This window comes from Spirillospora sp. NPDC052269 (assembly GCF_040679435.1).
In the GTDB taxonomy this organism is placed as follows: Bacteria; Actinomycetota; Actinomycetes; order Streptosporangiales; family Streptosporangiaceae; genus Spirillospora.
This window is the reverse complement of the sequence record NZ_JBFAUU010000004.1, coordinates 115,578-169,365: the sequence shown is the minus strand read 5'-3', so window position 1 is coordinate 169,365 and position 53,788 is coordinate 115,578. Positions and strand designations below refer to the sequence as shown.

The window sequence follows — 53,788 nt, the reverse complement described above, 5'->3', positions numbered from 1 at the left end:
CCCCAGGGGAGGTACACCTTCCCCGTCACGGCCGCGAAGAAGACGAGTGCGACGCCCGCGATCGCCGCGTAGGCGGACACGCGTGTGAGGACGGACGGGGCCGGGCGTTCGAGCAGTCCAGGCCGGGGCGCGGCGCGGAATCTCTCGGCCTCGGCGATGAACTCCTCGGGCGGGACGCCCAGCCAGCGGACGGCGGGCGCGATGGGGCCGCCGTACCGGTCGAGGTTTCGGCGGGCGAGGGCGCGCTGACGGAGGTCGTTGACCTGGTCCGGCTCGGCGAGCTGAACGACCAGGCGGGGTGTCGAGCCGACCGTCCGCACGCTCACCTCGGACACGTTCGACCAGGGAAGGAACATGTCGTGCGCATGCCAGGTGATCCCGGCGGCCGACAGCGTGAACCCGCGCCGCTTCCGGTACGCCATGGCCAGGCTCGCCCCGTCCCCCAGGAACATCCCCACGGCCCAGAGCGCGGGGAAGGGCCGGTGTGCGAGGGCGTCCGCGACCAGCCAGGCGACGGTGACCGCACTCCCTGCCACGACGCCCAGCCAAGGCCAGGGGGAACGGTGTGAGATGCGTCGTTCCGCCACGTTTGCGGCAGCCATCTCGTCGGCAGCGGCCGTCTCGCTCATGCGTGCTCCAGGAGGCCGCGTTCTGAAGAGGACGGCTGATCCTACGAACGTTGATGATCACGCGTCAGCCCGCATTACTGGCCGCATGCGGTCACCGGGATGGTGAAGTATCGCGGACGACGTGCCCGTGCGTCCGGACGGGTCATGTACCCGGATCGGACGGTGATGGGAGCGCGCGGCGAACGGGCTGGCCGCGGTGCTCAGCCAGCCCTGTCCGCGAGCGTGCTATGCCGTCGGGAACTCGCCGGTGGCGGCGGCGGGGTCGATGATGCCGAAGGACTCGCCCTGCGGGGCGGCGACCACGGCCATGCGGCCGACGGGTGAGTCCGTCGGCGGCATGAGGATCGTGCCGCCCAGTTCGTTCACCCGCGTGGCCCCGGTGTTGATGTCGTCGAACTGGAACCAGGTCAGCCAGTAGGTGGGCATCGGGTCGCCGGGCATCAGGGTGTCGTCGTTCATGCCGCCCACGGACTCACTGGCGCCGGGCGGGGTGAACGTCGCGTACCTCATGGTCGTGCCGTCGCCGATGTTCTCGTAGGTGTAGCCGAAGAGCGCGGCGTAGAACTTCTTGGCGGTCTCGAGCTGGCGGGTGTGCAGTTCGTTCCAGCAGTAGGCGCCGTGCTCGTTGTACACGGCGGCGCCGTTGTGTGTGCGGGCCTGCCAGAAGGCGAACACCCCGCCGGTGGAGTCCGCGACTACGGACATCCGTCCGTAGTCGAGCACGTCGAACGGGGACACCATCACCTGTCCGCCGGTCGCGTCCACCTTGCCGGTCATCGCATCGGCGTCATCGGCGGCGAAGTAGGTCGTCCACGTCGAGAGCATTCCGGCGTCCGGCTTGGGGCCGATCCCCGCGACGGCCTGGCCGTTCTTCAGCCCCATGAGGTAGCCGCCGGCCTCCTCGCCGCCGCCCTGGATCTCCCAGCCGAACAGGGCGGAGTAGAACTCGCCCGCCTTGACCGGGTCGTCCACTTGGCAGTCCACCCAGCAGGGCGTTCCCTGCGGCCAGGGATCGGTACGCACAGGCATCGGTGTCTCCGTTCATATTCGGTTGCCCTGGTCGTATGGCCCACCCGTGCCCGCGCGGTCGCAAGCTCCCGCGTCGGAGGTGACGCCGCCATACTGTGATCGAATAATTACTAAGAGTAACGCGATGGGGTGTGCCTGGCTCATCTGGGAGGTCCGCCGGGCCCTGTCCGCGGCGGCGGGGGTGATGCCGGGTCAGGCGTTTCGGACGGCTTCGGCGAGGGCGGCGGGGGAGTCGTTCCAGGGGGCGCCGTGGCCGGGGAGGACCCAGGACCCGGAGAGCTCGGCGATGCGGTCGAGGGAGGCGAGGGCCTCGGCCGGGTCGTCGGTGAACGGGGCGGGCTGCGGGCCCTTGCGGCCGGTGAGGACGTGCCGGGTGGTCAGGGCGTCGCCGACGAAGACGGCGTCGGCCACCGGGACGCGGATCGTGATGCTTCCCAGGGAGTGGCCCGGCGTGCTCACGATCTCCGGGGCCCCGGGGAGGTCCAGGACGTCGCCGTCGTTGACCGCGGTGACCTCGCCGACGTAGCGGGGGCGCAGGCCGTTCTTGCTGATGGCGTAGCTGAAGAACCCGATGGTCGGGGCGAGGCGCATGGGCCGGAAGGAGGCCTCGCTCTTCTCGCCCTTGGTGGCGCGGACGGCGTCGGCGGTGTGCACGAACACCGGGACCCCGTGCTCGGTGCGCAGCCGCTCGGCGAAGCCGATGTGGTCGGTGTCGCCGTGCGTCAGGACGACCCCGCGGATGTCGTCGACGGACTTGCCGAGGGCGTGCAGCTCTTTCTGCAGGTCCCGCCAGTGGCCGGGCAGGCCCGCGTCGATGAGCGTGATGCCGTCCGGCGTGTCGATGAGGTGGCACGCCACGATGTCGTTGCCGAGCCGGTGCAGGTGGGGTGCGAGCTTCATGGGACGCCTTCCGGGGGATCTGGGCGAGGGCCAACGATGGCTAAGATAATTAGCTATGATGGCTAATGTCAATAGCCATGCTGATGGGAGGACGGTCGATGCCGACCCCTGAGAAGACCTCGTTCGCCGAGATCGTCGCCGCGGGACGCGATCTGCTGGAGAAGGGCGGCCCCCAGGGGCTGACGATGCAGAGCGTCGCCGAACGGGTGGGGGTGCGGGCCCCGTCGCTGTACAAACGCGTCGGCAACCGCGCGGCGCTGCTGGCGGCCGTCGCCGAGGCCACCATCGACGACCTGGCCGCTCGCCTGGAGTCCACCGACCGGTCGCTCGAGGGCCTGGCGCGCGGCTACCGGCGGTTCGCCCATGAGTGGCCCGCGGGGTTCCGGCTGATGCTCTCCGTCGACTCGCCGCCGGAGATCCTCGGCCGCGCCGCCGCCCCGATCCTGGACGCCTCGAGAGCGTTCGTCGACGAGTCCGACGTCCTCAACGCCGCCCGCCTGATCGTCGCATGGGCCAACGGCTTCATCGGGATGGAACTCCTCGGCGCCTTCCACCTGGGCGGCGATGTCGACGAAGCCTTCGAGTACGGCCTGGCCGGCATCCGCCGGGCGCTGACGAAGGACTCCTAGGGACGGCCCGGCCGTGCGTCCGTCCGGTTTCGGACGGACGTCGGCCGGTGTGCCTTGAGGGTTGACGGGTGATTCGGCCCGTTCTGATACTGGGGGTGGCTCGGCTGGTCGACAGGACGGCGGAGCGCTGGGTCGTGGGCAACCGGTCATGACGGACCGGCGGCTGACATCTCATCGTTGCGTCGCGCTCGGCCTGCTGGGACACGAACATGTCCTCAAGTAAGGGAGTGAGCGATGCGTATCGCTTTCGTCGGTGACGTCCATGGCCATGCGCTGCATGCGCTGGGCGCGCTGGTGATGCTGCAGGAACGGCGCGGGATTCGGCTGGACGCCGTCATTCAGGTCGGAGACATGGGCGCCTACCCGTCCGCCGAACGCTTCGACGAACCGAGCCGCCGGTTCCATGCGGAGAATCCGGCGCAGGGCGACTTCTTCCGGATCCTGGATCCGTCACCAGAGGTGGCGGCAGGGGTTCGCACTGCCCTTGGGCAGCTGCCCCGGATTCTGTTCCTGAGCGGCAACCATGAAGACCATGAATGGCTCGCGCGCCTTCACGAGGAGGGACGCGCCGACATCGTTCCGGTGGATCCTTGCGGGGCGTTCCACCACGTCGTCTGCGGGCACGTCGACGCAATCGCCGGGGAACGGGTCGCGTTCCTCGGAATGATCGAGGCGCCGGGAAAGATGGATTTCGACGAGAGTGCCTATGCGCGCCTACTCGCCGCCGAGCCCGGCAGTGTCAACGTGCTCGTCACCCACGATGGGCCCTATGGACTGTCCCGCAACAGGCTGGGGAACGTCCAGGGGTCGCCGAAGCTGACCAGGCTCATCGAACACCTTCAGCCGCGCCTTCACGTCGGCGGTCATTACCACCACGAGAACGGCCCCCGGCGCTATGGACGCACGGTGTCGTACACGCTTGCCCAGCTCGTAGCGCCCAAGCGAGACCGATGGCAAACCAACCCTGAGCAGCGGGTCACACCCGGCAGTATCGGCGTCCTCGACACCGACACCTATTCCTTCGAATACCTCCACGACGAATGGCTCGCCGAAATCCACGGCGACGACCTCGACCTGAGCGAACTCGCCGGGACGCCCGGACCTCGATAGGCCACGCCGGACGCTATGACCGGTCGGGCCCGGTTTCTGCGGGGAGGGCTCGGACGGTCTGGGCGATGTCCTCGCGGAGTTGGTCGAGGGTGTGGTCGGGGCCGAGGATCATGCGGCGGAGCTGCGGCATGGCGAGGGTCCAGCCGACCAGGCCGAGGGTGAGGAACAGGCGGGTGCGGGGGTCGTCCTCGTCGCCTGCGGTGCGGGCGGCCCGGACCTTGTCCTGGTAGTGGCGGGTGCGGGCCTCCTCGCCGGGGACGGGCTGGTCGTCGCCCAGTTCGAGGGCCTCCCACATGAGCAGGCGCAGGGCCTCGGGGTGGGCGCGGTGGTGGTCGAACAGGCGCTCGGCGTAGGCCGGCAGGTCGTCGTCGCCGGGCGGGACGGCCTCGGCGAGGTCGGCCATCAGGCGTTCGAGGACGGCGGCGAACAGGTCGTTCTTGTCGCCGAAGTAGTCGTAGATCGCCCGCTTGTTGGCCTTGGCCTGGGCGGCGATGCGGTCCACCCGGGCCCCGGCGACGCCGTGGGTGGCGAACTCGGAGGCCGCCGCGGAGAGGATCCGCTCTTTGGTCGCTGTGGAGTCGTAGGCCATGTCCCGATGGTAACGAACCAGTTCGTTTGACGGGCCGGGCGCCGGTCTGCCACGCTCTGCTCGTCCGAACCATCTAGTTCGTTCGGTTGGAGGGATCATGTCCGGAACGGGGCGGCGACTGCCGCTGGTGATGGCGCTGGCCTGCGGGGTCAGCGTCGCGAACGTCTACTTTCCGCAGGCCCTGACGCCGCTCGTCGCGGACGGGCTCGGCATCGGGCCGGGCGCCGCGGCGAGCGTCGCGACGGTGACCCAGCTGGGCTACGCCGCCGGGATCTTCCTGCTGGTCCCGCTCGGCGACCGGCTTCCGCGCCGTCCGCTGATCACCGTCCTGCTGGCGGTGACGGGCTGCGCGCTGCTGGCCGCCGGGCTCGCGCCGTCCGCCGGGCTGCTGGCCGCCGCCGGGGCCGTGGTCGGCGTCGCGACGGTCGTCCCGCAACTGCTGCTGCCCATGGCGGCGGGCCTGGTCGCGCCGGACAAGCGCGGCTCGGTGATCGGCACCCTGCAAGGCGGCCTGATCGGCGGGATCCTGCTGGCCCGCACGTTCGGCGGCGTGCTGGGCGAGCACCTCGGCTGGCGCGCCCCCTACCTGGTCGCCGCCGCCCTCACCGCGCTGCTCGCCGTCGTCCTCGGCCTGGCCCTGCCGAACGCCGCTCCGGCCGTCCGCGACCGGTATCCGAACCTGCTCGCCGACACCGTCCGGATGCTGCGTACCGAGCCCGGCCTCCGCCGATCCGCGTTCTACCAGGCCACCCTCTTCGGCGCGTTCAGCGCGGCCTGGACCGCGCTCGCCCTCCTGCTCACCGGCCCCCGCTACCACCTGGACGCCCAGGCCGTCGGCCTCCTGGCCCTGATCGGCGCGGCCAGCATGTTCTTCGCCCCGGCCGCCGGACGCCGCGTCGACCGCCTCGGCCCGGACCGCGTGAACGCGTGGTGCGTCGGAGCCGTCCTCGCCTCCGCGGCCGTCCTCGCCGGGGGAGCCGCGGGCGGCCCGGCCGGACTGGTCGCCCTCGCCCTGGGACTCCTGCTCCTCGACGTCGCGGTGCAGTGCAGCCAGGTCGCCAACCAGGCCCGCATCTTCGCGCTGCGCCCCGAGGCCCGCAGCCGCCTCAACACCGCCTACATGACCTGCTCGTTCCTGGGTGGAAGCGCCGGATCCTGGCTCGGCGTCCGCGCCTACTCAGTCCTGAGCTGGCCCGGCGTGTGCGGACTCATCGCCCTCGCCGCGTCCCTCGCCTTCACCGCGCGCCTGGCCGACCGCCGCCACCCCGAGCCGTCCCCGCGACCGGCAACGGCCTCACCTCGATGAACGCCCACCGAAGCGCCGCACGCGCCCCACCCGCCGCCTCCCCGGAACCCGACGAAACCAAGAACCGACCTGAAGGAATCACCATGACTTTCCCGGCCATGCCCCACGCCGTTCTGCAGTTCTTCCGCGCCTCCCAGGACGGCGACGTCGACGCCTGGGCGGACGCGTTCGCCGAGGACGGCGTCTTCCACGACCCGATCGGCACCCCGCCGATCGTCGGACGCGCCGCGATCCGCGACTTCATCGCGTCCGTCCTGCCCAACTTCGAGCCCTTCCTCGGGCTGACCCCCGTCGAGGCCCACACCGTCGGCACCCACGTCGCCGTCTCCTGGCGCGGCGCCGCCGTCGCCCTGGACGGCAGGCCGGTCAACTGGTCCGGCATCAACATCTACGAACTGGACGAAACCGGCCTCATCCGCGACGCCAAGGCGTACTTCAACAGCGCCATCTTCCAGGCCCAACTCACCAGCTGAACCCGCCGGACGGGCGCTACGGCACGGTGTAGACGCCGTGGAGGGAGCCGCACTCGGGGGTGTGGACGCGCATCGCGGCCGGGACGGTCACTTCGTCCTCCATCAGGTTGCCCATCCCGATGCGGCCGAAGTCGTACGAGGTGACCAGGCGCGTGCCGCGTCCGGTGGGACGGTGTTCCCACACGACGCAGATCAGCCGCGCCTTGCCGTTGCCGCCCAGCGGGACGCGTACCCGGTCGAACGGATGCCCGAGCTCCAAGCGCCCGCCCGCCCGGTCGATCGGGAACGCCTCGGCTTGGGTCGTTTGACGGTACGGGCCCTCGGCGTACCGCGAGCCGGGCACGGCGACCTTCACCCGCCGGACGTCCCCGGCCCGCGGGCCGTCGAAGGCAAGGGCCTCCCGGAAAGCGCCGCGTCCCGCGATGACGACGAGACCCCGGTCGCTGCCGAACGCGGTCCGCACGGACACTCCGGGCAGGTCACGGCCGTCGGCGTCCTGCGCGGTGTAGGCGAGCGTGGGTGCGACGGCGAGCCGTTCGTAGTTGCGGACGGTCAGCGTCTGCCCGGCGAAGTCGGCGTCGGGGCCGTCCGCGCGGTACTCGAACACGAGCATCCCGGCGCGCTGGCGGACGACGCCCTGCTCGGTGGGGAGGTCGCCGAACATCATCGCGAGCAGCGCGAGCACCACGCCCGCGATGTTCAGCACGGACGTGGTGAACGCCCCCTTCGCCTGCGGCATGACGCGCAGCCCGCCGGGCGTGAACGCCGCCCGGCGCAGCTCCGCCTCCGCGGCGAACTCCGCCGCGGGCATTCCGAGGCGTTTGCCCTTCGGCGCGATGGGGGCGCCGTGCCGGCGGACGTTCCACGGGGTCTCGGTCAGGCCGCCGAGCCGACGCCGGTCCCGGAGCTGGTCGGGTTCCGCGACCCGGACGACGACGCGGTCGCCGACCGCCTCCACGCCCGTCACGTTCGACCACGGGACGGAGATCTGGTGCTTGTGCCAGATCAGGCCGTTCGCCGAGAGGGTGAAGCCGCGCCGCGCCCGCACCGCGGTGAGGACGGCCGAGACCACGATCACCGCGAGGCCGCCCACCCACGCCCACAGGAGGTGCAGGTGGAACTTCTGGTCCAGGACCAGCAGCGACGCGAGGACGGCCAGCTCCGCGAGCGGAAGAGCCCAGAGCAGAGGGTCCCGGTAGGAGACGTCGAGGTCGGGGGGCTGTGCCGCGGACTCGGCCATGGACGTCCTGCCTGTTCACGTGGAGGTGGCGTGATCCTAAGGCGTGTGGACGGCTGCCACAAGATCAAAAAACCTCGGCTGCTCCCGTCAGGGGAGGAGTCCTTGGCGGCGGGCTCGGGAGACCGCTTCGGTCCGGGTGTGGCTGTCCAGTTTGCGCATGGCGGAGCGGAGGTAGCTCTTCACGGTCTCGGGGAGGAGGCCGAGGCGTCCGGCGGCCTCGGCGTTGGTGCAGCCCAGGGCGACCTGGGCCAGGACGTCCAGTTCGCGGGGCGAGAGCTTCGGGCGGTGGGGCTGGTGGGGCGGGGCGGTTCCGGCGGCGGCGAGGCGGCGGGACGCGGCGCGGAGGCGGTCGCGGACCTCGTGGTCAGCGACCCGCTCGGCGAGTTCCAGCAGCTCGGCGTGGACGGCCCGGACCTCCTCCCAGCCCTGATGGGAGGGCAGGACGGCGGTGCGGTTCGGGCCGGCGTCCTGCTCGTTCATGCACGTCAGCATGCCCCGAACGGCGGCGAACGCCAACCGGGGGTCCGGGGCGTCCGCCACCAAAGCCGGTCAGGGGAGGCCGAGGATGTCCACCGCCTCCGCGCGCATCTGGACCTTGCGGACCTTGCCCGTGACGGTCATCGGGAAGTCGTCCACGACGTGGACGTACCGGGGGATCTTGTAGTGGGCGAGGCGGCCGGTGCAGTACTCGCGCAGGGTCCCGGGGGTGAGTGCGGACGCGCCGGGGCGCAGCCGCACCCAGGCCATCAGCTCCTCGCCGTACTTCTCGTCCGGGACGCCGATGACCTGCGCCTCGACGATGTCGGGGTGGGTGAACAGGAACTCCTCCACCTCGCGCGGGTAGATGTTCTCGCCGCCCCGGATGACCATGTCCTTGATCCGGCCGGTGATGGTGACGTAGCCGTGCTCGTCCATCGCGGCGAGGTCGCCGGTGTGCATCCAGCGGGCCGCGTCGATCGCCTGGGCGGTCTGCTCGGGCTGGTCCCAGTAGCCGAGCATGACCGAGTAGCCGCGGGTGCACAGCTCGCCGTGGACGCCGCGCGGCACCGGAGCGCCGGTCTCCGGGTCGACGACCTTGACCTCCAGGTGCGGGTGGACGGTCCCGACCGTCCCGACACGGCGTTCGAGGGAGTCGCTCACGCGGGTCTGCGTGGACACCGGCGAGGTCTCGGTCATGCCGTAGCAGATCGTCACCTCGGTCATCCCCATCCGGTCGATGACCTGCTTCATCACCTCGACCGGGCAGGGCGATCCCGCCATGATCCCGGTGCGCAGCGTGGACAGGTCGGACGCGGCGAAGGACGGGTCGTTCAGCTCGGCGATGAACATCGTCGGCACGCCGTACAGGGACGTGCAGCGCTCGGCGGAGACGGCCGCGAGGGTCTTGGCGGGGTCGAAACCGGGCGACGGGATGACGACGCACGCGCCGTGCGAGGTCGCCGCGAGGTTGCACATCACCATGCCGAAGCAGTGGTAGAAGGGCACCGGCACGCAGATCCGGTCCTCCTCGTCGTAGCCGCAGATCTCGCCGACGAAGAAGCCGTTGTTCAGGATGTTGTGGTGCGAGAGCGTCGCGCCCTTGGGGAAGCCGGTCGTCCCGCTCGTGTACTGGATGTTGATCGGGTCGTCCGCGGAGAGGGCGACCTCAGGGAGCTCGCCGTCGCGTCCGGCCTCGAGCAGGCCGGTCCAGGAGTCGCGGCCGATGAGCAGGACGTCCCGCAGGTCAGGGCAGTTCGGACGGGCCTGCTCGATCATCGCCGCGTAGTCGGACGACTTGAACGACGGTGCCGCGACCAGCGTGCGGATCCCGGCCTGCTTCAGCACGAACTCCAGCTCGTGTGTCCGGTAGGCGGGGTTGATGTTGACCAGGATCGCGCCGAGCTTCGCCGTCGCGTACTGGACGAACACCCATTCGGCGACGTTCGGCGCCCAGATCCCGACCCGGTCGCCGGTGCGGACGCCGAGCGAGGCCAGGCCGCGCGCGACGACGTCGACCTCGTCGTTGAGCTGCGCGTACGTCCAGCGGCGGGCGGTCTCGCACTCGACGAGCGCCTCCCGGTCGGGGAAGGACGCGACGGTCCGCTCGAGGTTCGCGCCGATCGTGTCGCCGAGCAGCGGCAGCGTGGACGTGCCGGACGCGTAGGAGAGGGCGGTCATCACTTGCCGTCCTCGCGGAACTCGCCCGCCGGACGGGCCTCGGGCTCCGCGTGCTTGCCGACCTCGGCCGTCCGCAGCTCCACGCGGCGGATCTTGCCGGAGATCGTCTTCGGCAGCTCGGTGGTGAACTCCAGCAGCCGCACCCGCTTGTACGGGGACAGCCGCGCCGCGCAGTGCTCGAAGATCGACTTCGCGGTCGCGTCCGTCGGCTCGAAGCCGGCGGCGAGCGTCACGTACGCCTTCGGGACGGCCAGGCGCACCGGGTCCGGGGACGGCACGACCGCCGCCTCGGCGACCGCGTCGTGCTCGATCAGCACGCTCTCCAGCTCGAACGGGGAGATCTTGTAGTCGGACGCCTTGAACACGTCGTCGGCGCGTCCGACGTAGGTGATGTAGCCGTCCTCGTCGCGGGAGCCGATGTCGCCGGTGTGGTAGACGCCGTCGCGCATCGCCTCGGCGGTGCGCTCCTCGTCGCCGTGGTAGCCCGTGGTCAGGCCGAGCGGACGTTCGGCCAGGTCGAGGCAGATCTCGCCCTCGTCGCCGCGCTCGCCGGTGACCGGGTCGACCAGGACGACCTCGTAGCCGGGGACGGGACGTCCCATCGAGCCGGGCTTCACGGCCTGTCCGGGCGAGTTCGCGATCTGGACGGTGGTCTCGGTCTGCCCGAAGCCGTCCCGGATCGTGATGCCCCAGGCGTCCCGGACCCGGTCGATGACCTCGGGGTTCAGCGGCTCGCCCGCGGCGACGACCTCGCGCGGCGGGTTTCGCAGCGCGCCGAGGTCGGACTGGATCAGCATCCGCCACACGGTCGGCGGCGCGCAGAACGACGTGACGCCGCACCGGTCGATCGCGTCCAGCAGCCGGCCCGCGTCGAAGCGCGTGTAGTTGAAGATGAAGACGGTCGCCTCGGCGTTCCACGGCGCGAAGACGTTGCTCCACGCGTGCTTGGCCCAGCCGGGCGAGGAGATGTTCAGGTGGACGTCGCCGGGCTGCAGGCCGATCCAGTACATCGTGGACAGGTGGCCGACCGGGTAGGACGCGTGCGTGTGCTCGACGAGCTTCGGCTTCGCGGTCGTCCCGGACGTGAAGTACAGCAGCAGCGTGTCGTCGGCGCAGGTCGCCCCGTACGGGGTGAAGTGCGGGTCGGCGTCGTAGGCGTCGGCGTAGTGCAGCCAGCCGTCGACGGGCTCGCCGACCGCGATCCGCGTGTAGTCCCCGGGGACGCCCTCGAACTTGGCCGCGCTCGCGGACGACGCGACCACGTGCTTGGCCCGCCCGCGCTCGATGCGGTCGTGCAGGTCGTCCGCGCCGAGGAGCGGCGTGCACGGGATCATGATCGCGCCGAGCTTCATCGTCGCGAGGACGGTCTCCCACAGCTCGACCTGGTTGCCGAGCATGACGACGACCCGGTCGCCGCGCCGCACGCCGTTCGCGCGCAGCCAGTTCGCGACGCGCGCGGACCGCTCGGCCATCTCCGCGAAGGAGTACTTGGCCTCCGAGCCGTCCTCCTCGACGATCCACAGCGCGGTGCGGTCGTTCTCGTCGGCGATGTGGTCGAACCAGTCCAGCGCCCAGTTGAACCCGGTCAGCACCGGCCAGCGGAACCTCTCCCGCGCCGCCTTGTAGTCCTCGCGATGGGCCAGCAAGAAATCACGCGCCGCCCGGAACTCGACCGCCTGCATCGAAGGATCCCCTCCTCGTCTCACCAGGATCGTTTCCAGTCTCTGTGACGCGCGCCACCCCCGAACGGGGGTAGTCGTGAGCCGGACGGATTCTCAGCCGCCGAGAAAGGCCGAGGTGAGGGCGGGAGCGCGGGTGGTCAGAGGCGGGTGGCGATGAGGTCGGCGAAGGCGCGGAGGGCGGGGGTGGGGTCGCCGCGGCGCCAGACCAGGCCGAGGACGGAGTCGGGGAGGCCGTCGACCGGGACGTAGGTGATGTCCGAGCGGGCGAACGAGCGGCCGGTCGGGACGCAGAACATCAGGCCGCCGCGTCCGGCGGCGATGGTGATCAGGGCCTCCTGGAAGCTTGACACCGACGGCCCGCGCGGGATGGGACGGCCGTCCGGCGTGGACGTCGGGGACGACAGCTCGCGCCAGTAGGCGGGGGCGGGGCCGGCGACGTCCAGGAGGGGGACGTCCGCGAGGTCCTCGGCGTGCAGGCGGCCGCGGCGGGCGGCCGGATGGCGGGTGGAGAGCGCGACGGCCTGCTGCTCCTTGGCGAAGGACGGCCCGACGACCAGGTCCGGCTCGGTGACCGGGAGCAGGGTGACGACCGCCTCGACCTCGCCGCGGCGGAGCGCGCCGAACGGGTCGGTGAACGGGACCTCGGCGAAGGTGACCGCGAGGTCGGGGTTGCGGGCCTCCAGGATCCCCGCGGCCTCGACGACGCCCTCGCGGGCCGTCCCGGTGAGGAAGCCGACGCGGAGTTCGCCGGTGATGCCGCGGGCGGCGGCGCGGGCGTTGTCCAGGGCGGCGTGCAGGGCCGCGTAGGCGGGACGCAGCTCGGCGATCAGCCCCTCCCCGAGCGGCGTCGGGCGGACGCTGCGGCTCGTCCGGTCGAACAGGCGCCCGCCGACCCGCCGTTCCAGCGACCGGACGAGCTGGCTGACGCGGCCCTGCGAGAGGCCGAGCCGGTCGCCCGTCCGGCCGAAGTGCAGTTCCTCGCCGAGCACGAGCAGGCACTCCAGTTCGCGAAGCTCCATCCGACCCCTTCCGATGATGAGTCGAACTAATCCAAGGATGCGGTGATCGTCGTTGTTCCGGGTCCGGCCGGGCCGGAGCCTGGAACCATGATCGCTAAAGCTCCGCTGGTGGTGGCGACGGGCACGTTCACGATCGTCACCACCGAGATGCTCCCCGTCGGCCTGCTCTCCCCGATGGCCGATGACCTGCGCGTTCCCGAGGGGACGGCCGGGCTCGCGGTGACGCTGCCCGGCATGGTCGCCGCCGTCGCCGCGCTCGCCGTCGCCCTCGGCGCCGGACGGCTCGACCGGCGCGTCCTGCTGTGTTCGCTGGCCGGGTTGGTCGCGGCGGCGAACGCGGTCACGGCCGTCGCGCCGTCGCTGGGCGTGCTGCTCGCCGCGCGGGTCCTGGTCGGGGTCGCGATCGGCGGGTTCTGGGCGGTCGCGGCGGGGATCGCGCCCCGGCTCGTCCCGGAGCGGCAGGTCGGGACGGCCACGGCGCTGATCTTCGGCGGGGTCGCGGTCGCGTCGGTCGTGGGCGTCCCGGCGGGCGCGTTCGTCACGCAGGTCGCGGGATGGCGGGCCGCGTTCGGGGTCATGGCGGTGCTGCCCGTCGTCGTCCTCGTCCTGATGGCGGTGTCGCTGCCGCCGCTACCCGCGACGACACCGTTCCGGCTGTCGGCCCTGCCGGGTGTGCTCCGGCTGCCGACGGTCCGGCTGGGGCTGACGCTGACGGTCCTGATCGTCGTCGGGCACTTCGCCGCTTACACCTATGTCCGGCCTGTGCTGGAGGAACTGGGCGGGATCCGGTCGGCGCTGATCGGGCCGATGCTGCTCGCGTACGGGCTGGCCGGGATCGCGGGCAACTTCCTCGCCGGGCGGACGGCCGTCCGGAACCCGCGTCTGACCCTGCTCGCCCAGGCGGTCGCGATCACGCTGGTCGCGGCCGTCCTGGCGGCGACGTCGCTTCCGGCGGTGCTGCCGCTGCTGGTCTGGGGCGTCGCGTACGGCGGGGTCTCGGTCTCGCTGCAGACGCTGCTGTTCTCCGAGCGGAACGCGCCGCCGGAGGCCGCGGCGTCGCTGATGTCGTCCTTCTTCAACGGCTCGATCGCGCTCGGCGCGCTGGTCGGAGGCCAGGTCACCGACGGTCCGGGCCTCACCCCGCTGCTCTGGACGGCCGCCGTCCTGACCGCGTCGGCCGCCCTCCTCGCCCTCGCCTCGACAAGGGGCGCCCGACAAGGCGAGGCCGCGACCCGCTGAGGCCGCTTCGGGGTGAGGCCGCTGCGGGTGAGGGGTGCTCGGCGGTGAGGGGCGCGCTCCGCGGTGGGGCGCTACGCGGTGAGGCGGTCGGCGCGGCGGGTGAGGTGGCGGCGTTCGGGGTCGCTGGACGTGCGGCGCGCGGCGGCGCGGTAGGTCTCGGCGGCCTCGGACGTCCGGCCCTGGAGTTCGAGCAGGTGGGCGCGGGCGGCGAGTAGCCGGTGGTGGTCCTTCAGGCGCTTGTCCCGCTCGAGGGCGGAAAGGAGGGGCAGCGCCTCGTCCGGGCCCAGGATCTTCGCGACCGCGACGGCCCGGTTCAGGGACACCATCGGGTTGTCCGGATCGGCGAGTTCGAGCAGGTCGTAGAGGGCGAGGATCTGCGGCCAGTCGGTCGCGTCCGGGGACGCGGCCTCGTCGTGGACGGCGGCGATCGCGGCTTGGAGCTGGTACGGCCCGACCTCGCCGCGCGGGAGGGTGCGGCTGACGAGGTCGACGCCCTCGGCGATGAGGGCCTGGTCCCAGAGCGTGCGGTCCTGTTCGTCCAGCGGGACGAGTTCACCGGACGGGCTCGTGCGCGCGCGACGGCGGGCGTCCGTGAGCAGCATCAGCGCGAGCAGACCGGCCGTCTCCGCGTCGTCCGGGACGAGCCCGTGCAGCATCCGGGCCAGCCGGATCGCCTCGGCCGACAGCCCGGGCGCGGTGAGCTCCGGCCCGCCGGACGACGTGTACCCCTCACTGAAGATCAGGTACAGGACGTGCCGGACCTCGGCCAGCCGCGCCGCGCGCTCGGTGTCCGGCGGCATCCCGGACGCCTTCAGCGACTGCTTCGCCCGGCTGATCCGCTGCGCCATCGTCGCCTCGGGCACCAGGAACGCGGCGGCGATCTGCGCCGTCGTCAGGCCGCCGACCGCGCGCAGCGTCAGCGCGACGCGGCTCGGCTGCGACAGCGACGGGTGGCAGCACATGAACAGCAGGAGCAGCGAGTCGTCGCGGTCCAGGTCGGGGGCCGGCCCGGCCGCCTCCGGTTCGGCGGCGGCCCGCGCGCCCTCGCGGCGGCGGCGCGCCTCGTCGCTGCGGATCTCGTCCACCAGGCGGCGGGACGCGACGGTCAGCAGCCATCCGCCGGGATTGTCCGGGACGCCCTTCTCCGGCCACTTCAGCGCGGCCGAGAGCAGCGCCTCCTGGACGGCGTCCTCACACGCGTCGAACATGCCGTGCCTGCGCACGAGCGCGCCGAGGACCCGCGGCGCGCACTCGCGCAGCAGGTCCTCGACGTCCTGTTCGCTCACCGGTTCCCGGGGGCCTCGTGGGTGACGGGCCAGAGCTCGATCTGATCCCGGTCCGCCATGGGCATCTCGGCGATGATCTCCTGGGCCCGCTCGGCGCTCTCGACGTCCAGGAGGTAGAGGCTGCCGATGTACTCCTTGGTCTCCAGGTACGGGCCGTCCGTCACGACGGGCACGCCGTTCTCCCGCCGGACGAGCCGGGCGCTCGTCTCGTCCCCGAGCCCGTACGCCCCGATCAGCTCGCCGGTCGCCTGGTACTTGGAGTTGAACGCGTCCTGCCTGGCGATCACTTCGGCGAGCGCCTCGGGTGGGATCGAGTTCCACTTCTCCTGGTTGCCGTAGATCAGCGCGAGGTACTTCACGATGGGCGCCCCTTCCGGTTCAGGACCCCATTCTCCCCGGTCGCGGATCAGACGGAGAAGCCGCCGTCCACGCTGATGGAGGTGCCCGTGACGTACGCGCCGCCCGGACCGGCCAGGTGCGTGACCACCGCGGCGACCTCGTCCGGCCGGGCGTAGCGGTTCAGCGCCGTGAGGCCCGCGAAGGTCGGGGCCATCTCGCCGTCGGCCGGGTTCAGCTCGGTGTCGGTCGGGCCGGGGTGGACGACGTTGACGGTGATCCCGCGCGGGCCGAGGTCGCGCGCGAGGCCCTTCGCCATGCCGATCAGGGCCGACTTGCTCATCGCGTAGAGCGAGAAGCCGGGGAACGGCGTGTGCTCGACGATGTTGCTGCCGATGCTGACGATCCGGCCGCCCTCCGCCATGTGCCGGGCGGCGGCCTGCGCGGCCACGAACGGCGCCCGGATGTTCAGCGCGATCGTCTGCTCCAGCTCGTCCGCGCCGAGCTGGTCGACGGGCGCGACGATGAACGCGGCGGCGTTGTTGACCAGGATGTCGAACCGCCCGAACGTCCCGGCGGTCTCGTCGACGGCCGCGACGACGGCCGCCGCGTCCGCGCCGTCGGCCTTGATCGCCAGGGCCCTGCGGCCGGCCTGCTTGATCTTCTCGACGACCTTCTCGGCCGCCTCGTCGTTGCTCTTGTAGGTGAACGCCACGTCGGCCCCGGCCTCCGCGAGGCGCACGGCGACCGCCGCGCCGATGCCCCGGCTGCCACCCGTGACCAGTGCGACCTTGTTCTCGATCTCGTTGCTCATGGGTTTGAGTCTGCGGCGCGCCAGGGGCGTGCGCTGGCCGAAAAACGACGCCTCATTGACGGTTCAACCACACCGTGATCCAGGTCACCGGAACGTTCTCCCGGGCCCCTTCCTCTTCCACGTGACACCACCTTCTCGGAGAGGCGCGAATCATGAGCGGTGACCCTCGGCGGCGGGCGACGGGACGCGCCGTCGCCACGCTGCTGGCCGTGGACGGCCTGTTCCACCTGTACTGGACGACCGGCCTGACCTGGCCCGCGGCCGACGACCGGACGCTGTCGCTGGCCGTCCTGGGCAGTGAGGTGCCCTTCACCCCGCGCGTCCTGCTGCCCCTGGTCGTCCTGCTGTTCGGCGCGGCGGCGGGTGTGCTGACGTTCGCGCGCGGACCGTCCCGCCGACGGGTGCGTCAGGCGAGCGCGCTGGTGACGTTCGGCGTCACGACCGGGCTCCTCGTGCGCGGGCTGGTCGGCGTCGTGTGGATCTTCGGCGCCCCGGACGGCTCCGGACCGGTCTTCCACCGGCTCAACCTGCTGCTCTACACGCCGGTCTGCCTGGCCTTCGGGACGGCGGCGGCCGTGTGGCTCGTCGGAGTGCACCACCACCTCGGACGGCTTCGCGGGGTGGCGGATGGGCCCAGGTGACCGGCCTGATGGAAGTGTTCCTGCGATGACCCCGCCCGCACCTTCACCGCCGCCGCCCGCACCCGGCGTGGATCCGCACGACCCGGGGGTCTCGCTGGCCAGGGCGGCGCTCGCGGGCGACACCCTCGCCATGCAGGACCTGCTCGCCCACCTCGCCCCCTACGTCGCGCGCATCTGCGGCCCGATCGCGCTCGACAGCGGACCGGACGCGGCGCAGGAGGCGCTGGTCGCGGTGTTCAGGTCGCTGCGCACGCTGCGCGACCCGGCGGCCCTCTACGGCTGGACGCGCGCCATCGCCGTCCGGGAGGCCGTCCGGACGGCCCGCCGGGACGCCCGCGCGCGGCCCGCCGAACTCGCCGACCTGCCCGCCCCGGACGATCCGGAACTGTCCGCCGACGTGCGCGACGTCCTCACCCGGCTGTCGCCCGAACACCGCGCCGTGCTCGTGCTGCGCGACCTGGAGGGCCTGGACGAGCGGTCCGCCTCCCGCCTGCTGGACATCCCCGCGGGCACCGTCAAGTCCCGGCTGCACCGAGCCCGGGAGAGCTTCCGGAAGGCGTGGTCCGCATGAGTCGGGATGGCCGCATGAGCCGGGACGACCGAAGGGATGGGGATGACCGCATGAACGACGGCGAGGGTTGGCCGACGGCCGAGCTGGACGACGTCCGGCGGCTGCGTGTGATGGCGGCGTCCATCCCGGGCGCGCGCGTGAGCGAACGCGTCCTGCCGCGCCCGCTGGACGAGGTGTGGGACGTGATGGGCGACCTCGAGGACGGTTTCGGCCGGTTCCAGCCGGACATGCGGGACGTCCGCGTCCTGCGGGCCGAGCACGGCCGCGTCGTCGCGCTCGCCCGCAGCCGGTTCGGGATGCGCGCCCGCCTCGAGGGGACGCTCCGACCCGGCTGGTGCTGGCTCCAGAGCCGCTTCCTGATCATCGGGATGGCCGCCGCGCCCGAACCCGGCGGCGGCACCCGCGTGGCCGTCACGGGCGGCGTCCGCGTCCCTCGGCGGGCGGCGATCGTTCCGGTCGGCGTCCGCCGCGAACTCGACCTCGCGCTGACCCGCCTGGAGGGCATGGTGTAGCTGGTCAGAGGCCATGCGGACGCGTCGTGCGGACACGTCCGCACGGGACTGTCGTGCGGACCGGTCCGCACGGGGCTCAGGACGGGATGTAGGGCGGGGCGACGCCCCAGCCCCAGTGCGGCATCGGCGCTTCGAGGGGCGGCGAGGCGTCCATCTGGGAGTTGGAGTGCGCGATCCGCGTGCCCCACTCGATGTAGCTGACGAACGCGGCCCGGAACTCGGGGTCGTCCGGGAGGCCGACCTCGTCGGCGGCGTCCATGAGCAGGCCGACCCAGCGGCGGCGCTGCGCCTCGGTGATCACCTTGCCGAGGTGCTGCCGGACCATGTGGTGGTAGCCGCCGCGCTCGCCGCTGTAGCGCTCGGGACCGCCGAACACCTCGGCGAGCCACATCGCCACGTACTTGGGGTGGTCCTTGTCCATGTGTGCGAACAGCGGGCCGATCAGGTCGTCCTTGAGGACGTGCCCGTAGAAGACCTTGGTGAGCCGCTGGAACGCCTCCTCGCCGCCCGCCCAGTCGTACATGGTCGGGACGCTGCCGCCGACGCCGTGCACGGCCGTCCGCTCGTAGTGCCGCATCTCCTCGATCTGCTGCACGTACGGCTTGATCTCGGCGAAGAACGCGGCGAAGTGCTCCCCGGAGCGGAACTCCTTGAGGTGCGCGTCGGCGGACGTCCAGGTGATGCGCAGGACGTAGCACTCGGGTTCGTCCACACAGCGGCTCAGTTCGTAGTCGGCGCACTGCGGGGCCGCGGCGAGCGACAGGGCCGCCCGCGCGTAGGCGGCCTCGAACCCGTCGGCGTCCGCGCCGTTGATCCGGTAGCGGATGTACTCGATGATCATGCCCTTCAAGCTAACAGGGCGACCGCGGTCATGTAATCAAGTAATCATCCGTGGCGGTCGCATTCGGCCACCTTTTCCCGCGCACACTCGGCCTCCCGGACCGAAGCCCCGGGAGGCCGTGAACGGGCCTCCCGGGGCAATCCACACCAGGTCAGCTCGTGCGCGCGCGACGCATCCAGGCGACACCGCCGCCGATCGCCGCGAGGACGACGACGCCGAGCCCGATCCACAGCCAACCCGCGTTGCCGCCACCCGACGAAGGCTTCGCCGAGGTCGTCGCGGACGGCTGCACGGGATTCGCGGACGCGGACGCCGGGGCCGACGGCGATGCCGTGGACGAGCCGGTCACGGTGAACTTGAACTCGCCCGTGACCGGATGGCCGTCCTCGGACACGGCCCGCCAGCCGACCGTGTAGACGCCGTCGGGCAGCGGCCCCTTGACGTCCTCGGTGACGACGTTCTCGGCGGCGCGCGCGTTGCCCGCCTCGTGCCGTCCGCCGGACGCGTCCGTGAGGATGATCTTCGGGTGGCCGACCGGCTCCGAGTACGTGAGGGTGATCTTCGCCGGGGACGCGATCGTGGCGCCCGCCGCCGGATCCGACTTCTTCAGCGCCGTGTGCGCCGACGCCGGGACGGCCGTGAGTCCGAGGACGGCGGCGGCCGCGGCGCCCGCCGCGAGGGCGCGAACCTTGGAAGACATGAAGCGACTCCGTTCAAGCAGGGGGATCCGGACGGTTGAGACCACGTCCGGTGGCGATCGGAAACCGCGCGCGGGGACCCCGGCGCACGGCGACGACCGGCCCGTCCGACCAGGCGGATCAGGCGGATCAGGCGGTCGTGAAACTGCGTGAACGGAGAAGCGGCGGCCCGCGCCGCACGACCTGATGCCGCAACGTGCGCCGCAGCGCGGCGGCGGGCGCGGCGGACGGAACGACCGGCACCCGCACCGGAGGCGCGACGACCTCGGACGCGGCGGCAAAAAGCGCCAGCAGCACCCGGACGGGACGGTCCGCGAACGAGGCGATCCGGCGGGCCAGCGTCCACGCGGCGCGTTCACCGCGCCACAGCCACCACCCCGACACCAGACCCGCCACGACGTGCGCGAACGTCATCGCCATGCCCGGCCCGTGCGGCGGGACGACCACCGCCATGTGGTGGCCGTCGTGCATCGACGAGACCCCGCCCACCGGGTGCGCGACGGGCACGCAGGACCCGCACGCGCTCGTGTAGAGCGCGTGCAGGGCGAACTGCCCGCCGACGAGCCCGCCCGCGATCGTCGGCAGCGACCGCTCGTGCCCGGTCAGCGCGTAGGTGACCGTGAGCACCCCGGCGAACCCGGCCAGCGCCGCCCATATCGGGACGGCGGTGGAGGCCGCCAGGGCATGGCCGAGCGTCGCCAGCACGACGCACACGGTGGAGAACACCAGGGCGCGCGCGAGGCGCAGGTCCGTCCGGCCAGGTAGGGCCGCGAGCGGACGGGACAGGGCCGCGGACGGCTCGGACGAGGCCGCGGACCGGCGGGACGGGACGGCGGTCATGACGCCCCCATGGTGCCATCCCCGCGCCGCGCCGCCCAGCCGACCCCCCGGAAGGCGTCCCCGGACACGCCCAACATGTTGGGGTTGCAAAGTGAGCCGCCTCAAGATGTAGGGTCAAGCCCCGTGCTGGTTCGCCCGCACCGCCGCTCCGCGCCGCCACGCGTCGAGCGGTGGTGCGGGCGTCGCAAGAGGGAACCCGGTGGAAATCCGGGACTGCCCCGCAGCGGTGAGCGGGAACGACCGCCGTCATGAGCACTGGATCCGCCTCGCGCGGACCGGGAAGCGACGGCCAGTAGGTCAGGCGACGCGACGCGAGAAGTGTCGGCCGTGCCCGCGAGTCCGAAGACCTGCCCGCACGACGGATCGTCCGAGAGCCTCGCGGGAGGCCGAGGACGAGCGCGCGAGCCTGCCCGGAACACGGGGCGCCGCCCGCGGACCCGGCCGGGCGCCGGGGCCCGGCGGCCGGGAGCAGGTGACGCGCGCTCGCCCCGGCCGTCCCCGCGAGGGTGATGCGAGGGGAAGAGGGCACATGACGCAGCAGCTGGACGCGCCGGTGGAGACCGCACGGGGAGTGCTCGAGGCCGAGGTCGGACGGGCCTGCGAGGGACTCGCCGACGCCGAACCCGGACGGGTCCTGGCCGCGGTCCGCGGCGCCGACGCGACCGCGGACGCCGCCGGCCTGCGGGAACAGGCGATCGGCGAGGCCGCCGCGCTGGTCGCGGTCGAGCCCGCGTACTCCAGGGTCGCCGCGCGGCTGCTGAACGCGCACATCGCCGACGAGGCCGCGTCCCAGGGCGTCCGCACGTTCGCCGAGTCGGCCGCCGCCGCGCACCGCGAGGGCCTGATGGCCGACGTGCCCGCCGCGTTCGCCGCCGCCAACGCCGAGGCGTTGAACGCGCTGGTCGACGAGTCCGCCGACGACCGGTTCGAGTACTTCGGCCTGCGCACCGTCTACGACCGCTACCTGTGGCGGCACCCGCGGACCCGGCGCGTCCTGGAACGTCCGCAGTTCTTCCTGATGCGGGTCGCGGTCGGGCTGTCGGAGACGGTCGAGGACGTCCGGGAGCTGTACGGGCTGCTGTCGACGCTGTCGTACCTGCCGTCCTCGCCGACCCTGTTCAACAGCGCCGCCCGCCGGTCGCAGCTGTCGTCCTGCTTCCTGCTGGACGCGCCGCGCGACGAGCTGGAGTCGATCTACGAGCGGTACGCGCAGGTCGCGCGGCTCAGCAAGTACGCGGGCGGCATCGGGATCTCGTGGACGCGGGTCCGGTCGCGCGGCTCGCTCATCCAGGGCACCAACGGCCTGTCGAACGGGATCGTCCCGTGGCTGCGGACGCTCGACTCGTCCGTCGCGGCCGTCAACCAGGGCGGACGCCGCAAGGGCGCGGCCTGCGTGTACCTGGAGCCGTGGCACGCCGACGTCGAGGAGTTCCTCGAGCTGCGCGACAACACCGGCGAGGACGCCCGCCGCACCCACAACCTGAACCTCGCCAACTGGATCCCGGACGAGTTCATGCGCCGCGTCGAGCGCGACGAGGACTGGTCGCTGTTCGACCCCAAGGTCACCCCCGAGCTGACCGACCTCTACGGCGACGACTTCGACCGCGCCTACCGCGCCGCCGAATCCGAGGGCAAGGCCGTCCGGACGATCTCCGCGCGCCGCCTCTACGGCCGCATGATGCGCACCCTCGCCGAGACCGGCAACGGCTGGATGACCTTCAAGGACATCTCCAACAAGGCCTGCAACCAGACGGCGGAGAAGGGCAACGTCGTCCACCTGTCGAACCTGTGCACCGAGATCCTCGAGGTGACCAGCGACGGCGAGACCGCGGTCTGCAACCTCGGCTCGATCAACCTCGGCGCGCACGTCCTGCCCGGCGGCGGGATCGACTGGGAGCGCCTGCGCGCGACCGTCCGCACCGCCGTCCGCTTCCTGGACCGGACGATCGACCGCGGCTTCTACCCGACCGGGGAGGCCGAGAAGGCCAACAAGAAGTGGCGTCCGATGGGCCTCGGCGTCATGGGCCTCGCGGACGTGTTCTTCAAGCTCCGCCTCCCCTTCGACTCGGACGAGGCGAAGACGCTGTCGACCCGGATCGCCGAGGAGATCTCGCTCGCCGCATACGACGCGTCCGCCGACCTCGCCGAGGCGCACGGCCCGCACCCGGCCTACGACCAGACCCGGACCGCGCGCGGCCAGCTCCACCTGGACCACTTCCCGGACGCCGCGATCACCCGTCCGGACGCCTGGGAAGCCCTGCGCGCCCGCGTCGCCCGCACCGGCCTGCGCAACTCGCTGCTCGTCGCGATCGCCCCGACCGCCACGATCGCGTCCATCGCGGGCTGCTACGAGTGCATCGAGCCGCAGGTGTCCAACCTGTTCAAGCGCGAGACCCTGTCCGGCGAGTTCCTGCAGATCAACCAGTACCTCGTCCGCGACCTGAAGGCCGAGGGCCTCTGGCTGCCCGAGGTCCGCGAGGCGATCAAGCGCGCGAACGGCTCCGTCCAGGGCCTCGCCGACCTGCCGGACGACGTCCGCGTCCTCTACCGGACGGCCTGGGAGCTCCCGCAGAAGGCGCTCATCGACCTCGCCGCCGCCCGCACCCCGTTCGTCGACCAGTCGCAGTCGCTGAACCTGTTCATGGAGACCCCGACCATCGGGAAGCTCTCCTCGATGTACGCCTACGCCTGGCGCAGCGGCGTCAAGACCACCTACTACCTGCGCAGCCGTCCCGCGACGCGCATCGCGCAGACGACCGTCTCGGCGACCGAGGCCGTCATCTGCTCCCTCGAGAACCCCGAGACCTGCGAAGCCTGCCAGTAAGACGTGGAGATCACCGAGATGCTGCTCGACCCCGGCATGGACCTCACCCTGCGGCCCATGCGCTACCCCGACTTCTACGAGCGCTACCGCGCCGCCATCCGCAACACCTGGACGGTCGAGGAGGTGGACCTCGCGTCCGACCTCGCCGACCTGGCCCGCCTGACGCCCGAGGAGCTGCACCTGGTCAACCGCCTGGTCGCGTTCTTCGCGACGGGCGACTCGATCGTCGCCAACAACCTCGTGCTCAACCTCTACAAGCACGTGAACGCGCCGGAGGCACGCCTCTACCTGTCCCGGCAGCTGTTCGAGGAGGCCGTCCACGTCCAGTTCTACCTGACCCTCCTGGACACCTACCTGCCCGACCACGACGAGCGCGTCAAGGCGTTCGCCGCGATCGAGCACATCCCGTCCATCCGGGCCAAGGCCGAGTTCTGCTTCCGCTGGATCGACTCGATCGGCAAGCTGGACGAGCTCACCACCCGCGACGAGCGCCGCGCCTTCCTGCTGAACCTCATCTGCTTCGCGGCCTGCATCGAGGGCCTGTTCTTCTACGGCGCGTTCGCCTACGTCTACTGGCTGCGCTCCCGCGGCCTCCTGAACGGCCTCGCGTCCGGGACGAACTGGGTCTTCCGCGACGAGTCCATGCACATGGAGTTCGCCTTCTCGGTCGTCGACACCGTCCGCGCCGAGGAGCCGGACCTGTTCGACGCCGACCTCACCGCCTCGGTCACCCGCATGATCGAGGAGGCCGTGGAGGCCGAGCTCGCCTTCGCCCGCGACCTCTGCGGCGACGGCATGCCCGGCATGAGCGCCGACGACATGCGCCGCTACCTGGAGTACGTCGCCGACCAGCGCCTCACCCGCCTGGGCCTCCCCGCCCGCTACGGCACCGCCAACCCGTTCGCCTTCATGGAGCTCCAGGACGTCCAGGAGCTGTCGAACTTCTTCGAACGCCGGGTCTCCGCCTACCAGATCGGCGTGGAGGGCTCCGTCGCCTTCGACGAGTCCTTCTGACCTCACCCGGGCGGGCGCCCGAGCGCCCGCCCGGCCCGCACCACCACGGTCCCCGCGTCCACCACCCGCGTCCCCGCGAGGCGCTGCCCCAGCGTGCAGCCGGACAGGGCCAGCGCGGTCACCCGCAGCAGCAGGACGACGGCCACGGACCCCGCCATCATGGTGATCATCAACGCGGTGGCCAGCGTCTCGTCCTTGTCCAGCCCCGGCGAGACCACCAGCCCCAAGACGGCGACCGTCGCCCACACGACCACCATGTCCAGCACCCGCCCCACCACGCGCCGGGCCGTCCCCGCCACGACCAGCACGGGCCGCACATCGTCCACCGGCACATCGCCGCCCCCAGGAGCGACAAAGATCGGCCTCGCCGTCATGCCAGGCATGCAACCACGCCCCCAGCCCGCCAAAAAGGCCCGGTTCCCGACCCGCCCCTCCAGATGCATCCCGCGGCCCTCGGCGAGCAATTTCCTCGCGACCAGGTGGCCGCCGCGCCCTCGGCAGGCCCCCATAGATCATCTTCGGTGCCTCGGAGGACACGCGAGCGCGGCCCGAGTGTGCGGAGAAGGGCGCGGTGCGGTATCCCATACGGGATGGAAACTGCCGTGACGACGTCCGCCGCGCTCGTGCGGCTCGACTGCACCGTCCGCTGCTACGCCTGGGGCTCGCGGACGGTGCTGGCCGAGCTGCTCGGACGCGTGCCCGGGGACGAGCCGCAGGCCGAGCTGTGGGTCGGGGCGCATCCGGACGCGCCGGCGCGGCTGCGGGGGGACGGGCGGACGCTGCCCGAGTACATCGCGGGGGACGTCCGCGCGGCACTGGGGCCGGACGCGGGGGAGCGGCTGCCGTTCCTGCTGAAGGTGCTGGCGGTGGAGCATCCGCTGTCCCTGCAGGTGCACCCGGACGAGCGGCAGGCGCGGGAGGGGTTCGCGCGGGAGAACGCCGCGGGGCTCCCCTTCGACGCCCCTGATCGGAACTACCGGGACGATTCGGCCAAGCCCGAGATGGTGTGCGCGCTGACGACGTTCGACGCGCTGTGCGGGCTCCGGGAGTCGCGGGAGGCCGCCGGGCTGGTCGGGGCGCTGGGCGTCGGCGAGCTGGACGAGGTCGTGGCGGCGCTCGCGGCCGGGGACGCCAAGCGGGCCGTGGAGATGCTGCTGACCTGGCCGTCCGCCCAGAAGGGCGCGCTGGTCGAGGACGTCCGGAAGGCGTGCGCCGGGCTCGACGGCGAGCCCTACCGGGTCGTGGAGCTGCTCGCTGAGCTGCATCCGGACGACACCGGGCCCGTGACGTCGCTGCTGATGAACCTGGTCCGGCTGGAGCCGGGGGAGGCGCTGAACGTGCCGCCGCGCACGCTGCACGCCTACCTGCGCGGGACGGCCGTGGAGATCCTCGCGAGCTCGGACAACGTCCTGCGCGGTGGCCTGACGCCCAAGCATGTGGACGTCGCCGAGGTGCTGGCCGTCGCCGATTTCGGGGCGTTCGACCCGGTTCCGCGGAAGGCCGTGCCCGCGCCGAACGGGGAGGGCGTGTTCCCGTCCCCGGCGGCGGCGTTCCGCCTGACGCGGTGCGTGCCGGGCGCGGAGAAGATCGTCCTGGACCGGCCGGGGCCGTCCGCGCTGCTGTGCCTGGACGGTCAGGTCACCGTGACCCGGGACGGCCGCGCCGAGGAGCTGCGGCGCGGCGAGGCGCTGTTCGTGCCCTTCCAGGGCGGGCCGGTCGCGCTGACCGGCGAGGGAGAGGTGTTCCGCGCCACACTCGCCTGACCTGGGAGGGGAATCGATCGCTTACTAGGCTCGGCGGGCATGAGCGGCGATAACCCGAACGGCGATAACCCCGAGGGCGACTACCCGTACTGGGAGACGGTCCCCACCCGGTGGAACGACAACGACGTGTACGGGCACGTCAACAACGTCGTCCACTACATGCTCATGGACACCGTGATCAACCAGTGGATGATCCGGACGGCCGGCTTCGACCCCCTGGGCGGCGAGGCGATCGCGATGTGCGTGGAGTCGCACTGCGTGTACAAGGCCGAGGTGGCGTTCCCCGACACGATCCGGATGGGGCTGCGGGTCGGGAAGCTCGGCCGGTCGAGCGTCCGCTGGGAGATCGGGATGTACCGGTCGGACGGGACGCTGGTCGCCGAGGGGCATTTCGTCCACGTGTTCGTCGGCCGGGAGAGCCGCCGTCCGCGGGAGATCGTCGACCCCATCCGGTCCGAGATGCAGAAGCTGGTGATCGCGTGAGCGTGACGACCAGGGCGGCCGTGCTGGTGGAGTCGGGACGGCCCGCGCCGTACGCGGACTCGCGTCCGCTGGAGGTGGCGGAGCTGCGGCTGGACCCGCCGGGCCCGGGGGAGCTGCTGGTCCGGGTGGGCGCGGCCGGGCTGTGCCATTCGGACCTTTCGGTGATCAACGGCTCGCGGCGGCGTCCGCTGCCGATGGCGCTCGGGCATGAGGCGGCCGGGGAGGTCGTCGAGGCGGGCGAGGGCAGCGGGTTCGCGGCGGGTGACCGTGTGGTGCTGGCGTTCGTCCCGGCGTGCGGGGAGTGCGAGCGGTGCGTGTCCGGACGGCCCGCGCTGTGCGGTCCGGGCGCGGCGGCGAACGGCGCGGGAACGCTGCTCGGCGGAGGACGCCGGTTCGCCTACGAGGACGGCGCACGCCCCCACCACCACCTGGGCGTTTCCGCGTTCTCGGAGTACACGGTCGTGTCGGCGAAGTCGGCTGTGAAGGTCGATGCCGATCTGCCGATGGAGATCGCGGCGCTGTTCGGCTGCGCGGTCCTGACCGGGGCCGGGGCCGCCCTGTACAGCGCGAACATCGTCCCGGGCGACACCGTCGCGGTGTTCGGGCTGGGCGGGGTCGGGCTCGCCGCGCTGCTCGCGGCCCGGGCCGCCGGGGCCGCGGAGATCATCGCCGTGGACGTCGTGGAGCACAAGCGCGACCTGGCGCTGCGGCTCGGCGCGTCCGGCGCGGTGGCGGGCGGGCCGGACGCGGTGGAGGCCGTCCGGGAGCTGACCGGCGGCGGGGCCGAGAAGGTGATCGACACGACCGGGGTCGCGCCCGTCCTTGCGCAGGCGTACGCGGCGACCCGCGCGGGCGGGACGACCGTGACCGTGGGGCTGCCCGACCCGTCCGCGCCGCTGACGCTGCCCGCGCTGAGCCTGGTCGCCGAGGAGCGCACGCTGCGCGGCAGCTACCTGGGCTCGTCCGTGCCGCGCCGGGACGTCCCGCGCTTCGTCGGCATGTACCGGGCGGGCGTCCTGCCGGTGGACGCGCTGCTCTCGCACCGGCTGACCCTGGACGAGGTGAACGCGGGCTTCGACCGCCTGAGCGCGGGGGACGCCGTCCGCCAGGTGATCACTTTCTGAATCGGGGAGTTTTCCCTGACCCTTCGCCAGGTAGGTCCGGATCATGACTCAGTACCGGGTGGTGTACGGACCGGCGGAGAAGCCGGTCACCGAGACGGTCGACGCCGACGAGATCATCGAGGAGGGCGGCGTGATCACGTTCCTCAAGGACGACGACGCCGTCCTGCGCGTCCAGAAGGAGCACATCCACAACCTGCCGGACCTCCCGATCGAGCACTGACGACCGGGAGGCCCGGGGGCGGTCACTTCGCTTCGGAGTCCGTGTTGAGGCGGGAGCGGCGCCGGCCGTAGCCGAAGTACACGACGCATCCCAGGACGAACCAGACCGCGAACCGCACCCACGTCTGCCACTGCAGGAAGGTGATCAGCCAGATCGAGAAGCCGATCCCGACCAGCGGGACGATCGGCATCAGCGGCGTCCGGAACTGCCGCGGCAGGTCGGGCCGCCTGTAGCGGAGCACGATCACCGCCGCGCAGACCACGATGAACGCCAGCAGGATGCCGATGTTGGTGAGCTCGGCGGCGTCCGCGATCGGGGTGAACCCGGCGATCAGCGCGGACCCCACGCCGAGGATCCAGGTGATCCGGGTCGGGACGTGCCGGGTCGGGTGGGTCTTGGAGAACCAGGCGGGGAGCAGGCCGTCCCGGCTCATCGCGAACCAGACCCGCGCCGCGCCCATCATGAAGGTGAACAGCACGGTCAGGATGCCGATGATCGCGCCGGCCGCGATGACGGCCCCGAGCCCGTTCATCCCGACGCTCTTGAACGCCGAGGAGAACGCGGCGGTCGGGTTGATCTCGGTGTAGGGGACCATCCCGGTCAGCACCAGGCAGGCCAGGACGTACAGCACCATCGAGACCGCCAGCGAGATCAGGATCGCCTTGGGCATGTGCTTCTGCGCGTCCTTGGACTCCTCCGCCGCGGTCGACATCGCGTCGTAGCCGAACACGGCGAAGAACACGGTCGCGGCGCCGGTGAACGCCCCGCCCCAGCCGTGCGGGAAGAACGGCGAGTAGTTGCCGGTGTGGATCTTGAAGACGCCGACCACGATGACCAGCAGCACGATGCCGATCTTCAGGTAGACCAGCGCGGACTCGAACCGCGCCGCGTTCTTCATGCCGAGGTTCAGCACGTAGGCGATGAGCAGGCAGAGCAGCGCCGCGAACAGGTTGATCTTGTAGCTGTGCGCGGCCACGCCGTCCGGTTCGGTGCCCGGCGCGCCCATCATCCAGTTCGGCAGATGGACGTGCATGAACCCGAGCAGGTCGTTGAAGTAGCCGGATATCCCGATCGCGACGACCGCGACGATCGCGGTGTACTCCAGCAGCAGGTCCCAGCCGATGGCCCAGCCGGTGAACTCGCCGAGCACCGCGTACCCGTAGGTGTAGGCGGATCCGGCGCGCGGGATCAGCCCGGCGAACTCGGCGTAGGAGAGCGCGGCGGCGGCGCTCGCGATGCCCGCCACCAGGAACGAGATCAGGACGGCCGGTCCGGCGTCCTTGTGCGCGACCGCCCCCGCGAGGGAGAAGATCCCGGCGCCGATGATGCCGCCGATGCCGATCGCGGTGAGCTGCCAGAGACCGAGCGTCCGGGTGAGCGCGGCGCCTTCGCCGCCTCCGTTTCCGTCGCCGCCGCCGTCGTCGATCTGGTCGATGGGTTTGCGACGGGTCAGGTCGCCGAACAATGCCAAGGCCGTGCCCTCCTTCGGTGCCCCCCGATGGAAAGGTCCCCAAGATCGTCACATACCGCTATCGAGAGCGAAAGATCCCCAAAAATTGACCGATTACACACATCACGCGCATCCCACACATCACAGGCACCACAGACATCACACGGGCACCGACGTCCCTCCCGCGTCACCGTCCGTCGACTCCCGGACGCCTCGCGCGTAACCGGCCGCTAACCCAGCGCGCGCGATCATTCGCCGATGACCAGCCGACGGACGCTCCTGGGCGCGGTGGCCGCCGCCCCTCTCCTGGCCGCCTGCGAGAGCGCGCGGCACGGCGCCGCGAACGCCGCGGGTACCGGCTCCGACCTCGTGATGATCATCCGGCACGGCGAGAAGCCGCCCGCGAAGGGCGCCCCGTACGGCGTCACCGCCGACGGCGTCCGCTCGGACGGCTCGCTCACCGTCCGCGGCTGGACGCGCGCGGGCGCCCTGGCCGTCCTGTTCGCCGACCCCCACCGCGCCGGGCTGCGCCGTCCTGACCGGATCTTCGCCGCGAGCCCCGACGGCGGCAGGTCCCTCCGCCACAGCCAGACCGTCACCCCCCTGGCCGGACGCCTCGGGCAGCACCTCGACCTCACCTACACCAAAGGCGAGGAGAAGAAGCTCGGCAAGCACCTGGCCCGCCTGACCGGCGTCACCCTCGTGGCCTGGGAGCACAAGGCCATCCCCGACATCGCCAAGGGCCTCGGCGCCGTCACCCCCGCCTGGCCCGACGACCGCTTCGACCTGGTCTGGCTCTTCGCCCGCTCGGCCACCACCTGGAAACTCACCCAGGCCCCGCAACTCCTCCTCCCCGGCGACCGCCCGCTCTGACCCGGCGTTCACTCGTCGGGCAGGTAGAGCAGCGCGTGGACGGCTCGCTGCCGGACGCCCGCGTCCCACTGCGCCGCCGCCGCGGCGACAAGGCCGTCCAGTTCCGCGAGGTGGTCGATGTGGCCCGTCCGGCGCTCGGCGTCCCACGCGCCGACCCACCGGGCGTGCGCCGCGTGCAGGTCGATCAGCCGGACGGCCGTCGTCTCGCAGAACGCCCGGACGCCGTGCCGCCGCATCGTCCCCCACGCGGACGCGGGGGACGAGGCGATCGGGCCCGCCCATCGTTCGGCCAGGTCGGAGAGGTCGAGACGGCCGGCCCGCTCGTCCAGTTCGCCCCAGAAGCGGGAGCGGTCGCCGTGCTCCAGCAGGCGGGTCAGCAGCGACTCGGCCCGCCCCAGATTGGCGGCCTTGGCCTGGAAGACGTCCGCCACCCCGCGCCGCGTCCGTGCGGCCCCCGACCGGACGGAGTGGACGGCCTCGTCGAGCTGGACGGCGTACATGCCCTCCAGCGACAGGCACCGGGACAGCCGGTCCCAGGCGTCGACCGGCCCCCGCTCCGCATAAGATCTGAGAATTTCATTTCCCTGGAATCCCACTAAGGCAACCTTTCTGAGGCTCCGGAGGGCGCTTCTTTCATTCTGGGAAGATGTCTTCGGCGGCTCCACACAGTCGTTGGCCAAAATATCCACACAAGGCTGGATCTCTTGAAGTTCCTGGTCGACACTGACGTTGTGTCAGAATGTCGGGCAAATGACCTGCTGCGTGGTGCTCGGACGGCTCTCGGGTACTCACAGCACGAGTTCGCCGAGCGACTCGGTGCGTTCATGCGTGAGAATCTCAAGATCAACGTCGCGCCCAGCGGCAATCTCGTCGGCCTCTGGGAAAGGGGCGAAGTCCGACCGGGCCGGAAATATCGGCAGGGTCTGAGTGCCTTCACCGGGTTGTCCGAATCGGATCTGGGATTTCCGGAGCTACCCTTTAGTGACACTCTGTCATTGGGGCGCGTGGCGGCGCGGGCCGTCGGGCAGGATTCCCGTGATGACGATGAGGCGGGTGAGAATGTGCTCCGGCGAGAACTGCTGATGCTGGGCGGCGTGACGCTGGCCGGCGGGCTCGTCGGCTCGTCCGCCGACCCGGTGACCGGCCCGATCGAGGCGGTGCTGGTCGCCGCGCCCGAGCGGCTCGCGCCGCCGGGCGTTCCGGCGTTGCGGCGGGCGCTCGACCAGGCGTGGCGCGCCTACACCGACTGCCGGTACGCCGAGGCGGCCCGGGGGCTTCCCAGGCTGATCAACGCGGCCTCGGGGGGACGCGACGACAGCGCGGGTCAGGGGCGCGCGCGGTACTCGGCCCTGCTCGCGCAGTCGTACATCCTGTCCTGCGAACTCGCGGTGAAGCGGAACGAGAACAGCCTGGCCTGGGTGGCCGGTGACCGGGCGCTCCAGGCGGCTCGGTCGAGCGGCGTTCCGTCGGTCATGGCCGCCGCGTCGCTCGCCGTCGGGATGTCCATGCGCCGGGTCGGACGCTGCGACTCGGCGATCCGGCTTCTCACCGGCACCGCGAATGACCTGGTGGAGCGCGCGCATCCCACGCCGGAGACGCTCGCCGACTACGGATCGTTGCTCTGCGCGGCGTCCTACGCGGCGGCGCAGGGCGGACGCGACGGCGTCGCCCTGGACCTGCTGGACGAGGCGGAGCGGGTGGCCGCCCGCCTCGGCGGGACGTCCGCGTGGACCGCCGGGCACCGCCCGTTCACGCAGACCAACGTGCATGTCTACCGGATCGGCGTGAACACCGCGCTCGGTGACACGGCCGCCGCCCTGGACGCCGCCGACCGAGTGCGTCCCCACCGCCTCGGGTCGCCCGAGCGGAGGCAGCGGTTCGTGATCGACAAGGCGCGCGCGCTCGTCCGGCACGGACGCACCGCGGACGCGTTCGTCCTGCTCAGGACGGCTGAGGCGACCGCCCCGGAGGAGTATCGCAGGCCGTCCGTCCGGGCGCTGGTGGGGAACATCGTCCAGGCGCCCGGCCCGAAACCGCAGGGCCTGCACGAGATGGCAGCGCGCATCGGAGCCCCCCTCTAGGGCGTGTCTCAAAGCCACCTGCCCTACTGCGCGACGCCCAGGCACGCACCTCACGGGGTTGTCGTCGGTCGACGGCCAAACCCGGGCCGACTCCCTCCTCCGCCCCCGCGATGCACGCACCTGGCCGCCGCTCGCCACGGGCGCCGACTTTGAGACACGCCCTAGGACGAGACGGCGACCGGGCGGGCGAAGGTGAGCGGGTCGTCCAGGTGGTCGACGATGAAGGCGGCCAGGTCGGCACGGGACGTCCGGTTCCCGACGCGCTCGGTCGCCCCGATCGAGGCGCGCGGACTGCCCGAGCCCGGACGGTCGTTCAGACCGGTGGGGCGGACGGCCGTCCAGACCAGCCCGGACGCGGCGAGCTGCGCTTCCATGCGCTCCATGTCGGCGTACGTGTCGCGCATGAGGCGGTACAGGGCGCGGGCGGCGAGGCGGGTGCCGGGCCCGGCGTCCGCCGGGGCGGCGAGCCCGGCGGACGAGATCACGACGAGGCGGGCGCCCTTCGGAAGGGCCGCGGTGATCGCGGCGGTGCCCGCCGAGTAGAGGTCGGTGGGGCCGCGCCCGGCCGGTCCGAGCGCGGAGATGACGGTGTCGTGGCCGGTCAGGGCCTCGCGGAGGGCATCGGGGTCGGTGACGTCCGCCGCCCGCACGGTCAGGCGCGGATGCTCGATGCCGAGGTTCTCGGGACGGCGCGCGATGGCGGTGACGGAGCGCCCGGCGGCGAGGGCGCGTTCGACGACGAGGCGTCCGGTGCGTCCGGTGGCGGCGACGACGGCGACGGAAGACATCGGCTTCGTCAGGTCAGGCGGCGTCGGCGGCGGGCTTGCTGGCGGGCTGGACCTTGAAGGAGAACGCCTCCATCAGCGGCTTGCGCTTGGTGTTCTGGAACGCCGCGACCTTCCACGCGCCGTCCGCCCGGCGGACGAGCGTGTAGGTCTGGATCTTGTCGAGCTTGGCGGGCCGGTCGCCCTTGGGGTTCGCGCCGCGGGTGATGACCACCGCGCTGTCCGGACCGGTCAGCTGGATGCTCTGGGTCTCGGAGGCGAGTCGGGTGCCCTTCAGGAAGCTGTCGAACAGCACCTGGTGGGCGGAGCCGATCTCGTCCGCCCCCTTGTAGAAGGTGCCGATGTAGGTGATGTAGGTGGCGTCCTCGGTGAACTCGGCGCCGTAGGCCGCCCCGTCGCCCGCGGCCCAGGCGGCGGACAGACGGTCGAGGACGGCGGTGATGGCGGCGGTGTCGGTGACGTTCATTCCAAGCCCCTTCTCTTTCGCAGTAACTTCCTTGTTAAAGTCTCTGCGTTGAAGAAGACATTAGGTCGGACGGCGGCACGTGTCAACCTTCGGCCGCACGGGGGATGTGGATCACCCGCGCGGGGGAGGGCCCTCGCGCCCGCGATCTCTAGCGTCGAAGGCATGGATCGGCAACGCCGCTGGCCCGCGTTCGCACTGGCCGTCGTGTTCCTGGCATACGCCGTCGGCAAGGCGGCCTACGCGATGCAGGCCCGCCTCGGCTTCCCGGGCGGACCACCCGTGTCGGACGCCGAGACCCACGACTACTTCCTGGACCCCGCCCTGGCCCAGTGGTTCGCGACGTTCACCGGCATCCTGGCCGCTGGCGTCGCCCTCACCACGGTCACATCGTTCGGACGACGCGTACCGCGCCCCTTCATGCTGCTTGTCCTCGCCGCGATGGCGGTGGCCGTCCTCGGCGGCGGCGGAATCATGGCCCTGGACGCGTTCATCGGCCTCGGCGTCGGCTGGAACGCGTACTACGGCGTCCTCGGAATCGTGATGGTCGCCCTGTTCGCGGAAACGACCCGCTCCTACCTATGGTCGACCCGTGCCGTCTGACCTCACACGCCTGGGCGCCTACGGCGCAGCGATCTGCGCCGCCGCGTACGGATCCATGAAGCTGGCCCAGGCCCTGGGCGCGAACGCCCTCGCCGACAAGGACCCGCTACGTCCTGACATGCGAGAACGCCTCCTGGCCCGCGACCCGATGTTCGTGGCGAGCCACTGGATCCTCGCCACCGCCGCGGTCATCGGCGTCCTGCTGGCCCTGGCCACCGTCCGCCCGTGGGGCAGAAACGTCCCCCGCCGCCTGCTCCTGCTCACGACATGGACGCTCGGCCTCTTCATGATCGTCCGAGCCGTCGGCGTCATCGGCTTCGGCTTCGTCGGCGACACCCTCGTCCTCACCAACACCACCCCACCCGACCCGGAGTACGTGGACCTCGCGCGCTACTTGGCCCGCTGGGACCTGACCCTCTGGTCCCCCTTCTTCCTCACCTGGGGAACCTGCTGGACCCTAGCCGCCCGCCACCTCACCAACACAAACCGAGCTCCCCGGCTCCCCTTGACCGTGGAGCAGCGTGCGGGGGAGGCTTCCGCAGAGACGCAGTGAGCATCATCGAGCATCCTCCGGAATGGAGACGCGATATGGCTCTACGGCTGATCGGTGGAGACGACAAGAGTGAAGGCGGCGACTCTCCCGCTGTGTGGGTGGACACCGACACCTACGAGATCCTTGTGCAGGGGCTCACCGGGGACGAACCGACCAGGACCGAAGCGCGGGCGACGGGGAAGCTCACGCCCGATCACGAGTCGATCGTCAGGTTCCCCGACCGGCTGTACCGTTTGCTCGCGGAGGCGCATCGTGTCATCGCAGAACTTCGAGGAGATCTTCACGGAGATGCTCCGCGAAGCCGACCATGAAGCACTGCACCTGGAGTTGAGGGACTACTACGGCCCTCCCTCCAAGACGTTCGCGGACTGGAAGGCCGGGATCGACTACGACCCGGCGGACCGGTTCGCGCCCTGGGTGTCGCTGGTCCGGGAGACCGTCGCACGTGGTGTCGCGGTTCGCCGTGCCCGCATCGTTGGAACTCCGGTGAGTGAGTACACGCGGTACCTCCACTGGACGACCAGTATGAACATCGGAGCCGGCGAACAGGTTCGCTGGTTGGCCCGCCGTGACGCGGCCGATCTCTGCCTCACCGGCGCGGACTTCTGGCTGATCGACGGCGCCGTCGTCCACTGGAACCACTTCTCAGGCGACAGCGTCCTCAGCGAGGTCGAACGGGACGACCGCGAAGCGTCGGCCAATCTGGCACGTTCAGCGTTCGAAACCGCATGGGCGAGGGGCATCGATCACTCCGCGTTCAAGCCCTGACGGTGGCCCACTCTCCGACCCCGGCGGTTCGGGAGGCGCGGCGCACCCTCGCGGTGCGCCTGCGGGACATTCGCCGTGACGCGAACCTCAGCGGGACGGCGTTGGCGCGGGCCGCGCACTGGGATCGAACCAAGGTCTACAAGATCGAGGCGACCACGACCGCGCCGTCTGAGCCGGACATCCGCACCTGGTGCGCCGTCTGCGACGCGGAGGATCAGATCCCTGATCTGATCGCGATGGCCCGCGCGGTCGAAACGATGTACGTCGAGTGGCGCCGAGCCGCTCGTTCCGGGTTGAAGGCGGTCCAGTGCGGAGCCATCCCGCTCTATGAGAAGACCACGAGTTTCCAGATCTATGAGCCTGGAGTGATCCCCGGACTTTTCCAGACCAGGGACTACGCGACGGCCCGCATGGGGCGGTTCAACGAGTTCCACGGGTTCCCCGGCGACCTCGCGGACGCGGTCGAGGCTCGTATGGAGAAGCAACGAGTCGTCCGGTCGGGAAAGCGGACGTTCGCCGTCGTCCTGGAGGAGTCGGCGTTGTGGTTCCGGATCGGTTCACGCGAGATGATGCGCGAGCAACTTGATCACTTGCGCCGGGTCGCCATGTGGCCGCAGGTCTCGCTCGGGATCATCCCCCGTGACCAGGATCGCCTCATCTGGTCGGTGCCGAACTTCTGGGTCTTCGATGGACGGCGCGTGATCACGGAGACTCCCACCGCCGAGCTGAACATCACCGCGCCGGGCGAGGTTGAGCTCTATCGGCGTGTCTTCGCCGATCTCTCGACCATGGCTCTCGTTGGAGCGGGCGCTGAGCGGCTGATCTCGGAGACGTGCGCACGGCTCTGAACCACAGCGAGCATCTTCGAGCATCTTTGTGGAGGCCCGCCGAAGCCGGGACCTAGCGTCCTCGGCATGGGGCGCCACAGCACGAGGCATGCCGACCGTCCGCCCCGTAGGTTCCCGGCGCGGCGACCGGCCGTGCCCGTGAGGATCAGGAGGAGCGATGACCATCACCACGGAACGGGTGGTTGCGACCGCCGCTCATGACACCAAGGGGTTGATCTCCCCAGATCTGTTCGCCCGGCTCGTCGCCCGCATCGTTCGGGACGAGCAGGTGAGTGTCGAACATGCCGAGCGGGTCATGGTTCAGACGCTCGGGTTCCTTCGGGCGTGCGCCCTCAACCCCGAGGCGAGGTTGTCCCCGTCGGAGGCGGTGGACGTCGGCTGGCACACCTTCATCCTCCACACCCGCGAGTACGCGGCGTTCTGCCAGCAGGTCGCGGGCCGCTTCATTCACCACCGGCCGACCAGCGAGCAGGACGTCTGCGACGGCAAGGCATCCTGCAAGAGTGAGGCCATCGGCGCTACCGTCGCGGCCATGCGCGCAGCGGGGATCAGCGTCGACACCGAACTGTGGAATCCGGCGGCGAACTGCAGCCAGTGCCACGCCGGGTGCCACGACTCTCCCCAGCCGGAAGACGCAGCGTGAGAGCGCTGCACTGGGAGGACCTCCCCGAACCCTCGCACGCCGCGATCGAGGCCCGATGCGGAACCATCCTGAAGGCCGAGACGACCACCCGAGGGATCATGCCTGGCCTGGCAGCACGGCTCGACACCATCGATGGAGGCCGGTTCTTCCTCAAGGCCGTGTCCGACGACAGCCCGGCGCGAGAGTTGTACCTGCGTGAGGAGGAGGCCAATGCCGCACTCGCCGCGTCCAAAATCGCGCCCACGATGCTGTGGTCGTCGATCGGCCACGGTTGGGTGGTGATGGTCTTCGAGTACATCGAGGGCCGGGAAGCCGACCTGTCGCCTGGCTCGCCTGACCTTCCCCAGGTTGTGGCGCTGCTTCGGCGGCTCGGTTCCCTGCCCGCCTGGCAGGGCGCACCGCCCGTCACCCACAACGTGGCGGCGCTGAGGGACACGGCCAACGCGCTGCTCAACAGACACACCGGCGCTGACCACTGGGAAGAGTACGCGCAGGCCCTCGACCGGTTCGACCTGGACACCCTCGCAGGTGGTGCTCTGGTCCACTACGACCTGTCATCCGGCAACCTCCTTGGCACCACCGATGGCACCAAGGCCGTCGACTGGTCGTTCGCCTGCGCCGGGGCGGCGTGGCTGGACGCGGTGCTGCTGCTGCCCCGACTCATCGAGGCCGGGCACACCCCCGCCCAAGCTGAGGCGGTCGTGGCCGAAGTGCCCGCCTGGGACGCCGCGCCGGCCGACAGCATCACCGGGCTCGCCACCCTCTGGACCATGTTCCGCGAGTACAAGGCCTTCTACGGTCCCAAGGAGATGCGGAACGCCCGCGCCCAGGCAGCCGACGCCGGACGGGCCTGGGTCAAGCACCGGACCCACTGACCTCCATCCAGCCAGCCCCGCCGCTCCCCGCGCGGCGGGGCCTCGCCTTGTCGCAGGTTCCACACCCGCACAGCAGAGCGTGAGTCCCGGCCACGCCTTCCGGCGAAGCTGCTCTGGGGACCTGCTGGCCCCTCACTGCCTGCCACCTCACCAAACAAGACGAGCCCCCAGCCGCACCCCGCGACCAGAGGCCCATCAAGCCTGACGAGACGTCGGTCAGGCCCCAAGCTCCCGAACCGACCGAGCGAACGAACGCCACTCCCGCCCGTCCAGCACTAGCCGAGCGCCGGGGTCCTTCGAGTCCCGCACCCCAATGCCCGATCCCAGGTCAGCGACCTCAACGCACTGGCCGCCCTCATGTCCGCTGTAGCTGGACTTGCGCCAGCGCACTGGGCTCGTCATGCGACGTCCCTGATCCGACGCGTGAGGTTCCGCCAGTCGCCGACGGTCAGGACGATCCTGGGTCCGTCGACATCCTTCGAATCGCGCACCCCCACGACACCCGTGAGATCCGCGACCTCCACACACTGGCCGCCCTCGTGGGCGCTGCGGCTGCTCTTGCGCCAGCGTGTCTCCGTGGTCACGGCGCACCGACCTTGATCTGGTGAGCGAGCGCGCTCCAGTCGGCGGCGGCGAGGACGAGCATGGGGCCGTCGGGAGCCTTCGAGTCCCGAACTCCGATCCTCAGACCCAGATTGGCAAGCTCGACGCAGTCGCCACCCTCATGTCCGCTGTGGCTGCTCTTGCGCCAGCGCGCCGCGCTCGTCATGTGAGGTCCTTGAGGCGGCGCGTGAAATTCCGCCAGCTCTCAGCGGGCAGGACGAGCCTGGGACCTTCGGCGTCCTTGGAGTCGCGTACTCCGACGACGCCTGTTAGGTCCGCGACCTCCACACACTCGCCGCCCTCGTGGGCGCTTCGGCTGGACTTGCGCCACTGCACATTCGACGGCCTCAACGTCACAGCTCCTCCAACAAAGCGCGGATGAAGGCTCGCGACTCCACAACCGTCAGGGCATGGTCGCTGACGAGGCCATACCGGATGAGGTAGTGCGCCGCTCGCATGGGTTCCTCGATCAGTATCCCCAAACCCGCCGACTCCGTATAGGCCACGTGCCTTCCGGACTCCATCCCTAGGACGATGAACGGGCCAGCGTAGCCCTCGTGGTAGGCCGACGCCTGACGCACCACGCGAATGCTGACGTTCGGGAGTTCCGAGAGGGCCAGCAGGTGCTCCAGTTGGGCGCGTTGGATCTCCCTCCCACCGATCGCGTTCCGGAGAGCATGCTCGTCGAGCGTGTACCAGATATGCGGAGGGTCGTCTTTGGTGAGGATCTTCTGGCGTTCCATGCGTGTGGCGACCAATTTCTCCAGGTCACCCTCCGGATGGCACGATCCCATGATCGCGCGTGCGTACTCCTCGGTCTGGAAGAGCCCCGAGATCAGGGAGAGGGTGTAGATCTGGACGCACGTGGCGATCCTCTCCTTGCTGAGATATTCGGGGAATCCCGGCGGGAGCGCCGTCGTGATCTCGATCTCCTGGCTCAGTTCCCAGATGCGGAAGAAGTGGCCGTCCGTCTTGAAGAACGTGTCGAGATCGTTGGCGCTCTGCTCGGAGATCTTGCGCCCGCTCTCCATTGTTGAGATCCACCCGCCGGTGCATCCGAGAAGTTCGGCGAGCTGCTCCTGCGTGTAGCCCGCCCTCGTGCGCATGCGGTGGAGTTCCTTGCCGAAGTGGATCCGGACGCGGTCTTCGGCATGTCCCATGCTGACTCCCCGGGGCTTAACCAGCGGTGCTGGTGAATTTGGATCTTGGCCAGGTGAAGCGATGGTGCGATCGAGTCGCTTCCGAGATTAACCCTGCGACTGTGATGGTGTTCACAGAAATTCAAACCGGCTCTCAAACGCGAAGGTTCTCCCGATATGGACATGCGGCGCATCCCCGACGGCACCGTTCTCGCCGCCCTTGAAGAGGATTTCCCGGCCTGGAGATTCATCGTCAGTGATAAGGGACGCTGGTGGGCACTAAGGGGCCCGCTGCCCATGGACCAATTGAGCGAGAAGGACGCGTTCGACGCCGATACCGCCACCGAACTGCGGGCCGCGCTGCGCGCGCACGGGTGGGGAAACGGGAAGTTGGGAGGCTCCCGGTGACCTCGCCCTACAGCCACAGTGCGGCTCGCTGGGGGGAGGGGGTGTGGCCGGTGGGTGTGCCCCCACTCGCACCGTCCGCGCCCCCACCCCCCGTTCCACCCCACACGCCGTCCGGCGGCGTCCCGCGCATTCCGCGTTGGGACGTCCCGGACGCGCGGCAGCCCACGGTCATCGAACGTCTGCGGGCGCGGTTTCCGGGCATTCACTTCTGGTGGGGTGTCTTCACGTTCAGCTGGTGGGCCTACGTACCGGGCCCCGGCCTCGGCCGCCTGATCGAAGCCTCCACCCCCGACGAACTCGGCGACCGCCTCGCGCGCCTGCGCGCCCAGTCCGGCCTCTGAACAGACACGACGGCCCCGCTTTCACGAGCGGGGCCCGTCGCGGAGGAGTCCTCGCGTGAAACGGCGTCCGTTCGACTACGACTTCTGGAAGGGCGAGCCCACGGCGTGGACGACCAAAGGCGTCCACTGGCATTGCCATCTGTGGCGGGCGACCGCTGACCAGTACCGGAATGACGCCGAGCGACGGGATCCGGGCTCCACCCTCGCGCCGCTGGTCGTCCAGGAATGGCTTCAGAAGCCCCCGCGGCTCATCGACCACGTGGCGCGGACGCCGGAGGACGGCACAGCCTGGTTGTCCCGACAATGGGACGCCCTGAAAACGAAGGTCGCGGGCGCATCAGCCCCTCCGGATGCCACCCGCCTCGGCCTGGCCCTGTACGACCTCCGCCTTGGCCAAGGTGTGGCGTGGGGGTTCTGGACGCTCGACGCGTCCCACTTCGTGGGTCTGTACGTGGTGGTCGCCGAACAGGACTGCCACTGACCTGGCGGGGAAGACGGGTGCGCGTCGTCCGTTTCGAGGCGTCCTGGTCGCAGCCCGTGCCGGACGCGGCGGCGGTGCCGGCGCCCGTTTGTGGGTGTTCGGCAAACAGTGGCTGAACGCGCGAACTTCTGTGTGGTCTCGTGACATCCAGACGCCGGATTCGGGGCGTGGGTTCGGCGCGAAGCGGGTCGGATTGGTCACGTCGTGTCGTGCCAACCGCTGGGAGAAGGCTCGCATCTCACCCCGTACAGCGCGATCACGCAGACCGCGCCCCCCGAGGTTGGGAGCTCCCCCCATGCGCAAGATCCTGCTCACCGGTGCGGCAGCGGCGCTCGCGCTCAGCCTGTCGGCCTGCAACATCGACGTCAACGGCAAGGCCACGGCGTCCGAGCCCTCCAGCACCGCGTCCGCTCCCAACAGCACGTCCGTCCCGTCCGAGACGCCGTCCCACCACCGCACCGGCACCGGCGGATCCGGCGGGTCGGACTCGGGGCCCTCGGCCCGTCCCTGTGACCCGAACGTGTCGCCCATCCGCAAGGGCGCCTGCCCGGTCTCGGTGAAGTCCGGGCCGCTGCGCTACCTGGCCTCCGGCAAGTACACCGTCGGGGACACCGCCTTCTTCACCACCCAGGACACCGTCCTGGTCGTCGCCAGCGGCACCTGCCCCGACGGCACCAGCTCCGGCCCCAACATGCGATGCAGCCTCGACGGTATGGACGAGTGGGTCCAGAAGTCCCCGCACAACGTCGTCGTCCACTTCGACGGCGGCAACGCCACCAAGATCCAGGAAACCCAGTAACACCCAGCGCACCAACTGGCCCGCGACCGCCACAGGACCCACCCACCGGGTCCCCGGCACGCGGGCCGTGCGCTTTTCCGGGCAAGGGACGGACGCGCGGAAACCGCGTCCCGTCCGGCACTGGATGTCTCGAAACCGAAGCGGGTTCTGAACAGGCGCGACGGGCCCCGCTCTTCGTGAGCGGGGCCGTCGTGGGTGGGGCTGACGTGAGTCGGCGTCCGGTCGGTGATCTGGTGTGGATCGACCGGGGGCGGGCCCGGGGCGGGTCAGGCGGGGGTCTGTTCGCGGCGGCGTGTCCGGCTTTGGGTGGGGAGTTCGACCAGGCGGACGCAGAGCATGGTGAGCGCGAATCCGACCAGGCCGTAGGTGATCGACCACGAAGGGTCGGCGCCGCCGTTGCCGCTGATCAACCCGCCCATGCTGGGGGTGAGGAGCGTGCTGGCCAGGCCGCCCATTGCGGTGGGGAAGGCCACGTCGATCAGCAGGCCCCAGGCGGGAACGGCGGCGATCGTCAGGAGGGCGACGGCGCGGCGGCCTTCGCGGCTCCGCGCCAGCGCCGCGAGGACCAGGACGGAGGCCACCGACATCTCCAGCAGCTGCAGCCGATCCCAGGTGGTGAGGGCGTGGAAGAACGCCTCGGGGGACAGGCCGAGGTACGGGCCGGGCCCGTGCCCGAACAGCAGGACGAAGCTCTCGGAGGAGAGTCCCGCGGCGAGGACCACCGCCGTCGCCGCCAGAATCGTGCCGCGGACGCGTCCGACGAGGCGAGCGCCGTGGAGAGGGCCAGGGGAGGCGGCCAGGGACGCGGTGGCCAGCAGTGCGAGTGGCAGCGACGAGCTTGCCATGGAGGCCGCCAGCCAATCGAAGTCGTGGGCCCTGAGGAACTTCCCGGCGAGGACCAGGACGATCTGGACGCCGGTGACCGTGCAGGCGGCGCGGGCGGCGGTGCCGCGTCGGCCACGCCAGACCAGGACGGCGATGCCCGCCCAGGCCAGCCAGTACGGTCCCGTGCCGAAGGTGAAGACCAACTTCTGCTGCGTTGACCAGGCGGCGAGGGAGAAGTCCGAGACCGATGCCTGGAACGGGATGTTGATGAGGGACTGCACGCCCCTGGCCAGCAGTTGGAGCAGCGCGAGGAATCCGGCGAGAGCGAGGGCCGCGGGCCAGGCGGACGGGCCGTCGCCGCTGATGACCGGCCGCAGCCGGATCCGGATCGCGCCGGTCACGAGGTCGGCGATCTCGGCCGGGGACGGGCGGGTCTGGCCGGGACGCGCGGTCGACAGCAGGAGGTCCAGCATCTCCCGCTCGTGGGTGGCGCGGTGGGCCGCCGGGTACAGGGTCAGCAGCCGACGATAGCGGGCCTCGAGCATGCTCAACGGAGTCCTCCTGACAGGCGTCCGGTCGGCAGTGGGGCGAACATGGCGTCACCGAGGCGCGGGCGGGCGGCCAGGCGGCGGGCCGCGACCTCGGTCCGGCGGCGCAGCGCCTCGACCTCGGCGGCGAGCGCGGCGGCGCCGTCCTCGGTGAGGCGGTAGTAGCGGCGCAGCCGGCCGTCGACGACCTCCTCGCGGTCGGAGGCGATCAGCCGCTCGGCCTGCAGCCGGTCGAGCGCGGCGTACAGGGTGCCGGCGCGCATCCGGGTCCGTCCGTCCGAGATGCGTTCGATGTCGGAGATGATCCCGTAGCCGTGCCGGGCCCCCTCGGCCAGCGCGGTGAGGATCAGGAACGTCGGTTCCTGCATGGCCTTACTCATGTGATCTTTATATACCGATGATTTGACTATGCACCAGCGACAGGCTGGCCCGGGTAGCGTTCACTTTCATTTCAATGCAACGAAGCGGTGATCGTCGTTGCGTTACTTTCGAGGGTGTTGCAACGAAATTGCCTGCTTGAGCTGCAGATGTGCATGTTTTGTGCAACGACTGACTTGTGGAGATTTGGAAAGCAACGTAGCGTTTCCATTGTTCGAAACGACGGGCGGCGCGGAGTCGCCCCACCCCCCAGGAGCGCACGATGCAGAAGTTCGACACCACCGCCCCGATCGCCGTCGTCCTCGACGTCCCCGCCGGGCGCGTCCGGATCGTGGCCGCCGAGCAGGCCGAGACCACCGTGGTGGTGCTGCCCGCGAACGACTCCAAGGGCCGTGACGTGAAGGCGGCCGAGCAGACCGCGGTCGACTTCGCGGACGGTGTCCTTCGGATCGAGAACGCGGCGAAGAGCCAGCACTTCGGGCCGTCCGGGTCCGTCGAGGTGACCGTCCAGCTGCCCGCCGGGTCGCGGGTCGAGGCGAAGACGGAGAGCGCCGAGCTCAGCACCACCGGACGCCTCGGCGACGTCTCCTTCGAAGGCGCCTACCGTGAGATCAGGCTGGACGAGGTCGCGGGCCTCCGCCTCACCGCGGTCGACGGCGACGTCGAGGTCGGACGGCTCGGCGGTCCCGCCGAGATCAGCACCAGCCGCGGCGACATCAAGGTCGGCGAGGCCATGGGCGGCAAGGTCGTCCTGACCACCCAGAACGGTGACATCTCGGTCGGTGCGGCCGCGGGCGTCTCCGCCTCCCTCGACGCGGGCACCTCCAACGGCCGCGTCACCAACTCCCTCAAGAACGACGGCGCCGTCGACCTCGAGATCCACACGACCACGCCCAACGGCGACATCACCGCCCGCAGCCTCTGAGCGCGCAGGTGGGGACCACCCGGCCCGGCCGTGGCGGCGACCGATCTCGGTCGCCGCTACGGCCGTTCGACTGAAACGTCCAAACGCCTGGCGCTTGTGGGAAGAGAGTGTGTGGCGGGTGGGGTTGTCCTCGGCATGGAAAACGTTCTGGTTCTGGGTGCCGGTGGGAAGACGGGGCGGCGCGTGGCCGCTCAGCTCGGTGAGCGGGGAGTCGGTGTTCGGGCCGCCTCGCGCAGGGGCACACCGGCGTTCGACTGGAACGTGCCTGAGACCTGGGACGACGCGTTGGACGGGATGGGCGCGGTCTACGTCGTCCGGCCGGAGTTGCAGCCGGCCGACGTCCTGGAGGGCTTCGTCCAGCGCGCGGTGTCCCGGGGCGCCGAGCGGCTGGTGTTCCTGTCGGCCCGCGCGGGCGGGGACATGGACCGTCCGCGTGAGCGGATCATCCAGGACTCCGGAGCCGCGTGGACGATCCTGCGGCCCACCTGGTACTTCCAGAACTTCAGTGAGGGCCAGTTCAGCGCGGACGTCCGGGCCGGGGAACTGCGCCTCCCGGCGGGCAGCGGACGGGAGGCGTTCGTCGACACCGAGGACATCGCCGAGGTCGCGGCCGCGGCGCTGACCGAACCCGGGCACGACGGGCAGATCTACGCGCTGTCCGGGCCGCGCGCCCTGTCGTTCGAGGAGGCCATGCGGGTGATCGCGGAAGTTTCCGGACGCCCGGTCCGCTACCGGGAGATCCCGTCGGACGAGTACGTCCGGCTGCTCGTCGACGAGGGCGAGACCGACCGCTTCGCGAACCTGCAGGCCAAGCTCATGGCCTGGATCTCGGAGAACGAGGGCGCCTACCTCAGCGACGGCGTCCAGCGCGCCCTGGGCCGCGAGCCCCGCAGCTTCGAGGACTACGCCAAGCGCACGACCTGGGCCTGACCGGGCCGCTGGTACTCCGTGATCGGAGGTGGCTTCCGGCCGGGTCGGCGGCCACTCCTGTCAGGCGGGCGAAGCGATGGAGATGTGCGCGGCCCGAGGAATGTCAGAGGCGGCTTCTAGGGTCGGCGTTCGTGGCCACACAACTCGATACCGACCAGGCGGCGGCCCCGGCCCGTCAGCGACTCCCGCGGCCGTATCTCGTCTGGCTCGCCGGAACGCGTGCCTCGGTCCTCGGCGACGCGGCCATGTACTTCGCGCTCGGCTGGGCCGCCAGCGCTCACGGTGGTGCGATGGCGGCCCTGGTGCTCACCGCCATCACCCTCCCGCGCACGGCCCTCCTGCTGCTGGGCGGCGCCGTCGGCGATCGATTCGGCGCCCGCCGGGTGATGATCGCCGGAGATGCCGTGATGCTCACGGCCGCGCTCGTGCTCGCGCTGGTGAGTTCGCACTGGGGGACGCGGCCGTGGCTGCTCGTCGTGGTCGCGGGGGTGATCGGCGTGGTCGACGCTTTCTACCTGCCCGCCACGGGGTCGATGCCCCGCCGCCTGGTGGGTGCGGAACAGCTTCCGCGGGCGCTGGCCATGCAACAGGCCGGCGGCCAGGTCGCCGTCCTTCTGGGCGCGCCGCTCGGCGGCCTGCTCGTCGCGTCCGCCGGACTGCCGGGCGCGGCCCTGGTGGACGCGGGCACCTTCGCCGTCGTCCTGGTGGTGCTCCTCTGCGTGCGGCCCGCCTTCGATGTGGAACGGTCCTCGCGTGAGGAGAGCCTTCTGGCGGGTGCGGTCGACGGCGTGCGGCTGGCCCTGCGAGATCCCGTTCTGCGCCCCGCGTTGCTGCTGACGGCCGCCGCCGCGGGCTTTCTCCTGCCGGTGGTGTCGCTGCTGAACCCGTTGCTGGCCAGGGAGCACGGCTGGGGTGCGGGGGCGGCCGGTCTGGTGGCCGCCGGACAGGGCGTGGGAATGATCGCCGTGTCGCTGGTGGTCACGCGGAGAGGGACGATGAGCCGGATCGGCGTCGGTGCGGCGGCGGGTCTGTGCGGTGCGGCACTGGGGATCGCGGCGGTCGCCGTGGCGCCGGTCACCGGCGTGGCCGTGGCCGGCGGCATCGTGGTCGGTGCGGGCTCGGGGATGTTCGCCTGCCATATCGGCCCGTTGGTGCTGACGAACATCCCGGCGACGCACCTGTCCAGGGTGCAGGCCCTGCTGACGCTCGTTCAGAGCCTGGCCCTGCTGGTGGCCAACAACGTCCTCGGCGTCCTCGCGGACGTCGGGACGGCCGCGGTCGCCACGACGGTGTGCGCGGTCGCCGTCTGCGGTGCGGGGATCATGGGCCTGGCGTCGCAACCGCTTCGCGGCCTGCGCCGGAACTGAAAATGGAGAACCTGCCCGACCTGACGCTGACGCGCAGCGCCTGACTTCACATCGGGTTGTCGCGCAGCCAGTTCAGGACCTGTCCCGCGTGCTGGTCCGGCGGGAAGACCGGGTAGAAGACGTGCTCGATCACGCCGTCCCGGATGACCAGGGTGATCCGCCGGTACAGCGTCGTCCCTCCGGCCTCGAACAGTGGGAGGTCCAGCGCGCGGGCCAGGCTGAGCGCGGGGTCGGAGAGCATCCGGAACGGCAGGTGCAGGCGCTCGACGACCTCGCGCTGGTAGTCGGTGTCCTGGCTGGACAGGCCGAACACGGCGGACGCGCCGGCGGCGAGCAGCTCCCGGTGGTGGTCGCGGAACGCGCAGGCCTCGGGGGTGCAGCCGCGCGCGCCGGGCATCGAGTCCCAGCCGTCCGGCAGGTCGGTGCCGGGACGGCCGGTGAGCGGGTAGACGTAGACGACCGCCCGGCCCGCGCCGAGTCCGTCCATGTCGACCGTCCCGCCGCCGGTGTCCTGGAGGCTCAGGCGCGGCGCCTTCCTGCCGGGCAGATGCGCGGCCGCGCCGTCGTCCTCGGGGACGGGCAGGCCGGTGGGCAGGCTCATGAAGTCGCTCACGGGGTCCTCTCCTTCGTGGGGCGGCGAGACGCGGCTGTTGAAAGGACGCTAAACCCTGCCCCTTCGGGCAAGGCCAACCCCCAACGAGGCCGCCCCGGCCGTCCGCCGGGTCTGGGCGGACGGCCGGGGAGGCTCAGGCGTTGCGCTCCCGTCTAGGAAGCCCTGATCAGGGCGTGGAAACGCCGCGGGTGGAGACCGTCCCCGGGGAGGCGACGGAGATGTGCGGACGGCCGGTGAGGGGGTGCGGGCCTATGTGGGCGCGGACGCCGAAGACCTCCTCGATGAAGTCGGGGGTGAGGACCTCCAGGGGTGGGCCGGACGCGCGGACGCGGCCGTCCCGCAGGACGACGACGTGGTCGCAGTAGGCGGCCGCGTGGTCGAGGTCGTGCAGGGCGGCGAGGACGGTCAGCCCGAGCGAGCGGACCAGGTCGAGCAGGCCGAGTTGAGCGCCGACGTCCAGGTGGTTGGTCGGTTCGTCCAGGACGAGGAGTGGCGCGCGTTGGGCGAGCGCGCGTGCCAGCAGGACGCGTTGCCGCTCGCCGCCCGAAAGGGTCGCGAAGAGGCGGTCGGCCCGGCCGTCCATGCCGACGCGTTCGAGGGATTCGGCGATGACCGAGCGGTCGGCTTCGGACTCGCGGTCGAGGAGGCCCTGGTGCGGGCCGCGTCCCATGGCGACGACCTCGGCGACGGTGAACTCGCCGCCCGGATCGCCGTGCTGGGTGACGGCGGCGCGGCGGAGGGCGGCCGTGCGGGGGCGCATCCGCCACAGGTCGTCGCCGTCGAGCGAGACGACGCCGGTGGTCGGACGGAGCGTCCGGTACACCGTGCGCAGCAGCGTCGACTTGCCGCTGCCGTTCGGGCCGATGAGGCCGACGAACCGGCCGGGCTCGGCAGTGAGGCTGACGCCGGTGACGATGTCGTCGCCGTCGACGGTGGCCGTGACGTCGGTGAGGTCGAGGCGCATCAGGACGTCCCTCCCGTCCGGCGGCGCAGCAGCCACAGGAAGAACGGCACGCCGATCGCGGTCGTGAACACCCCGACGGGCAGCTCGTTCGGACGGTCCACGGTGCGCGTCGCGAGGTCGACCACGACGAGGAACACCGCGCCGAGCAGTGTCGCGACGGGCAGGACGCGGCGGTGGTCGGCGCCGACGGCGAACCGCGCGGCGTGCGGCACCATCAGGCCGATGAACCCGATGCCGCCGACGACGCTGACCGCCGTGGCGGTGAGCAGCGACGCGACCGCCAGCAACGTGATCCGCAGCGTCCGGACGGGGATGCCGAGCGAGGTCGCGGCGTCGTCCCCGGCCAGCAGTGCGTTCAGCCGCCGGGCCTGCGACAGCAGGAACAAGGTGCAGGCGGTGATGACGGCTGCGGGGAGCCGCAGGTCGTTCCAGGTCGCGCCCGCGATGCTCCCCATTAGCCAGAACATCAGCTTCTGCAGTTCGGACGGGTCGAGCTGCAACTGGACGTAGCTGGTCGCCGCCTGGCACAGGTACCCGACGGCGACCCCGGCCAGGACGAGCCGTGAGTCGAGCAGCCGTCCGCCGCGCTGCGCCAGCACGTACACCAGCAGGACGCTGACCAGCGCCGCGACGAACGCCGCGCCCGTCACGCCGAGTCCGCCGAGCGCGGGCGCGCCGACCGCCGCGACCAGCACCGCGCCGAGCGACGCCCCGGACGAGACGCCGAGCACGTACGGGTCGGCGAGCGGGTTGCGGACGAGGGCCTGGAGCGCGACGCCCGCCGCGCTGAGCCCGGCCCCGACGAGCGCGGCGACCAGGACGCGCGGGGTTCGGATATCCCAGATGACCTGGTCGTGCAGCGGATCCGTGCCGCCGCTCCCGGTGAGATGCGCGACGATCACCCGCCACGTCGCCCCGATCGGGACGGTCACCGACCCGAGCGAGATCGCGATCACGCACACGACGCCGAGCGCCACCACAAGCCCGACGACGAGCACCCCGCTCCAAGCTCCCGACACGAGATGCGCCCGCGAGCCCCCGCGCCCCCGCGTCCCACGCGCTTCACCGCCGTGCGACCGGCGTGCGGGCGCTTCGGCCGTGCGCGAGCCAGTCGCGGTGTTCGTCCCGATGGACGAGGTCGAGTCAGCCAACGCCGTGCACCGCCTTCGCGATGCGCTCGACGGCCCAGGCATTGAGCGGGCCGAGGAAGGCGCCGTCCGACACCGTCGTGTAGGTCCTGGTGCGGGACGCCGACCACTGCGGATAGGCCGCGAAGAGGGCGCGGGCCTGGGCGGCCGGGTCCTCCTTGGCGGAGAAGACGCCGACGACCAGGACGTCCACCTGGGCGGACGCGAGTTGCTCCTTGTTCAGGGTGTTGGTGGTCTCGCGGGCGCGGCCCGCGAAGGCGTTGACGCCGCCCGCGGCACGGATCACGTCGTCGGTGATGCGCCCGGTCATGACGGCGGGCAGCCCGTTCGCGTTCATCATCGCCATGCCCGGATAGGCCAGCAGGACCTTCCGGGCGGGCTTCCCGGCGACCGCCCGTCGCACGTCGTCCACGCGTTTCCGCAGGTCATGTGCGACGTCCGCGGCCTTGTACTGGACGTCGAAGATCCGCCCGAGCAGCAGCAGGAACGTCCGGGACGAGTCGATCGACACCCCCGCGTACGCCTTCTTCTCGGCCGGACCGGCCTCCGGCTTCCCGAGCGCGCAGTTGACCGGGTTGACCAGTGTGTTCGCCCCGGCCGCGGCGAGCTGCTCGCGCGTGGCGAGCCCCCGCTTGGGGTCGAAGCCGCCCGTCCAGGTCGAGATGACCAGGTCGGGCTTGGCGGCGAGCGTCTGTTCGGCGGGCACCTCGAAGTTGCGGTTCATCGTGAGTCCGCCCCTGGGCAGGGACGCGACGCGCGAGGTCATCGTCGGGTCGTCCGAGACGCCGTACGACTGGGCGTTGGCGAGGACGCGTCCCTGCAGGCCGAGCAGCACGAAGCTCTCGGCCTCGGCCACGGACGTCCCGTTGAGGATCAGCACCCGCTCCGGCGGGCGCGTGAACGTCACCTTCCGCCCGCAGTTGTCGATGCTGAACGGATAGGTCGTCCTGGCGGGCGAGGACGGGACGCCGTCGAGCGCGCCGGACGAACCGGCCTCCGCGCCCGCGCATCCGGACACGGTCATGACGGCGGCCGTGACGGCCGCGAGTGTTCTGCGATTGAACATGGGGGTTCGTTCCCTGTGATCCGGTGGTGTCGGGGCATGCGAGGCACGCCTGACCGGCCCACCGGTCAAGAGAACGGGGGCTCAGGCGGCGTGCGGCGACACCACCGGCGGGCCGCGACGCAGCACCGTGCGGGCGAGCAGCACTCCGAGCCGGGGAACAGGGACGTCGACGGCGGCGATCCGGGGCGTCCGCCCGGAAACGGCGGGACGGCCGCCGAGCACCAGCAGGACGACGGCCGCGACGGCGAACACCGCGTCCCACAGCCACCACAGCGCGCGCTCGGCCCCGGCCAGCAGCACCGACGCGGCGACCGCCGCGAGCGCGTGCCCGGCCAGCATCGACCAGGTCAGGCCACCCGCCGCGGAAGGCGGAGGCATGGGCGCGGCCGCCGCTCCGTGGTGCATGCCGGGCCCGCTGAACGCGGTGTACGCCACGTGGAACGCCACCTGCGCCCAGCCCACGACGACCAGGATCTTCCAGAACGACATCATCCGGCCCGCGACCGCCACGCACAGCAGGCCGACCACGGCGCCGGCACCGGCCACCGTCGGCAGGGGCGGGACGCAGCAGGCGCCGCGTCCGCCCAGCGTGTGTCCGGCGAGCGAGAGCGCGGTGCAGGCGGCGGCGAGGAAGAGTCCTCGCGCGCACCGCGCCATCGTCCCCGGAGTGGTCACGAAGGCAAGCCTAAGATCAACTTCGAGAGGCCTGCATGCCGACCCCCGCCGGGGAGAGGCGGCGGAGGCCGGCAGTCGCGGGGTTACTTGGCGAGCTGCTGGAGGAACCAGGTGGCGAGGGGCTCGGTGACCTCGCCGTGCGGCGAGTTGGTCTCGTCGCAGACGAACGCGTCGAGGTCGTACCGGTCGGGCGTGAGGCCGTTGGCGGGGGTCGACAGGGCCATCGGCCAGGTGACCGGGTCGAAGTCGGCCGCGACTGCGCTGATCGTCGGAACGAAGCAGGTGTTCTCGAAGACCGGGTCGATCTCGACGCCGAGGCCCTCGGCGACCAGCTTGAACGAGTCGAGCGTGCCGCCCGGAGCGCCGTCGTGCGCCGGGACCGCCGTGGTGGTGGAGTTCGTCCGCCACAGGACCTTCTTGCCGCCGATGTACTGGTCGACGCCGCCGTCCGGCTGGGTGAGGGCCGTGGCCTGGACGCCGAACGGGCCGCTCCAGTCGAAGACCTGCGACCCGGCGGGGACGCCGTTGCCGGTACCGTCGCCGCGTCCGCTGGCCATGCCGAGCTTGATCGGGATGTTCGGGAACCAGCCGACGGCGCGCAGGTCGTCCAGGAACTGCGCCCGCAGCGGGCTCGCCGTGGCGACCGGGCCGGAGTAGTCCAGGGACGGCACCCACGCCCACAGCAGCTGCTGCGCGGCCGGGCTCTTGATCAGGTCGGCCTGGGACGGCTCGCCGGGCGGCGGCTTCTCGCCGTACTCCTCCGCGAAGTACGCGAGCTGCTGCAGGATCAGCGGGATCCACGCGCCGTTGTGCGGCGAGTCCAGCGAGAAGTAGGCGCCGGTCTCGTGGTCGATGCCGTTGTGCTCGAGCCGGGCCAGCGCGTAGCGGGTGATGAGCCCGCCCATGCTGATCCCGCCGACCACCAGCCGCTCATCGCCGATCCTCTCGGCGTTGGCCCGGTAGACGCAGGACGCCGCGACGCCCGCGTTCGCCTGGATGTAGGTGTGGCGCTCGCCGAAGCCCAGCAGGATGACGTCGTAGCCCTCCTGCTGGAGGCCGTCCAGCAGTCCCGGACGTCCGGCGGCGTAGGGCGAGTTGAGGTAGTCGTACAGACCGGGCATGTCGCTCGGGCCGTAGCGGAAGCCGTCCGCGAAGATGAGCGGCCGCCGCAGTTCGGAGTTGCCGTGCCCGAAGTAGACGTGGGCGGTGCCCGTGGCGGGCAGCCCCTGGTAGCTCCAGGCGCCGGTCAGCTCCCACTCCCGGTCCGGCGCCCGGTGCGCCGCCGTGGTGTTCGGGTAGGGCGGCGAGAACAGGACTCCGGCCGGGAGCGCCGCCTCCACCTGCGCGATCTGGCTGTCCGGGAGCGTCTCGTCCTGCGTGGGCTTGTTCCCCACCTTGACGTCGATCCGTGCTTCCACTGACCACCTCCGTGTCCCAGGGGGCTGATGCCTCTCCTTCTCTACGTCGCCGCCCTCGCCGGTGACAACAAGCCGCCGGTTAAGGACACTGAGTCACTTTCCGTGGAATCTGAATCCGCTCCTTACAGGAGTCGGACATCCAGAAAAGACATTCCGGCTCCCGTGATCGGCGGGAATGCGGCCTCGAACTCGACCTGACCCACGAGCAGTTCCTGGACGGCCAGAAGGTCGTCCGGCGGGAGCTCGTCGAGCGCCCGCTGCCGTACCCGCGCATCCGGAAGGACGACTACCTGCTGCTGCGCGACCGCACCGCCGAGCACCTCGGCTGGTACCCGGAGCTCAGGAAGTGATGGCGTGAGCAGGGGGGATGACGCGAACGGGGAGTGACGGCGAGAATCGGGGGACGGCCGTCGCTCAGGGGGTGGCGGTGACGTGTTCGAGGATCAGGCGGTCCAGGTCGGCGGCGAGGGAGCGGTAGTGCTCGCGGAGCGCCGGGCCGGGCCAGTCGGGCGGGAGGAGGTCGTCCGGGAGGATCGGGTCCTTCAGGAGGTGGCGCAGGACGGCGGCCGAGATCGTGAACTGCTCGGCGAACGTGCCGGCCGTGCCGAGTGCTTCGAGGAGCGCGCGGGCGGTGCCGGCCCAGGCGGTGAGGTCCCAGAGCGTTGCGGCGAGCTCGGCGGGGGGCTGCTCCGGCTCCCCGGCGAGGAAGACGCACTGGTCCTCGACGATGTCCGGGCGCGGGCGGGCGAGGTTCGCTGGACGCAGCCAGGTGCCTTCGCGGAGCTCGGCCAGGCGTAGTTCCGACATGGCCTGGCGTAGCGCCGCGCGGGCGGCGGCGGGACGGCGTTCGGCGGTGACGACGGCGATCTCCCACGAGCCGTCCCAGGCGCGGGTGCGCGGGTCGCGGGACTCGTCCTGGCGGCGCTGGCGGGAGATCAGGCGCTCGCTCAGCGCGTACGCGCCGTCCTCCTGGACGAGGTCGCCGGACGCGACCATGCGCGACAGCGCGACCCGGACGGTGCCCTCGGCGATGCCGAAGCGTTCGCCCACCCGCACGAGGTAGCGGGCCGGGAGCCGGGGCGGGTGCACGCCGAGGAGCGTGCTGAGCACGACCGACCGGGCGGTGAGCGGGCGCAGTCCCAGGTGGTTCGACATCCTGTGCCGGACCTTACCGTGATTACGTACTTATGTTGCGTGTGGCTGTGCCGTAAGGTCCGGTCCCGGGTACGAGGCGGTTCGGCGCCTCCTC

The 53,788-nt window shown here is 71.3% G+C and carries 63 protein-coding genes and 1 riboswitch (1 of these 64 running past the window's edge); of the genes, 29 read left to right on the top strand and 34 right to left on the bottom strand.

The window, feature by feature from the left end:
• The 3 genes from AB0L06_RS09765 to AB0L06_RS09755 form a co-directional block, all read right to left on the bottom strand.
• Positions 1-536: the 5' portion of a hypothetical protein gene (locus AB0L06_RS09765; RefSeq protein ID WP_500230542.1), read on the bottom strand. It extends 649 nt beyond the left edge of the window; the window shows 536 of its 1,185 coding nt (coding positions 1-536); the start codon lies at positions 534-536; its stop codon lies beyond the left edge, outside the window.
• Positions 537-854: 318 nt separating this feature from the next.
• A complete protein-coding gene (locus AB0L06_RS09760; protein ID WP_500230541.1) occupies positions 855-1,658 on the bottom strand; it encodes a VOC family protein in 804 nt (267 codons plus the stop codon).
• A gap of 192 nt (positions 1,659-1,850) precedes the next feature.
• Complete coding sequence (locus AB0L06_RS09755; RefSeq protein WP_500230540.1) at positions 1,851-2,558, bottom strand: MBL fold metallo-hydrolase; 708 nt, start codon at positions 2,556-2,558, stop codon at positions 1,851-1,853.
• A 98-nt stretch (positions 2,559-2,656) separates the two neighbouring features.
• On the opposite strand from AB0L06_RS09755, the gene AB0L06_RS09750 reads away from it, so the two are divergent.
• Both AB0L06_RS09750 and AB0L06_RS09745 read left to right on the top strand, forming a co-directional pair.
• A complete protein-coding gene (locus tag AB0L06_RS09750; protein ID WP_500230539.1) occupies positions 2,657-3,187 on the top strand; it encodes a TetR/AcrR family transcriptional regulator in 531 nt (176 codons plus the stop codon).
• Positions 3,188-3,421: 234 nt separating this feature from the next.
• Complete coding sequence (locus AB0L06_RS09745; RefSeq protein ID WP_500230538.1) at positions 3,422-4,297, top strand: metallophosphoesterase family protein; 876 nt, start codon at positions 3,422-3,424, stop codon at positions 4,295-4,297.
• 13 nt (positions 4,298-4,310) lie between these two features.
• On the opposite strand, the gene AB0L06_RS09740 is transcribed toward AB0L06_RS09745, so the two are convergent.
• Positions 4,311-4,886 carry a TetR/AcrR family transcriptional regulator gene (locus tag AB0L06_RS09740; RefSeq protein ID WP_500230537.1) on the bottom strand — a complete coding sequence of 192 codons (576 nt, stop codon included), beginning with the start codon at positions 4,884-4,886 and terminating at the stop codon, positions 4,311-4,313.
• Positions 4,887-4,983: 97 nt separating this feature from the next.
• Between AB0L06_RS09740 and AB0L06_RS09735 the strand changes: the two genes are divergently transcribed.
• A complete protein-coding gene (locus AB0L06_RS09735) occupies positions 4,984-6,192 on the top strand; it encodes an MFS transporter (RefSeq protein ID WP_500230536.1) in 1,209 nt (402 codons plus the stop codon).
• 83 nt (positions 6,193-6,275) lie between these two features.
• Entirely contained in the window at positions 6,276-6,665 is a 390-nt protein-coding gene (locus tag AB0L06_RS09730) for a nuclear transport factor 2 family protein (protein WP_500230535.1), read from the top strand.
• Between the two features lie 16 nt (positions 6,666-6,681).
• On the opposite strand, the gene AB0L06_RS09725 is transcribed toward AB0L06_RS09730, so the two are convergent.
• From AB0L06_RS09725 to AB0L06_RS09705, 5 genes are all read right to left on the bottom strand, one after another.
• Positions 6,682-7,905 carry a hypothetical protein gene (locus AB0L06_RS09725; protein ID WP_500230534.1) on the bottom strand — a complete coding sequence of 408 codons (1,224 nt, stop codon included), beginning with the start codon at positions 7,903-7,905 and terminating at the stop codon, positions 6,682-6,684.
• A gap of 87 nt (positions 7,906-7,992) precedes the next feature.
• Positions 7,993-8,385 (bottom strand): response regulator transcription factor, encoded by a 393-nt coding sequence (locus tag AB0L06_RS09720; protein ID WP_500230533.1) that lies wholly within the window; start codon positions 8,383-8,385, stop codon positions 7,993-7,995.
• Between the two features lie 69 nt (positions 8,386-8,454).
• The gene (locus AB0L06_RS09715; RefSeq protein WP_500230532.1) at positions 8,455-10,062 is read right to left on the bottom strand and encodes an AMP-binding protein; all 1,608 of its coding nucleotides are present in this window, start codon (positions 10,060-10,062) and stop codon (positions 8,455-8,457) included.
• The gene (locus AB0L06_RS09710) at positions 10,062-11,744 is read right to left on the bottom strand and encodes an AMP-binding protein (protein ID WP_500230531.1); all 1,683 of its coding nucleotides are present in this window, start codon (positions 11,742-11,744) and stop codon (positions 10,062-10,064) included. The genes AB0L06_RS09715 and AB0L06_RS09710 overlap by 1 nt, the downstream gene beginning before the upstream one ends.
• A 137-nt stretch (positions 11,745-11,881) precedes the next feature.
• A complete protein-coding gene (locus tag AB0L06_RS09705; protein ID WP_500230530.1) occupies positions 11,882-12,763 on the bottom strand; it encodes a LysR family transcriptional regulator in 882 nt (293 codons plus the stop codon).
• Between the two features lie 87 nt (positions 12,764-12,850).
• Here AB0L06_RS09705 and AB0L06_RS09700 point away from each other — a divergent pair, with 87 nt between their 5' ends.
• Positions 12,851-14,002 carry an MFS transporter gene (locus AB0L06_RS09700; RefSeq protein ID WP_500230529.1) on the top strand — a complete coding sequence of 384 codons (1,152 nt, stop codon included), beginning with the start codon at positions 12,851-12,853 and terminating at the stop codon, positions 14,000-14,002.
• Positions 14,003-14,073: 71 nt separating this feature from the next.
• On the opposite strand, the gene AB0L06_RS09695 is transcribed toward AB0L06_RS09700, so the two are convergent.
• From AB0L06_RS09695 to AB0L06_RS09685, 3 genes are read right to left on the bottom strand one after another with little or no spacing between them, the layout of a single operon-like run.
• Positions 14,074-15,288, bottom strand: coding sequence for an RNA polymerase sigma factor (locus tag AB0L06_RS09695; RefSeq protein WP_500230528.1), 1,215 nt, complete (start codon positions 15,286-15,288; stop codon positions 14,074-14,076).
• Positions 15,285-15,647 (bottom strand): YciI family protein, encoded by a 363-nt coding sequence (locus AB0L06_RS09690; protein ID WP_500230527.1) that lies wholly within the window; start codon positions 15,645-15,647, stop codon positions 15,285-15,287. Before AB0L06_RS09690 ends, AB0L06_RS09695 begins: the two co-directional genes overlap by 4 nt.
• A 47-nt stretch (positions 15,648-15,694) precedes the next feature.
• Positions 15,695-16,438 carry an SDR family oxidoreductase gene (locus AB0L06_RS09685; RefSeq protein WP_500230526.1) on the bottom strand — a complete coding sequence of 248 codons (744 nt, stop codon included), beginning with the start codon at positions 16,436-16,438 and terminating at the stop codon, positions 15,695-15,697.
• Between the two features lie 152 nt (positions 16,439-16,590).
• Between AB0L06_RS09685 and AB0L06_RS09680 the strand changes: the two genes are divergently transcribed.
• Genes AB0L06_RS09680 through AB0L06_RS09670 form a run of 3 tightly spaced genes read left to right on the top strand, consistent with a single transcriptional unit; the run spans position 16,591 to position 18,162 of the window.
• Positions 16,591-17,079 carry a DUF3995 domain-containing protein gene (locus AB0L06_RS09680; RefSeq protein ID WP_500230525.1) on the top strand — a complete coding sequence of 163 codons (489 nt, stop codon included), beginning with the start codon at positions 16,591-16,593 and terminating at the stop codon, positions 17,077-17,079.
• A 25-nt stretch (positions 17,080-17,104) separates the two neighbouring features.
• Positions 17,105-17,650 (top strand): RNA polymerase sigma factor, encoded by a 546-nt coding sequence (locus AB0L06_RS09675; protein WP_500230524.1) that lies wholly within the window; start codon positions 17,105-17,107, stop codon positions 17,648-17,650.
• 50 nt (positions 17,651-17,700) lie between these two features.
• A complete protein-coding gene (locus tag AB0L06_RS09670; RefSeq protein WP_500230523.1) occupies positions 17,701-18,162 on the top strand; it encodes a hypothetical protein in 462 nt (153 codons plus the stop codon).
• Positions 18,163-18,238: 76 nt separating this feature from the next.
• Here the strand turns inward: AB0L06_RS09670 and AB0L06_RS09665 are convergent, their stop codons facing one another.
• From AB0L06_RS09665 to AB0L06_RS09655, 3 genes are all read right to left on the bottom strand, one after another.
• Positions 18,239-19,003 (bottom strand): group II truncated hemoglobin, encoded by a 765-nt coding sequence (locus tag AB0L06_RS09665; protein WP_500230522.1) that lies wholly within the window; start codon positions 19,001-19,003, stop codon positions 18,239-18,241.
• A gap of 151 nt (positions 19,004-19,154) precedes the next feature.
• Positions 19,155-19,703 (bottom strand): copper resistance CopC family protein, encoded by a 549-nt coding sequence (locus AB0L06_RS09660; RefSeq protein ID WP_500230521.1) that lies wholly within the window; start codon positions 19,701-19,703, stop codon positions 19,155-19,157.
• 127 nt (positions 19,704-19,830) lie between these two features.
• A complete protein-coding gene (locus AB0L06_RS09655; protein ID WP_500230520.1) occupies positions 19,831-20,541 on the bottom strand; it encodes a hypothetical protein in 711 nt (236 codons plus the stop codon).
• Between the two features lie 160 nt (positions 20,542-20,701).
• Positions 20,702-20,910, top strand: a riboswitch (cobalamin riboswitch).
• 160 nt (positions 20,911-21,070) lie between these two features.
• On the opposite strand from AB0L06_RS09655, the gene AB0L06_RS09650 reads away from it, so the two are divergent.
• Both AB0L06_RS09650 and AB0L06_RS09645 read left to right on the top strand, forming a co-directional pair.
• Positions 21,071-23,365: a ribonucleoside-diphosphate reductase subunit alpha gene (locus AB0L06_RS09650; RefSeq protein ID WP_500230519.1), complete on the top strand. Its 2,295-nt coding sequence runs from the start codon at positions 21,071-21,073 to the stop codon at positions 23,363-23,365.
• Between the two features lie 3 nt (positions 23,366-23,368).
• On the top strand, positions 23,369-24,379 hold the full coding sequence (locus AB0L06_RS09645; protein ID WP_500230518.1) for a ribonucleotide-diphosphate reductase subunit beta: 1,011 nt from the start codon (positions 23,369-23,371) through the stop codon (positions 24,377-24,379).
• Positions 24,380-24,381: 2 nt separating this feature from the next.
• On the opposite strand, the gene AB0L06_RS09640 is transcribed toward AB0L06_RS09645, so the two are convergent.
• Positions 24,382-24,705 carry an RDD family protein gene (locus AB0L06_RS09640; protein ID WP_500230517.1) on the bottom strand — a complete coding sequence of 108 codons (324 nt, stop codon included), beginning with the start codon at positions 24,703-24,705 and terminating at the stop codon, positions 24,382-24,384.
• 264 nt (positions 24,706-24,969) lie between these two features.
• Between AB0L06_RS09640 and manA the strand changes: the two genes are divergently transcribed.
• The 4 genes from manA to AB0L06_RS09620 are packed head-to-tail and all read left to right on the top strand — an operon-like array spanning position 24,970 to position 27,969.
• Positions 24,970-26,142, top strand: coding sequence for a mannose-6-phosphate isomerase, class I (manA, locus tag AB0L06_RS09635; protein ID WP_500230516.1), 1,173 nt, complete (start codon positions 24,970-24,972; stop codon positions 26,140-26,142).
• Between the two features lie 39 nt (positions 26,143-26,181).
• Positions 26,182-26,625, top strand: a complete 444-nt coding sequence (locus AB0L06_RS09630) for an acyl-CoA thioesterase (RefSeq protein ID WP_500230515.1) — start codon at positions 26,182-26,184, stop codon at positions 26,623-26,625.
• Positions 26,622-27,749 carry a zinc-binding dehydrogenase gene (locus tag AB0L06_RS09625; protein ID WP_500230514.1) on the top strand — a complete coding sequence of 376 codons (1,128 nt, stop codon included), beginning with the start codon at positions 26,622-26,624 and terminating at the stop codon, positions 27,747-27,749. The genes AB0L06_RS09630 and AB0L06_RS09625 overlap by 4 nt, the downstream gene beginning before the upstream one ends.
• Positions 27,750-27,792: 43 nt before the next feature.
• Complete coding sequence (locus tag AB0L06_RS09620) at positions 27,793-27,969, top strand: hypothetical protein (protein ID WP_500230513.1); 177 nt, start codon at positions 27,793-27,795, stop codon at positions 27,967-27,969.
• Between the two features lie 22 nt (positions 27,970-27,991).
• Here the strand turns inward: AB0L06_RS09620 and AB0L06_RS09615 are convergent, their stop codons facing one another.
• Positions 27,992-29,440, bottom strand: a complete 1,449-nt coding sequence (locus tag AB0L06_RS09615) for an amino acid permease (RefSeq protein WP_500230512.1) — start codon at positions 29,438-29,440, stop codon at positions 27,992-27,994.
• Between the two features lie 237 nt (positions 29,441-29,677).
• Here AB0L06_RS09615 and AB0L06_RS09610 point away from each other — a divergent pair, with 237 nt between their 5' ends.
• The gene (locus tag AB0L06_RS09610) at positions 29,678-30,292 is read left to right on the top strand and encodes a histidine phosphatase family protein (RefSeq protein ID WP_500230511.1); all 615 of its coding nucleotides are present in this window, start codon (positions 29,678-29,680) and stop codon (positions 30,290-30,292) included.
• Positions 30,293-30,300: 8 nt separating this feature from the next.
• On the opposite strand, the gene AB0L06_RS09605 is transcribed toward AB0L06_RS09610, so the two are convergent.
• Complete coding sequence (locus AB0L06_RS09605; RefSeq protein ID WP_500230510.1) at positions 30,301-30,888, bottom strand: hypothetical protein; 588 nt, start codon at positions 30,886-30,888, stop codon at positions 30,301-30,303.
• A gap of 465 nt (positions 30,889-31,353) precedes the next feature.
• On the opposite strand from AB0L06_RS09605, the gene AB0L06_RS09600 reads away from it, so the two are divergent.
• Positions 31,354-32,373 carry a hypothetical protein gene (locus tag AB0L06_RS09600; RefSeq protein ID WP_500230509.1) on the top strand — a complete coding sequence of 340 codons (1,020 nt, stop codon included), beginning with the start codon at positions 31,354-31,356 and terminating at the stop codon, positions 32,371-32,373.
• A gap of 161 nt (positions 32,374-32,534) precedes the next feature.
• On the opposite strand, the gene AB0L06_RS09595 is transcribed toward AB0L06_RS09600, so the two are convergent.
• Together AB0L06_RS09595 and AB0L06_RS09590 are read right to left on the bottom strand one after the other, a co-directional pair.
• A complete protein-coding gene (locus AB0L06_RS09595) occupies positions 32,535-33,161 on the bottom strand; it encodes an NAD(P)-dependent oxidoreductase (RefSeq protein WP_500230508.1) in 627 nt (208 codons plus the stop codon).
• A 13-nt stretch (positions 33,162-33,174) separates the two neighbouring features.
• Positions 33,175-33,624 carry an SgcJ/EcaC family oxidoreductase gene (locus tag AB0L06_RS09590; RefSeq protein ID WP_500230507.1) on the bottom strand — a complete coding sequence of 150 codons (450 nt, stop codon included), beginning with the start codon at positions 33,622-33,624 and terminating at the stop codon, positions 33,175-33,177.
• 162 nt (positions 33,625-33,786) lie between these two features.
• Here AB0L06_RS09590 and AB0L06_RS09585 point away from each other — a divergent pair, with 162 nt between their 5' ends.
• The 6 genes from AB0L06_RS09585 to AB0L06_RS09560 all read left to right on the top strand — a co-directional run bounded on the left by AB0L06_RS09585 (position 33,787) and on the right by AB0L06_RS09560 (position 37,911).
• Complete coding sequence (locus AB0L06_RS09585; RefSeq protein ID WP_500230506.1) at positions 33,787-34,224, top strand: hypothetical protein; 438 nt, start codon at positions 33,787-33,789, stop codon at positions 34,222-34,224.
• Complete coding sequence (locus tag AB0L06_RS09580; protein WP_500230505.1) at positions 34,214-34,777, top strand: DUF3995 domain-containing protein; 564 nt, start codon at positions 34,214-34,216, stop codon at positions 34,775-34,777. Before AB0L06_RS09585 ends, AB0L06_RS09580 begins: the two co-directional genes overlap by 11 nt.
• A 252-nt stretch (positions 34,778-35,029) precedes the next feature.
• Positions 35,030-35,545, top strand: a complete 516-nt coding sequence (locus AB0L06_RS09575; RefSeq protein ID WP_500230504.1) for a DUF6879 family protein — start codon at positions 35,030-35,032, stop codon at positions 35,543-35,545.
• A 2-nt stretch (positions 35,546-35,547) separates the two neighbouring features.
• Entirely contained in the window at positions 35,548-36,393 is an 846-nt protein-coding gene (locus AB0L06_RS09570) for a helix-turn-helix domain-containing protein (protein ID WP_500230503.1), read from the top strand.
• A 157-nt stretch (positions 36,394-36,550) separates the two neighbouring features.
• A complete protein-coding gene (locus AB0L06_RS09565; protein WP_500230502.1) occupies positions 36,551-37,036 on the top strand; it encodes a glycine-rich domain-containing protein in 486 nt (161 codons plus the stop codon).
• Positions 37,033-37,911: a phosphotransferase family protein gene (locus AB0L06_RS09560; protein WP_500230501.1), complete on the top strand. Its 879-nt coding sequence runs from the start codon at positions 37,033-37,035 to the stop codon at positions 37,909-37,911. Before AB0L06_RS09565 ends, AB0L06_RS09560 begins: the two co-directional genes overlap by 4 nt.
• 216 nt (positions 37,912-38,127) lie before the next feature.
• On the opposite strand, the gene AB0L06_RS09555 is transcribed toward AB0L06_RS09560, so the two are convergent.
• The 5 genes from AB0L06_RS09555 to AB0L06_RS09535 are packed head-to-tail and all read right to left on the bottom strand — an operon-like array spanning position 38,128 to position 39,674.
• Positions 38,128-38,313 carry a DUF397 domain-containing protein gene (locus AB0L06_RS09555; protein ID WP_500230500.1) on the bottom strand — a complete coding sequence of 62 codons (186 nt, stop codon included), beginning with the start codon at positions 38,311-38,313 and terminating at the stop codon, positions 38,128-38,130.
• Complete coding sequence (locus AB0L06_RS09550) at positions 38,310-38,495, bottom strand: DUF397 domain-containing protein (RefSeq protein ID WP_500230499.1); 186 nt, start codon at positions 38,493-38,495, stop codon at positions 38,310-38,312. The genes AB0L06_RS09555 and AB0L06_RS09550 overlap by 4 nt, the downstream gene beginning before the upstream one ends.
• Positions 38,492-38,680: a DUF397 domain-containing protein gene (locus AB0L06_RS09545; RefSeq protein ID WP_500230498.1), complete on the bottom strand. Its 189-nt coding sequence runs from the start codon at positions 38,678-38,680 to the stop codon at positions 38,492-38,494. Before AB0L06_RS09545 ends, AB0L06_RS09550 begins: the two co-directional genes overlap by 4 nt.
• A complete protein-coding gene (locus AB0L06_RS09540; RefSeq protein ID WP_500230497.1) occupies positions 38,677-38,865 on the bottom strand; it encodes a DUF397 domain-containing protein in 189 nt (62 codons plus the stop codon). The genes AB0L06_RS09545 and AB0L06_RS09540 overlap by 4 nt, the downstream gene beginning before the upstream one ends.
• Positions 38,866-38,867: 2 nt before the next feature.
• The gene (locus tag AB0L06_RS09535) at positions 38,868-39,674 is read right to left on the bottom strand and encodes a helix-turn-helix domain-containing protein (protein ID WP_500230496.1); all 807 of its coding nucleotides are present in this window, start codon (positions 39,672-39,674) and stop codon (positions 38,868-38,870) included.
• 156 nt (positions 39,675-39,830) lie between these two features.
• Between AB0L06_RS09535 and AB0L06_RS09530 the strand changes: the two genes are divergently transcribed.
• The 4 genes from AB0L06_RS09530 to AB0L06_RS09515 all read left to right on the top strand — a co-directional run bounded on the left by AB0L06_RS09530 (position 39,831) and on the right by AB0L06_RS09515 (position 41,682).
• Positions 39,831-40,061, top strand: a complete 231-nt coding sequence (locus AB0L06_RS09530) for a hypothetical protein (protein WP_500230495.1) — start codon at positions 39,831-39,833, stop codon at positions 40,059-40,061.
• Between the two features lie 50 nt (positions 40,062-40,111).
• On the top strand, positions 40,112-40,402 hold the full coding sequence (locus AB0L06_RS09525; protein ID WP_500230494.1) for a hypothetical protein: 291 nt from the start codon (positions 40,112-40,114) through the stop codon (positions 40,400-40,402).
• A gap of 55 nt (positions 40,403-40,457) precedes the next feature.
• On the top strand, positions 40,458-40,883 hold the full coding sequence (locus AB0L06_RS09520) for a hypothetical protein (protein WP_500230493.1): 426 nt from the start codon (positions 40,458-40,460) through the stop codon (positions 40,881-40,883).
• A 295-nt stretch (positions 40,884-41,178) separates the two neighbouring features.
• The gene (locus AB0L06_RS09515) at positions 41,179-41,682 is read left to right on the top strand and encodes a hypothetical protein (RefSeq protein ID WP_500230492.1); all 504 of its coding nucleotides are present in this window, start codon (positions 41,179-41,181) and stop codon (positions 41,680-41,682) included.
• A gap of 266 nt (positions 41,683-41,948) precedes the next feature.
• Here AB0L06_RS09515 and AB0L06_RS09510 read toward each other — a convergent pair whose 3' ends face one another.
• Positions 41,949-43,058, bottom strand: a complete 1,110-nt coding sequence (locus AB0L06_RS09510; RefSeq protein ID WP_500230491.1) for a hypothetical protein — start codon at positions 43,056-43,058, stop codon at positions 41,949-41,951.
• Positions 43,055-43,435 (bottom strand): PadR family transcriptional regulator, encoded by a 381-nt coding sequence (locus tag AB0L06_RS09505; protein ID WP_500230490.1) that lies wholly within the window; start codon positions 43,433-43,435, stop codon positions 43,055-43,057. Before AB0L06_RS09505 ends, AB0L06_RS09510 begins: the two co-directional genes overlap by 4 nt.
• Before the next feature lie 260 nt (positions 43,436-43,695).
• On the opposite strand from AB0L06_RS09505, the gene AB0L06_RS09500 reads away from it, so the two are divergent.
• From AB0L06_RS09500 to AB0L06_RS09490, 3 genes are all read left to right on the top strand, one after another.
• Positions 43,696-44,358, top strand: a complete 663-nt coding sequence (locus AB0L06_RS09500; protein WP_500230489.1) for a DUF4097 family beta strand repeat-containing protein — start codon at positions 43,696-43,698, stop codon at positions 44,356-44,358.
• Positions 44,359-44,619: 261 nt separating this feature from the next.
• Complete coding sequence (locus tag AB0L06_RS09495) at positions 44,620-45,288, top strand: NmrA family NAD(P)-binding protein (protein WP_500230488.1); 669 nt, start codon at positions 44,620-44,622, stop codon at positions 45,286-45,288.
• Positions 45,289-45,419: 131 nt separating this feature from the next.
• Positions 45,420-46,655, top strand: coding sequence for an MFS transporter (locus AB0L06_RS09490; RefSeq protein ID WP_500230487.1), 1,236 nt, complete (start codon positions 45,420-45,422; stop codon positions 46,653-46,655).
• Between the two features lie 46 nt (positions 46,656-46,701).
• On the opposite strand, the gene AB0L06_RS09485 is transcribed toward AB0L06_RS09490, so the two are convergent.
• The 7 genes from AB0L06_RS09485 to AB0L06_RS09455 form a co-directional block, all read right to left on the bottom strand.
• A complete protein-coding gene (locus AB0L06_RS09485) occupies positions 46,702-47,268 on the bottom strand; it encodes a peroxiredoxin (protein ID WP_500230486.1) in 567 nt (188 codons plus the stop codon).
• 166 nt (positions 47,269-47,434) lie between these two features.
• On the bottom strand, positions 47,435-48,232 hold the full coding sequence (locus AB0L06_RS09480) for an ABC transporter ATP-binding protein (RefSeq protein WP_500230485.1): 798 nt from the start codon (positions 48,230-48,232) through the stop codon (positions 47,435-47,437).
• A complete protein-coding gene (locus tag AB0L06_RS09475; RefSeq protein ID WP_500230484.1) occupies positions 48,232-49,251 on the bottom strand; it encodes a FecCD family ABC transporter permease in 1,020 nt (339 codons plus the stop codon). Before AB0L06_RS09475 ends, AB0L06_RS09480 begins: the two co-directional genes overlap by 1 nt.
• Before the next feature lie 124 nt (positions 49,252-49,375).
• Positions 49,376-50,446: an ABC transporter substrate-binding protein gene (locus tag AB0L06_RS09470; RefSeq protein WP_500230483.1), complete on the bottom strand. Its 1,071-nt coding sequence runs from the start codon at positions 50,444-50,446 to the stop codon at positions 49,376-49,378.
• Positions 50,447-50,527: 81 nt separating this feature from the next.
• The gene (locus AB0L06_RS09465) at positions 50,528-51,121 is read right to left on the bottom strand and encodes a hypothetical protein (protein WP_500230482.1); all 594 of its coding nucleotides are present in this window, start codon (positions 51,119-51,121) and stop codon (positions 50,528-50,530) included.
• An 83-nt stretch (positions 51,122-51,204) separates the two neighbouring features.
• Positions 51,205-52,539: a lipase family protein gene (locus tag AB0L06_RS09460; protein WP_500230481.1), complete on the bottom strand. Its 1,335-nt coding sequence runs from the start codon at positions 52,537-52,539 to the stop codon at positions 51,205-51,207.
• 414 nt (positions 52,540-52,953) lie between these two features.
• On the bottom strand, positions 52,954-53,694 hold the full coding sequence (locus AB0L06_RS09455) for a PaaX family transcriptional regulator C-terminal domain-containing protein (RefSeq protein WP_500230480.1): 741 nt from the start codon (positions 53,692-53,694) through the stop codon (positions 52,954-52,956).
• Between the last annotated feature and the right edge of the window lie 94 nt (positions 53,695-53,788).

What these genes read in the sequence shown, in the direction of transcription:
- AB0L06_RS09760 (WP_500230541.1), bottom strand. Translation starts at nt 1,658, where the DNA reads ATGCCTGTGCGTACCGATCCCTGGCCGCAGGGAACGCCCTGCTGGGTG.
- AB0L06_RS09755 (WP_500230540.1), bottom strand. Translation starts at nt 2,558, where the DNA reads ATGAAGCTCGCACCCCACCTGCACCGGCTCGGCAACGACATCGTGGCG.
- AB0L06_RS09750 (WP_500230539.1), top strand. Translation starts at nt 2,657, where the DNA reads ATGCCGACCCCTGAGAAGACCTCGTTCGCCGAGATCGTCGCCGCGGGA.
- AB0L06_RS09745 (WP_500230538.1), top strand. Translation starts at nt 3,422, where the DNA reads ATGCGTATCGCTTTCGTCGGTGACGTCCATGGCCATGCGCTGCATGCG.
- AB0L06_RS09740 (WP_500230537.1), bottom strand. Translation starts at nt 4,886, where the DNA reads ATGGCCTACGACTCCACAGCGACCAAAGAGCGGATCCTCTCCGCGGCG.
- AB0L06_RS09735 (WP_500230536.1), top strand. Translation starts at nt 4,984, where the DNA reads ATGTCCGGAACGGGGCGGCGACTGCCGCTGGTGATGGCGCTGGCCTGC.
- AB0L06_RS09730 (WP_500230535.1), top strand. Translation starts at nt 6,276, where the DNA reads ATGACTTTCCCGGCCATGCCCCACGCCGTTCTGCAGTTCTTCCGCGCC.
- AB0L06_RS09725 (WP_500230534.1), bottom strand. Translation starts at nt 7,905, where the DNA reads ATGGCCGAGTCCGCGGCACAGCCCCCCGACCTCGACGTCTCCTACCGG.
- AB0L06_RS09720 (WP_500230533.1), bottom strand. Translation starts at nt 8,385, where the DNA reads ATGAACGAGCAGGACGCCGGCCCGAACCGCACCGCCGTCCTGCCCTCC.
- AB0L06_RS09715 (WP_500230532.1), bottom strand. Translation starts at nt 10,062, where the DNA reads ATGACCGCCCTCTCCTACGCGTCCGGCACGTCCACGCTGCCGCTGCTC.
- AB0L06_RS09710 (WP_500230531.1), bottom strand. Translation starts at nt 11,744, where the DNA reads ATGCAGGCGGTCGAGTTCCGGGCGGCGCGTGATTTCTTGCTGGCCCAT.
- AB0L06_RS09705 (WP_500230530.1), bottom strand. Translation starts at nt 12,763, where the DNA reads ATGGAGCTTCGCGAACTGGAGTGCCTGCTCGTGCTCGGCGAGGAACTG.
- AB0L06_RS09700 (WP_500230529.1), top strand. Translation starts at nt 12,851, where the DNA reads ATGATCGCTAAAGCTCCGCTGGTGGTGGCGACGGGCACGTTCACGATC.
- AB0L06_RS09685 (WP_500230526.1), bottom strand. Translation starts at nt 16,438, where the DNA reads ATGAGCAACGAGATCGAGAACAAGGTCGCACTGGTCACGGGTGGCAGC.
- AB0L06_RS09680 (WP_500230525.1), top strand. Translation starts at nt 16,591, where the DNA reads ATGAGCGGTGACCCTCGGCGGCGGGCGACGGGACGCGCCGTCGCCACG.
- AB0L06_RS09675 (WP_500230524.1), top strand. Translation starts at nt 17,105, where the DNA reads ATGACCCCGCCCGCACCTTCACCGCCGCCGCCCGCACCCGGCGTGGAT.
- AB0L06_RS09670 (WP_500230523.1), top strand. Translation starts at nt 17,701, where the DNA reads ATGAACGACGGCGAGGGTTGGCCGACGGCCGAGCTGGACGACGTCCGG.
- AB0L06_RS09665 (WP_500230522.1), bottom strand. Translation starts at nt 19,003, where the DNA reads ATGATCATCGAGTACATCCGCTACCGGATCAACGGCGCGGACGCCGAC.
- AB0L06_RS09660 (WP_500230521.1), bottom strand. Translation starts at nt 19,703, where the DNA reads ATGTCTTCCAAGGTTCGCGCCCTCGCGGCGGGCGCCGCGGCCGCCGCC.
- AB0L06_RS09655 (WP_500230520.1), bottom strand. Translation starts at nt 20,541, where the DNA reads ATGACCGCCGTCCCGTCCCGCCGGTCCGCGGCCTCGTCCGAGCCGTCC.
- AB0L06_RS09650 (WP_500230519.1), top strand. Translation starts at nt 21,071, where the DNA reads ATGACGCAGCAGCTGGACGCGCCGGTGGAGACCGCACGGGGAGTGCTC.
- manA (WP_500230516.1), top strand. Translation starts at nt 24,970, where the DNA reads ATGGAAACTGCCGTGACGACGTCCGCCGCGCTCGTGCGGCTCGACTGC.
- AB0L06_RS09630 (WP_500230515.1), top strand. Translation starts at nt 26,182, where the DNA reads ATGAGCGGCGATAACCCGAACGGCGATAACCCCGAGGGCGACTACCCG.
- AB0L06_RS09620 (WP_500230513.1), top strand. Translation starts at nt 27,793, where the DNA reads ATGACTCAGTACCGGGTGGTGTACGGACCGGCGGAGAAGCCGGTCACC.
- AB0L06_RS09610 (WP_500230511.1), top strand. Translation starts at nt 29,678, where the DNA reads ATGACCAGCCGACGGACGCTCCTGGGCGCGGTGGCCGCCGCCCCTCTC.
- AB0L06_RS09595 (WP_500230508.1), bottom strand. Translation starts at nt 33,161, where the DNA reads ATGTCTTCCGTCGCCGTCGTCGCCGCCACCGGACGCACCGGACGCCTC.
- AB0L06_RS09590 (WP_500230507.1), bottom strand. Translation starts at nt 33,624, where the DNA reads ATGAACGTCACCGACACCGCCGCCATCACCGCCGTCCTCGACCGTCTG.
- AB0L06_RS09585 (WP_500230506.1), top strand. Translation starts at nt 33,787, where the DNA reads ATGGATCGGCAACGCCGCTGGCCCGCGTTCGCACTGGCCGTCGTGTTC.
- AB0L06_RS09565 (WP_500230502.1), top strand. Translation starts at nt 36,551, where the DNA reads ATGACCATCACCACGGAACGGGTGGTTGCGACCGCCGCTCATGACACC.
- AB0L06_RS09555 (WP_500230500.1), bottom strand. Translation starts at nt 38,313, where the DNA reads ATGACGAGCCCAGTGCGCTGGCGCAAGTCCAGCTACAGCGGACATGAG.
- AB0L06_RS09545 (WP_500230498.1), bottom strand. Translation starts at nt 38,680, where the DNA reads ATGACGAGCGCGGCGCGCTGGCGCAAGAGCAGCCACAGCGGACATGAG.
- AB0L06_RS09535 (WP_500230496.1), bottom strand. Translation starts at nt 39,674, where the DNA reads ATGGGACATGCCGAAGACCGCGTCCGGATCCACTTCGGCAAGGAACTC.
- AB0L06_RS09530 (WP_500230495.1), top strand. Translation starts at nt 39,831, where the DNA reads ATGGACATGCGGCGCATCCCCGACGGCACCGTTCTCGCCGCCCTTGAA.
- AB0L06_RS09515 (WP_500230492.1), top strand. Translation starts at nt 41,179, where the DNA reads ATGCGCAAGATCCTGCTCACCGGTGCGGCAGCGGCGCTCGCGCTCAGC.
- AB0L06_RS09505 (WP_500230490.1), bottom strand. Translation starts at nt 43,435, where the DNA reads ATGAGTAAGGCCATGCAGGAACCGACGTTCCTGATCCTCACCGCGCTG.
- AB0L06_RS09500 (WP_500230489.1), top strand. Translation starts at nt 43,696, where the DNA reads ATGCAGAAGTTCGACACCACCGCCCCGATCGCCGTCGTCCTCGACGTC.
- AB0L06_RS09480 (WP_500230485.1), bottom strand. Translation starts at nt 48,232, where the DNA reads ATGCGCCTCGACCTCACCGACGTCACGGCCACCGTCGACGGCGACGAC.
- AB0L06_RS09470 (WP_500230483.1), bottom strand. Translation starts at nt 50,446, where the DNA reads ATGTTCAATCGCAGAACACTCGCGGCCGTCACGGCCGCCGTCATGACC.
- AB0L06_RS09455 (WP_500230480.1), bottom strand. Translation starts at nt 53,694, where the DNA reads ATGTCGAACCACCTGGGACTGCGCCCGCTCACCGCCCGGTCGGTCGTG.